The following is a 42,860-nucleotide window of genomic DNA, read 5'->3' as shown; positions in this document are numbered from 1 at the left end:
GTGTAGGGAACCTTCCCTACACTTGGATGCTATTTATCTAGTAGATTAATTATTTAGCCGTTTCCATGCTGGCTTGAATTTCTTTAATGAGAAGTTCGGCACCTTCAGGGCTAAGTATTAATTTACCGTCAGCAAGTTTCATATTGTCATCGGAAACTTCACCTGTAACCTGACATGTCATGTTTGGTTTATATTTTTGTAGGATGATGCGCTCTTGTTCTACATAAATCTCCAGAGCGTCTTTCTCATTAATTCCTAATGTTCGGCGTAGTTCAATTGGAATGACTACCCTTCCTAATTCGTCAACTTTACGTACAATACCTGTAGATTTCATTTAAATTACCCCACTAACTTTCTTGCGAATGTTGCATCTATATATTTCGTCACCATTCGACATTATTTGCACTTCTATAAAGATACCACTACCTACCATATTCGTCAATTCTCGTATCTTCGTATATTATCTGCCTCTATATGATTTTTATATAAAATATTAGTAATTCCTTCATGACTCCCGTCATAACAACGTTTCTCAACTTGTTTAACTGGTACATTTTGTTCATTTCATGATTGAAATGAAAACGCCATCATATAATTCCAACAGCCATTCTCCATCCTTCCATGTCGAATGATGGAGAATGAATTTCTCTGCCTAATAGATTCCTGTTGATTTTCTTTTGCTTTTGAAGGAGAATTTAAAATGGTCGCTTATTATATTCCGAAAATTCATTCTGCTTTTAACATAGTGGATATTTCTGAGAAATCTTTCGGAAAGCCGAAACGATTGCCATACTTCCAGAGTCTTACTGACTTATAAAACAGATTGAGGTGAGTCAATTGCGTCCGATTATATTAGGTATTTGTTCCGCTTTCTTTTTTGCTTTTACGTTTGTTTTAAATCAAGCCATGGAGTTGTCTGGCGGAAGTTGGATATGGAGTGCTTCGCTGCGTTATATCTTTATGGTGCCTTTTCTATTGTGTATCGTATTAAGCCGAAAAAATCTGCGTCCCCTTTTACGGGTGATGAGAGAAAAGCCAGGCCATTGGCTGCTTTGGAGTTTTGTCGGATTTGGGTTATTTTATGCCCCTTTATGCTTTGCATCCGCTTACTCACCCGGCTGGCTAATCGCCGGCACTTGGCAAATCACGATCATTTCGGGTGCATTGCTTGCGCCGCTGTTTTTTGAAAATATCCAAACGAAAGATGGGCTCGAAAGGCAAAGAGGAAAGGTTTCTGTGAAGGGCCTCCTCATGTCCATGATCATTTTGCTTGGAATCATCCTGATGCAAGTGGAGCACACCAAGCACATAACAATGGCCAATCTTTGGCTGGGAGTGATTCCAATCGTCATAGCCTCATTTGCATACCCATTGGGAAATCGAAAAATGATGGAAGTATCCGAAGGACGTTTGGATGCTTACCAGCGGGTTTTGGGAATGACTTTGGCGAGTCTGCCATTCTGGTTCCTGCTTTCATTGTACGGCTTCTTTACAGTAGGGGCGCCGACGAAGATACAGAGTTTCCAATCCCTTTTGGTCGCCCTATTTTCCGGAGTCATTGCCACGGTGCTTTTTTTCATGGCGACCGATTTGGTAAGCGGAAATATGCAGAAATTAGCTTCAGTTGAAGCTACACAATCGATGGAGGTCCTTTTTGCCTTAGCCGGCGAATTGCTATTCCTATCTTTACCGATCCCTTCTCCGTTATCGTGGTTCGGCATCTTTATCGTCATCATAGGAATGATCTTGCATAGCTATATATCAAATAAAAAAGAAGGTTCATCCCGGAAACGGACCGTGAGTGCCTAAATAGCAAGTCAAAAAAGCCCCGGATAAGATTTCGAGGCTTTTTCGACCTGAATACAGAAACTGACTATGTTCTTTTTTCCATTGACAGGTCATGATGAATTGATGATATTGCAAGGTAGCAAACTTTACGGGATATATGCGGATATTAGGCTAAAATGGGCATGGCCTTTGCAAAACTTTTACCTTGAGCAAGTTCAAAAAGTATGTATAATGAAAGGTAATTGCATATGTCAAAGGTTTTCTAGGGTTCCGCAGTGCGTCTTATTGCTGGTCTGGTCCGAGAGAAAACTCACAGCATGCTGTGTCACGGAAGGATAAAAGCCTGGGAGAAACTGTTTAACGGTTATCTCTTGGGCTTTTTTGTTTTTTTGGTAAGAATAAAATCGGAGGTGCGATCTTTCATGGGCACAAACTGGATTAAAGTATTCATTGCAGCTTTTTTTGAAGTATTTTGGGTGATTGGCTTAAAACATGCAGATGACTTTTGGACTTGGTCTGGAACGATCATTTCGATCATCATCAGTTTTTACTTGATGATAATGGCTGGCAGGAAGCTTCCTGTCGGAACGGTATATGCCGTGTTTGTCGGTATGGGTACGGCCGGGACCGTTTTTTCCGAAATCATTTTCTTTGGGGAATCCTTCAAGCTGAGCAAAACTCTATTGATCCTCCTCTTATTATCAGGAGTGATCGGCTTGAAGCTAGTGACTGATGATACGGCTGAGAAAGGGGATGAATCTTAATGGCTTGGGTTTCTTTAATCTTAGCGGGGCTATTTGAAATGTTTGGGGTTGCGATGATAAATAAATTGCACAAAGACCGTAATTGGCAATCCTTTCTGATGTTATTCATCGGATTTGGGGCAAGTTTCCTATTTCTTGCTTTTTCCATGCAAACCTTGCCGATGGGGACAGCTTATGCTATTTGGACAGGGATCGGCGCATCAGGCGGTGCGATAATCGGGATGCTCTTATACGGGGAATCCAAAGATTGGCGAAGGGTCGTTTTTATAGCCATGGTCCTTGGCGCAGCAGTGGGATTAAAACTTGTTTCATAGGGATGTCACTTTAGGAGAAACCAGGAAGAAAAAAAAGAATAGACATCACATTACAAACACCATCCTGATATTACGTTATCAAGACCTATTTTATATAAAAGCATAGAGAAGAGGCTGGGACATAAGTATTTAAGTCCACGATAAACCCGAACTATAAGCGGAATTTCCGGCTAATAGATCGGGTCTTTATTGGTTCTTTTCCATAGATTTTTTGCTTTTTGCATCCTATTTTTAAACATCTAGTGTAATGGAGCGGAAGACCATCGACTACTAAGGGAAATAGAGGAACGGCTGAGACCCCGCAGGCTTGCCGAGGAGGCCCCGCTTCCTCCCCGCGGAAAGCGAGTGTCTGTAGCGCAATGGAACGAACTTGTTCTTCCAGCTTGAATGGATGAATAAAAACAACATATACGAAAACAGCATGATGTTTAATAGGTAGAATAACGTAGAATGATTCGTCTTTGAGGATGGTTTATTTAGTAATGTCCCAGCCATCTTTTCCCCTAACTTGAATGAAGCAGAATTTTTCACGCATAAAGCCATTTTATAAAGAATGCCCAGCATCCATCTCAGTGGAGTCTTTCCCCTTAACCTGTTTCAGCATCGCTACTATAAGAAAGCTAACAATCACTAATAATAGCCATGAGCTTACCTTTCCTAAATGAACGAGACTCCATGCATCGGTTTGGTTTGGATATTCCCATGCTCCAAAGAACGTTGCGATATTCTCGGCTATCCATATAAAAAATCCGATGAGCACAAATGAAAGTGCGATTGGCATACGATAACGAGTTCCACCAACTTCGTATGTAACCCATGCTCGCCAAAATACGAAAATTACAAGTCCAGATAGCCACCAACGAACATCAATCCAAAAATGATGGGTGAAAAAGTTCAGATAAATTGCAGAGGCAAGAGATACAACGACCAAAAAAGGCGGCCACTTGACCAGTTCAACCTTTAACCTCCTCCACGCCTGGCACAAATAACTCGCTACACTTGCGTACATGAATCCGCTATACAGAGGCACTCCAAAAACTTTGGAATATCCTTCCCCTGGATATGTCCAGGAGCCCATATGTACCTTGAAAAGTTCAAGAGCAAGTCCAATAAGGTGGAACATTGTGATAACCTTTAGTTCATCCTTTGTTTCAAGCCCAGAGCGCACCATCCACCACTGCATCAGAAGGCAGATGATGAGCAGCCAGTCATACCGCGGAAGGAAGGGAAGCGGTATGAATTTTGTCATAGCCAAAGAGGCAAAAATAACGGCAGGAAACAAGCATGACAGGGCCTGCTCCCAACCAAAACGAACGAGTTGTTTCAGTGCTCTCATGATTGGTCCTCCATATTCCATCGGGTAAATCTTCCACTTTTTTCAATCTTGCGTGTCTTCATCATTTCGGTATTCCAAAATATCTCCGGGCTGACATTCTAAAGCCTTACAAATCGCCTCTAAAGTTGTCAATCGAATCGCTTTTGCCTTACCGTTTTTCAATATGGACAGGTTAGCCATCGTTATTCCAACTCTCTCTGAAAGTTCTGTAACACTCATTTTCCTTTTAGCCAGCATCACATCAATATTGATTATAATTGCCAAGTTATTCACCTCAGACTATTAAGTCATTTTCTGTTTTTATATCGATGGCTTCTTGTAAAAGCCTTTGAAGAACAGCAGCAAAGACTGCAATCACCATTGAAGCAAAGATAACGACCATTCCGATTAATATGATACCTGGAGCGTCGTCCATTTCCGCCATGAGATAAAAGAACGGCATGCCTGCCACATACAAGACACTGATTGTGATCGCACAATTTTTGATAGTCTTTAAAGCTCTTACAGATAATTCCGAGAAAGCTTTGTTTTTGTCAATATAGCTTAACAGTTTAAAGGCTTGATATAGAGCAAAGTAAAAAGGTATCGCCGATGCATACAAATCGATTAAAACAAGATATTTCAAATAAGTCATATCCGGATATAATTCTGCTGCAAAATTCGCTATCTCAGGCACCAAAAAGATGCACAAAGCAAGAACTGGGATCCCCATAAGAATAACAGCTATCTTTAAAAAGAGTGTTGTTCCTCGTTTCATAAAAAAGCACCTCACTTATTTATTGTCCATTTAATTTATCACATGTTTTATCGTTTCACAATAAAACATTGTTGTTTTTTATTATATTATTATTGTTATCTAAATATCCTTTAATAAAAAAAATAAAAAGCATTCCTTCATTACGAAGAAATGCTCTATACCTTTACATTATTCAATTTATAACTTGTTCCCGCCTGCCTCGTTACTTAAGCAGGCACTCAGTAATCTTGCCCGTTTGTTTCATAACAATGGGGTACCTTCAGCTTTACTTCCATTAATATTCTTAAAAACGTTTGCGTAACCGTATCCCCCTTATATCATCAGGATCTCCCTGATGTCCTCTTCGGTAAGTAGCGATGACGACTTGTCTCCAGGGTCAATGATTTCTTCAATAAGGTGTCTCTTTTTCTCTTGAAGTTCATTCATTTTTTCTTCGATTGTGCCACGGGCTATAAGTTTGATGACCTGAACCGCATTCTTCTGCCCCATTCGATGGGCACGGTCCGCAGCTTGTTCTTCAACTGCCGGATTCCACCAAAGGTCATATAGAATGACTGTATCGGCACCCGTCAGATTGAGACCCGTACCGCCCGCTTTCAAAGAGATGAGGAATATATCCCGTTCTCCTGCATTAAACCGATTGCAGATTTCCACACGTTCCTTTGATGGGGTTTGTCCATCCAGGTAGAAAAAGGGTTGTCCCTTCATAGCCAAATCCCTGCCGATAATTTGAAGCATTTTTGTAAATTGCGAGAAAATCAGCACCCGTCTTCCAGTATGCCTCGATTCCTCGACAATTTGCATCAGTTGCTCATATTTTGCTGAACTGCCTTTATATCCGTCCACAAACAAGGCGGGGTGACAGCATATTTGCCTAAGCCGGGTCAAGCCAGCGAGAATCCTGATCCGGTTTTTCCGGAGGGTGTCCTTGTCCAGGTGTTTCAGCGTATCATGCCGCAGCTTCGCCAGATAGGCGCCGTATAGTTTCTTCTGATCAGGAAGCAGTTCCATCGATTCCAGCGACTCGATTTTTTCCGGTAGTTCCGCTAGCACGTCCTCTTTCATTCTCCGTAGCAAAAATGGACGGATCCTGCGGGAAATCTGCTTCCTTGAGAGGTTGCTATATTCCTTTAACCCCATGAATAGTTCAGGGAAAACGACGTGGAAAAGGGACCAGAGCTCTTCTAGGGAATTCTCGATGGGCGTACCAGTCAACGCGAAGCGATGCGCCGCCTTTATCTTCTTGGCCGCTCGTGCCGTTTGTGTCACTGGGTTCTTAAAGGCCTGTGCCTCATCGAAAAACACCGTATGGAAGTCCTTTTTTTCAAACGAAATGATGTCTTTCCGAAGCAATGGATAAGAGGTGATCACTACATCCACATCCTTCACTTCCTTAAGCAGCTTCGCCCTTTCCGTCTTGTCGCCATCCACGACGACAGCTTGTATATCAGGAGCGAATTTAGTGAATTCACTCAGCCAATTGTAGGTCAATGATGATGGGCAGACAATAAGCGCCGGAACCCTTTTCTTACGGATGTCAGGAAGCTCGGATAAAATGAACGTGATGCTTTGCAGTGTTTTCCCCAGACCCATATCATCAGCAAGAATCCCGCCAAAACCGTATTGGGCAAGTACTTTCATCCATTTGTAGCCGTCTTTTTGATATTCGCGCAAGGTCGGGCTTAGACTATTTGGCACCACATACTCCAGTGCGCCCGGATTCCGGATATTATCCAAAAACTGACGGAATGATTCCTCCATTGTGAATGTCTGGCTGTCATTCACGGAATCAAGGAGCTGCAGCCCTTTTACGATTGGCATGTTCAGCGTGCTTTCCAGGTCTTCATCCTGTATGGGCAGTGCATTCAGAAAACGATTGATTTCCTCGTATTCCCTTGTTTCAAGGGAAAGCAGCGATCCATTCCTTAAACGATAGTACTTCCTTTTTTCTTCAAGCGCCGCTAAGACCTCACGTATTTGTTTATCTGGAATATCATCCATTTCAAATTTGAATTCAAGCCAATTAGTACGTTCCTTTTTAATCTTCACCCTAATCCGCGGTGCAGCCTTCCCATGGGAAATCCGATTTCTTACAGCGGTCGTGGCATAGATTTGCACAAGCTTCTGGAGTTTCGGAACGATGTGGTATAAAAACTCATACTCCAACTCTTCGTTATGCAAGAAATAGCCGCCGTCCGTCTTGGCAAACTGGCTATCCTCCATCACCTTTAGTATCTCCGCCTCTTTCTCAACATCCCTTATAATCATGGAGACTGGCTTGGATTCGTGTTTTTCCAAAGGATTGATCTCGATATTTTCATAAATGAATTCCAGCCCTGCAAGCAACCTGTTTTTCACTCGATCCAGATATAGCTTAGCAACCAGCGGTGCCTTCAAAAACAATTCGGTGATGGATCTTGCTATATGGACTTCACCGAGTCTTTTCAAACCTGGCACCACTTTGTCCAGGAATAACTCCAGCTGGTCATGATGGATCATAATTTGATTCATCCCCGAATCTTCCATCATTTGCTTTAACTCTGAAAGGCGCTGGAAATCCTCATCATTTTCGAGCTGAACCAATTTCCCTTCAAAAAGAACCAATTTGTATGCATTCATGACAATCATCTCGTGCAGCCTTGTAATATTCAGTTGATACCCTTTGCCCACGCTTTCGGTAAAGTCAAACTGTAAAGGAAGCGGTCCATTTGATAAACGAAAGCCATTGAATGCAAGGCCACCATAGGCAAGCTTCACCAATGGCGCTTTTTCAAGGACGGTGACAAGCCTTCGAAAAGAAGATGGAGGCAAAAGTAATAAGTGATTGTCCAAGGTATATTCAGATTTATCCGTCAGGGCGTCAACATAGACTTTTTCATCCGATATCACTGTAATGAGCTCCTGAAGCACGGAATCATTTTCATTCTGAAAACAATGCATTACCGGGTCATATATAGTTGAAGGGGACACTTGGACAGGCTTTCCTTCTTTTACTCTCGTCAGGAAATCCCGGACATTCGCAACATTAAAATCAGCGATTTTCATTTCCAGTCCTAACATATATTGTTCCGTTCCCATCCATATTGTTTTACATGTAAATTCCACTTCAAGCATCTTTCTTTTTTCAAAGTGGCGCTGATGAACGCTTTTGCGTACAGGCTGATTATTGAAAAGGGTCAGCAAGCCCTCCGACAACTTCTTATTGCCTGGAGCATCGGAACTGTATCCATGCAGGCCTTCCGGAATCATTCCATCTCGCTGATGGTCGTAAACCGACAGCAGGACGGCTGCAATATGCTGGCAATCCCTATGGAAGGAAGCAAGCGTAGGGCAACTGCATTTCGTCTGAAATCCGCCGACAGCATCCACTTCAATCGTGACATGGAAGTTTTCCTTTCCTTTAACCGTTGCTTCACAACCAGCAGGACGGTAACTTTCAAATGTCACTTTATTGGCACGATGAAATGCTTCCCCTCTTTTAAAGGAGACGGCACCGCACATGTCTTTTATGATTTTTTGATTTAATTTGATATCCAAATTGCCGTCCTCCTCCCGAGGTTTGTTGAGTGATTTTAAAATCCGCTGAAAAATAAGCTCATTTTATCATCATACTATGAAATGGGTTCACGGGGTTGTAAAAACGCAAAAAGACAAACTCCCATATTCGGAGTTCATCTCAATTTCAGCAAGGGGAATTTGTTAACATCACTGTTGTCCTTTGGTGTTGCCTTTCTTTTTCTTTCGATAAAAGAAGCTGAACACTAGAAATACAAGGAGAATGAAAAAAAGGATCAGTTCAGCGGGGTCCTTCACCAAAAAAGGATTAAAGGCATGCTTTATTGAATTATCCAAATCAAATCCCATTAATATATCCATACCTAAAGATATGAACACTAAAGGGGCTAGGATCAAAACTGTAATACCAAAGATTTTCATTTCTCATCAATTCCACCTTTTAGGAACTTATTTTGGTGCTTGTCTTCCTTTTTTTCGATTCTTAAAAAAGGCAATGATCAAGAGAAGCAACGGGATGATCACCTGAAATGGCAGATGGATGTAATTCGGTACGGCACCCAGCCCTTCATAGATATGTTCCGTATAGCTGCTTGCTATTATAATCGAGATCAATAAAATGACCATGCCAACAGGGTAAGCAAGTCTGGAGGGCTGTTTAACATTGAAAATATTCGCCGTACCCGTTACCGCTACATAAGTAAATACACTTATCTTGATGAATCCGCCAATCATCAACAAAAACAAGAAGTACACATCAAGACGTTCAAGAAAGCCAGCGACCTCTATTGACTGAATGAGGGTAAGGAGAGGGTATTGCGAACGTGTTGTAAGGTCCACACCAAGTACAGCAACATTCACAGCCATTATAATCGAGAGAAAAACACCGCCTGTTGCCAAGCTCCCTATTCCAATTTTTTTCAGTCGCTGAGGTTCATTCAAATAAGGGAAAATCATTAAAAACACTATGATCTCACCAAATGGAAAGAATAAGGTTTTAGTGAATGCCATTTTCATCATCTCTGTCCCGCTGACTTCAAAAATGGGTTTTAAGTTGTTTAAATGGATCATACCCGAAGCAATAATCAGAAGCATGAAGGTCATTAAAAGTAAATTCTCCAGGACAAAGAATAATTCCCCCGTCCTCGTCAATACTTCTATCCCTTTACGGACCGTATACACCACGACTAAAATGAATACAGCGTTCGCAAAAAACAACGGAACATGCGGATAGGCAAAAGTAAGCAGTGTATCTCCGAAATCCCTCAGCACCCTTGCAGCAAGATAGGTGAAATAAAGGATGTATAGAAAAGCTAAGATCCTGCCTAGAAAATTACCCAATATTTGGTTTACAAACTCTGTTAACAGCTGATCAGGGTAGTAATGAAAAAGGCCATAATAAATGAAAAATAAAAAAAATCCGCCTATCATCGCAATAAGGATGACTAGCCAAGCAGCCTGCTTGGCTTCACCTGCAAGCGGAACCAAAAGTGCACTGCCCATTTCAAACAGGAAAATAAGGACGAACAGCTGGTAACTGCTGATTTTTGCCTTTTCCATGAGGATGCCACTTCCTTTCCACCATTATTGATCTCTCTTTTTAAAATTTGAAAGAAATGGCTTATTACGTAATCCGGTACGGCGAATGAAAGTCTCAACCTGCACGTCTACTTCCAGCTTAGGAAAAGTAACATCGTCCCAGGTTTTTTCGATTTTCTTCCATTCTTTGGGGTGGGATTCATGCATGATTTCACCAAAGCCAAAAATATCGGTTTTATTTTTCTGTGCCCGAACGATCGCACCTTCCATCTCTTTCTTCAAGTCTTTCGCAAACTTCTTTTCAAGATCTTTCAGAACATGCATATCGGTTAGATTCAAAGGAACATTCGCCTCCCGGATATCTCCTTCTGCACGGACCTTTATCGATATTTTCGGTTTGCCATTTACCAATTTTGCTCTGACGTTGGTCTTTTGGCGAATAACCTGATAGGTGATTGCGCCTTTTTTCCCCTCCCAGTCCATGTCTAAATTGGTATTTTCAATCCTATCCAATACCCACATTGATCCTAATGCCTTATCACCATCCAGCCAGTCAATCAATTTCCCATCTTTAAAAACACCTATCCCTGCCGCAGTAGGGTTTGCCTCAATATCCGAGGACATGGTATTGTCCATTTTAGCCTCTTTACCTGTGTTTCCTTTCACGGTAAAACCACTTATTATCGGTTCTTTTCCTGTACTAAGCAAATTCTTGATCACTTCTTGGAGATTGATGCTAATATTTTTCCCCTGGATTTTTTCAGTGGTTTCAATCGTTTTAATGATTTTCTCAGCAGATACCTTATCGATTGCGGTTAACGTTTCAACTATGTCCTTAGCTTTTACACCCCGGGCAATCACGATCCTCGTAGTTGCCCTGAATTCCGGTGAGCGCTCGAATGCATCAAAAAAATCGTTGATGCCATCTTCTTTTGCAAGTTCCTCACCTATGACAATCAAGTTGGCATGGGCAAAATACATATCTCGCGAGATTTTAGTTGAAGCGATACTATCCAGTTCAAGTACATTATCCCCGGTGGCCCTATAAATGGATATGGGTGGATTTGTTCCGCCGCCCCCCTGAAGGGCACCCGCTACATTGCTCGGGTTAATGATTTGGAAAGTTCCCACTAACTTCCCTTCTTTATTTCTGTCTAGCCCAACCGCCGAGACGATGGCCATTTCGTTTAACTCTTTTTTGTCCCAACAGCCGGAGGTGAATATGGTGCAGATCAACATCAAGAACAGAACTAATCTTTTACGATTCATTGCCTTCACCTTTTTTCTCGTCAAAAGTTTTCATTCCACGCGATTCGGGAGGCAGGGGTCTTTGATTATCGCCTTCCCTTTTCAGATTATTTTCGTTGGTTACTAATCTTGGTCTTTCCTTAAAGGCCCACATAGGTCTTCTGAAGAATGTGTCTCCCAACCCTTCCGGATTCAGAGGGGCGAGCGGTGTCATATAAGGAACTCCAAGTGAACGCAGGCTGCATAAATGGACAACAAGGACGAAAAAGGCTAAAATCATCCCATAAAAACCTAAAGTGCCGGCACAAATGATGAATCCGAACCGCACAATACGGGCAGAAATCGCTATGGAATAAGAAGGGGTTGCAAAACTGGCAATCGCCGTGATCGAGACGATGATGACCATTGCAGGCGATACGATACCAGCCTGGACAGCCGCCTGCCCGATGACCAATGCTCCGACAATGGACATGGTCGAACCAACAGCCTTAGGCATCCGAAGACTTGCTTCCCGTAATACTTCAAAGGTCATTTCCATGAGAAGCGCCTCAACGACGGCAGGCAAAGGAACCGTTTCCCTTTGAGCCGCTACAATGACCAGCAACTTCGTCGGGATCATTTCCTGATGAAAAGTCGTGGCTGCCACATAGACAGCTGGCCCGACTATAGAAATAATGAAAACGATGATCCGTAAAAAGCGTGTGGCTGAAGCAATGTCGAAGCGATTATAATAGTCTTCGACAGATTGGAAAAACTGCACGAATAATGCCGGGGCTATCAAGACGAAAGGCGTTCCATTAACGAATATCGCCACTCTTCCTTCCAGAAGGTTCCCTGCGACCATATCCGGTCTTTCTGTATGGTTAAGGGTCGGGAATGGGGTCATGACCTGGTCTTCTATCAATTGTTCAATATACCCTGATTCAAGAATGCTATCGATGTTAATCCGATTTAAGCGCTTCTTGACCTCCTCGACGATCTCTTCCTTGACTATTCCATTTATATACATGATGGAAACGTCCGTTTTTGTCACCGTGCCTATTTTCATCGACTCTATCCATAAATCCGGGGTATTGATGATCCGGCGTAACATGGCAATGTTCGTTCCATTCGATTCCGTAAACCCTTCTCTTGATCCCCGAACAGCCAAATGCGTGCTCGGTTCCTGAATCGAGCGCCGTTCTCCCCCTTTTGTACTGGCAACCAGGGCGATGTTGATACCATCAACAAAAATGATGCTGTCCCCAGACAATAATGACAAAAATAATTTTTCCCAGTCCTTGACTGTTTCTACACCACCGAGGGAAACCACGTCTTCCGAGATGATATCCAATGCTTCTTGCGGAAGAATTTTTTCTGATAGATGAGGATTTTTCATGATGGATTCAATTAAAAAGTCCGTAACGCTTGGATTATCAATCAGACCCTGCACATACAGAATAATCGTTTTCAACTCCGGATTTTGACCGATTTTCAACGTTCGGATAATGATGTCCGGACTGTTTCCCGTCTTTTTCTTTACGATTTCCAAATTTGCTGCAATGGAATTTCCTATATAATCAGGCGTTTTGCTTTTGGATTGCCTGTCATCTTCCTTTTTCTTTTCACGTTGCTTCACTTGTCTCTTTTGTTTGAAAAAAGAAGCCATAGCACCGAACCTCATTCCTTTTTCGTTTCACTCATTTTGTCCAAAGCACTCCCCCTTTATTCTGAGTTCTGCCTTCTTCCCCCATTAGAAAAAGGCCGTCGCAATGACAGCCTTTGGTGTTCGTATTCGGTCATGTATTGAAAGTGCCAATTCGAACGGCCCATCAATAAACTGAGTTTATACTTTGCCTTTATTCCTTCTAAAAATCAAAACAACGAAAATAATCAATAGCAAGGCCAATATCGCATAAACGATGTTTGAATAAATGTCCATATACCCTACAATATCTTCCCACGAAGATCCAACAGCTGCCCCGATATTCACTAAGATGACGTTCCAAATTAACGTTCCGGATGTTGTGTAAAGCAGAAAGAGCCAAAAGCTCATATGGGACATACCTGCCGGAATCGAGATCAAGCTCCTGATCAGCGGAACCAGTCTACAGAAAAATACGGTCCATGCCCCGTACTTGTCAAACCATGAATTCGCCTTATGGACGTCCGATACCGTTAACCTAAGAAGATGGCCCCATCTTTCCACGAACTTTTCAATGACCTTAACATCAAGAAGTAAACCAATTCCATAAAGGACGACTGCCCCTGCCACTGACCCTATCGTCGATGCGATCACGACGCCCATAATCGTCATATTCGCTGTTGTCGTCATGAAACCGCCAAATGTAAGAATGACCTCAGACGGGATCGGCGGGAAAATATTTTCCAATGCTATTAATAGAAAGATTCCCATATACCCAAAATCATTCATGAATTCCGTAATCCAGTTTTCCATTTAATACGCTCCTAACTTTCTTGAATCAACAGCTGACTGGTTACCTGCCGGCTGCTTATCTTGCAATAACCTTGCTCCCTTTATTAACGACCTTTGTTCCTCCGCCGGTCTTGGTACCTTTGGAAAAACCAGATGGAAATCGCAATCCAACAGCCACCCGCCAAATATCCGGCAAGGATATCACTAGGATAATGGACACCTAAGTATATTCGGCTCATACCTATCGAGAGGATCATCATCATGCTGAACAAAATCAATGAAATCCTTGCCCACCTAGTCTTAATGTGACGCCATAGCAGAAATGTAAGAATACCATATAAAGAGAATGCATTCATGGCATGTCCACTAGGGAAACTGTACCCACCTATTTCGATGAGCCGATGTAAATCGGGCCGGGCGCGTTGAAAGAATAACTTAACCATCAAATTGAGAAGAGGCGAACCCACCATGACTGCAGTGAATAGGACTAGTTCCAAACGATGTTTCAAAACCCTATATAAGAAAAACAAAATGACCAAGGAAAGGATGATCAGGGAACCGGTAGATCCTATGTAGGTAAAGAACTTCATGATGACCGTCAGAAGTGGAGACTCCCATCCCTGCACCAAGGGAATGACAACTTCATCAAATTTCAGGTATTCATTTGCACTTATGGTAAATGCCATAAAACTGAATCCGATTAAAGAAAGTACACTTATTATAAAGGCAATGGTTAATTGCTGCTTCAATTTCATAATAACATCCTTTCACTTTTAAAACCGTTTCATATGGAAATTTCTATTTTATCCTATCTTCTTCATTGCACGGTGAGTGTAAATGCTTCATCGCTCCCCACCTAATTCCGGGAACATACCTGGGTACAAGATTTTCTACTTTATCATATTACTCTATTCGTCATTGTCACCTCAACTTCGGGTTACTATAGATTTCCCATTTAACGCATACCATTCAACATGTATGCCATGCTTCCCTACTAAAAAGAAAAAACCTTATGCAGGTTAGTGCACAAGGTTTTTCTTTTTTTAAACTGTACGGAATCCCTTAAGCGGTAGTGATGTCAATGTTTGCCCGGTCGCTGAATCGGTAAGATTCTCTTCTAACTGGAACGATGGCACCGCTTCAATATGCTTGAATTTCTTTAGGAATGTAATAAGCGCAATCTTTGCTTCCAGCCTGGCTAGCGGCGCTCCCAGGCAAAAATGCGGGCCGTTCCCGAAGGTTAGATGTTTCTTATTGTTAGGGCGGTGGATATTAAGGGTGAAGGCGTCTTCAAACATCTCTTCGTCCAAATTAGCTGCACTCATCCAAACAACCACGTTATCCCCTTCTTTCAATTCCACTCCCAATAGATCGTTATCTTCCTTTACGGTACGATCTAATTTAATAAGATTGAATCGGATACGAAGCATTTCTTCGACCGCCTGCGGAACCAAATCCAGGTTTTCATGTAACTCTTGATAAACTTCTTTGTCATCATATAGCAGGGAATAAAAGCTATTGGCCAGTAAATGACTTGTTGTCTCGACCCCCGCTCCTAAAATCAGCATGGTCGTCCGCACGACCTCATCATCGGTAAACATTTCCCCATCCACTTCTGACTTCAATAGATCTGAGATGATGTCATCTGCCGGGTTCAATCGTTTTTGCACAACAATCGGATACAAATATTGATAGTATTCTTTTGCTGCCACTTGCTTCAATTCATTTACTTCTTCTTGTTTTTCTTTATCAAAAGGAAGGAATAGGATATCCACCCATTTCTTAAACAATAAACGATCTTTCGAGGGAACGCCCATCAAATCTGACATGACAATGATCGGAAGCGGACTCGCCAATGATTGCACAATATCGATTTCCGTTTCCTCATCCATTTGTCCAATCAATTCATCTGCAATTTCCTGAATGCGAGGTTCCCAGTTTTGAAGACTTCTAGGTGTGAATGCTGCGGCCAGCAGTGAACGGCGTTTTCTATGCTCAGGTGGATCAGCCTCAGTGATTTGGATCTTTTCAGGCACAGAACCTTCATCACTATCCGTTCCAACCGATATGGTAGTCCTTTTCCGGACACTCGAAAAATGTTTATAATCACTGAGAACCCGTTTCACATCTTCATATTTAAAAACATTCCACGTATCCGTTCCTTCATGATAACTTACCGGGTCATTTTCTAACATCCGTTTACACCAAGCGTACGGACTAAATTCCTCCGTCCGTGTTTTAAACCTAGTAATTTCTTTTACTGCAATAATTTCTTTCATGATACCGACTCTCCCACTTCTAAAAAGTTACCTAACAAAAGGATCGAATGTTCAACATTCCCATCTCAGTCGATTTGTTATAGGGTCGAGCATTCCTGATAGATTTTTCACCAAATCCTTAATATCACATCTATTCCATTATAGGGTAACAAACTGCAACAAACCATGCATCTTCCATACCAGCAGCCTAACATGAAATTTGCCCCACAATCCCAACATCCCTATGTAAAACTGCTTATTTTTGACAATTCCCTTTATTTTTCTATTTTTTTATGTCTCTCAATTGATGCTTAAAATTCAATCCCCTTTTTCAAACTCGGAGACAATGCTTTTCACTATGTTATTTCAGTATAAATAATCTTTATAATTGTCGGCGTTTGTAAAATCACGTTGATTGGATCGGGAGCCTCCTTGGTGCTCTTTGCGCCAGTGGGGTCTCCCTTGGACACGCTTTTCCGGCAGGAGTCCCGTACCTTTCTTTCCCATCAACCGGAACGTTTTTTAAATGAAAAAATGCAGGCAACATAGGGTACCTGCCCTGCCAAATCCTTATTAAGTTTTCAACGAGGGAATGATAAACAGGATTTAATACAAGAATGGGTCATACTCTATGATTTTTCTGTTTTTTATATGGAATGAGACCCTTACTAGATTGAAGAAATTTGCGACACTCCTGCCGCATAACTGACTAGCCGAGACTCACTCTGAAATCAATCTGGAACGTTTTTCAAAAAAAAAACTGTAGGCAAACTCGCTTTTCTTCGAGTTTATCTACAGTCTGAATGGATGCACGATGCAGCCGTCAATTTTTGCCCCTTTTAATCTGTTCCTGTAAATCATCCATTTTCTTTTCCATGATATCCAGTCTGATTTTACGATGCTTCATGGAACGGAATAGAGATACGGTCCCCACGATGATCAGGATTAGAAAGACCAGGCAGAACAATTGGTATATCAGATCCGCAATATTAAAAGCACTCACTATGTAATCCCCCTAAATGGCATTCTCAGTATTCTATTATACACCAGGCAAAATGATCAATTTAACTTTTTTAAGGAGAATCGGGAATTAAGGGTATAAAAAAAACCGATAGGCATTCGCTATCGGTTGATCTTTTATACCTCCATTTATTGATCGTCAAAATCTTCTTGAGGCACGATTAATTCATTATAGAATGTTGCCATTGTTGTTCCACAATAAGGAATCAACCATAGTAATCCAATTCCCAGCGTGAACATACAAAGGATACCCCAACCGATGAAGCTTAGGTGCATAAGGAAATACTTCCATTTCAAGCCCTTCATTCTTTTTCTGCTCTCTGTAATGGCATCAAGAGCCGTGTATTCAGGATGATCCTTCAATAAAAAAAACAGCTGAGAATAGGCGATGCTTTTGATGATACCCGGAATGATTAATAATAATGACCATAAAAAAATGAAAATTGCTTGTAAGATGGATGCTCCAATAAGCTTGAAAGAGGTTTTTCCATCTTTATAGATAGCGAATACTTCTGGAATATCAGGGTATCCTTCCCTAACCAAATTCAGGTAGAACCAAGTGGTTGAAATGGTTAGCGGGATTAAGGCAATGGAAAAGACCAGGTTGAAGATATCAGACCATAATGGTGTCTCTTCCTGCATGAGCCATTGTGAAAACCCACCGCTTCCGATCACATCCACAATTAAAGGGAAAATGAGGTTGATCAAGAACAAGAGTAGCATAAGCGAAACCGTTACTCCCCATTTACCTCCCAACGACTGTAAGGCTTTCCTTTTTAATTCTGAGATTCTCATACGCTGACTTAACTCCCCTTTTTTAAATGGCGGAATTCTGAATGTTCCTTTTTTATTGTAAATATGCATCCATTCAGAAAAACCACTATTAATTTGATGTCTAAATCTCACACCGTATTCAAGCCGCTGGCTTAAATCCCCAGAAAACACACACGGATAGAGTCAAGCGGTTTACCCGTTTTCGAGCAACCATGTTCAACACCTTTCTTGCCCTGGGGATACTGGCTTGTTTGTTCCATAACAGTTTATGAAAGGGAATATGGCAATATGCCCTTCCAAATTAAAATACCTTCGCGAAACCATACAGTTAAGGTGTTCGGTTAGCAAAGGCGCCTTTATTTACCTTTAAATGTATTTTCATTAATCCAGTTCCTTTTTTCTTCTCGGCAAGATGATTCGTCTCTTGGATTCTATCCTAAAAATCTTTGGAACAGCTTGGTTGAACTGCTTATAGGCCTTACACTCTGATTGAAGTACGGGATTCCCAAGAACATTAGCCTATCAGCCAATTTTTAATTAGGCTATTCCCGTAGTTCCTACGCTGGGAAGCTGTTCTTTAGTCGGATAGATTCGAGATTTATAGGCTTTGTTCACGATCATCGGACTTTCAAACTTTTCCTGGCTTTGTCGTCACCCTCTAAATGATCATAACAAAAAAAAGAGCCTCCCAAAGCCGAATCGCATCCGCCTTGGGAACACCCTCTTTCCTAGAATCAATCAGAGCCAGTTATAACAAAATCGTCTTGGAGCAAAGCTAAAGGAAGCTTTCTATTTATAGGATCCCCTGCCGAAACATTAATTTCAGTAATGTGACCACTGGCACCTATTGAAACATCAATCAATTTCCCATCTTCCGTCTTCACTAAAAAGAGCCTCTCCCATTCATAAACATAGGAATTCTTTTGAACGTAAACTTGTTCGACGGTCCCACCCTGAGCACACTCGATGGTATGGATCGGTTTTAACACGGAATCACTCCTCCACTCCCCATTATGAGACTATAGCTTATACCCAGCCGCGGAATATCGAGGCTTCTGCCATTTTTCTTACACCCACCATATACGCTGCCAGCCTCATATCCACTTTTCTTGTCTCGGACATTTCATATACTTGATTAAATGAATGGACCAATAACTCTTTTAATTTGGTTTGGACTTCTGCATCTTCCCAATAATACCCTTGATTATTTTGAACCCATTCAAAGTAAGAAACTGTCACACCGCCTGAACTTGCCAATACATCTGGTACGAGAAGCACATTGCGTTCCGTCAAGATCTTGGTTGCCTCCAATGTGGTAGGTCCATTAGCTGCCTCCACGACAATTTGGGCTTTGATAAGATGTGCATTTTCTTTGGTGATTTGATTGGAAATCGCAGCAGGCACTAAAATATCACAATCTTGTTCCAGAAGTTCCTGATTGGTGATTTTATTATCGAATAGTGTCGTTACCGTTCCAAAGCTATCCCTTTTATCCAGTAAGTAATCGATATCCAGACCATCCGGGTTATATATGGCACCATATGCGTCCGATATTCCAATCACATTCGCACCTGCATCATGCATGAATTTGGCTAAAAAGCTTCCAGCATTCCCAAATCCTTGGACGATGATGCGTGCACCATTCAATTCTATGCCCTTACGCTTTGCCGCTTCCTCGATACAGATGGTGACACCTTGTGCAGTCGCCTTTTCCCTACCGTGCGAACCGCCCAGTACCAGTGGCTTACCTGTAATGAAACCAGGAGAATCGTGTTCTCTTATTCTACTGTACTCATCCATCATCCATGCCATGATTTGTGAATTCGTATAAACATCCGGGGCTGGAATATCTTTAGTGGGCCCCACTATTTGGCTGATTGCCCGAACGTATCCACGGCTAAGCCTTTCCAATTCACCAATGGACATTTGGCGTGGATCACAGATGATGCCGCCTTTTCCACCGCCATATGGCAGATTCACGATTCCGCATTTCAAACTCATCCACATTGAAAGCGCTTTGACTTCTTCCTCATCGACTTCGGGATGAAAACGGATTCCACCTTTCGTCGGACCGACAGCATCGTTGTGCTGGGCACGGTATCCAGTGAAAATCTTCGTCGTATTGTCATCCATCTTAATTGGAATCCGGACGGTCAGCATCCGCAGAGGTTCCTTCAAAAGCTCGAACACTTCTTCAGAATAGCCCAGCTTATCCAGCGCCTCCTTGATTACGACCTGTGTTGAATCAAGTAAACTAGCAGTTTCTTTTTCTTCTTTGATCGTTGTACTCAATGGAATTCACCTCATAGGTATATTAGGATAAAACTCTTTTGATGCGTTCGATTGCCCAATCCAAGTCTTCTTTTGTAATCACTAATGGCGGAGCAAAACGGATGACTGTATCATGTGTCTCTTTACATAACAGTTTTTCTTCTTTAAGCTGCTCACAATAAGGTCTTGCTGCTTCTGTTAATTCGACTCCGATGAATAAGCCTCTGCCGCGGATATCTTTAATCATTGGATTCTTGATTTCTTTTAAACTATCCATAAAGTATTGTCCAAGCTCCAATGAACGTTCCGCAAGCTTCTCTTCTTCAAGGACTTCCAATGAAGCGATGGAGACCGCACATGCCAATGGATTGCCGCCGAATGTAGAACCATGTGAACCAGGGTTGAATACGCCAAGGATTTCACGGTTTGCAGCTACGCAAGAGATTGGGAAAACCCCGCCGCCCAGCGCCTTACCTAAAATGTACATATCCGGAACTACTCCATCCCAGTCAGAGGCGAACATTTTTCCTGAACGTCCAAGTCCTGACTGAATTTCATCAGATACGAATAGGACATTATTTTCTTTACATAAGTCGTAAGCTTCTTTTAGGAATCCTTGTGGCGGTATGATGATTCCTGCTTCACCTTGAATCGGTTCGATTAAAAACCCTGCAGTTTGCGGTGTAATCGCTTCTTTCAATGCATGGAGATCGCCATAAGGGATTAGCTTGATCCCTGGCAGCATCGGTCCAAATCCCCTTCTATATTCCTCATCGGATGACAAGGACACTGCCGCCATCGTACGGCCATGGAAGTTTCCGATACACGCAATGATTTCAGCTTGGTTTTCCGCGATTCCCTTAACATCATAACCCCAGCGTCTAACAGCTTTGATTGCTGTTTCAACGGCTTCAGCACCCGTATTCATAGGCAGCGCCATGTCTTTTTGCGTAATGCGTGAAACCATTTCATACCATGGGCCTAATTTATCACTATGGAATGCACGGGACGTTAATGTTACGCGATCAGCTTGTTTTTTTAATTCGTCGATGATTTTCGGATGCCTGTGGCCTTGGTTCACTGCTGAATAGGCACTAAGCATATCCATATATTTGTTGCCTTCAGGGTCTTCCACCCAAACTCCTTCTGCCTTCGAAATCACAATTGGAAGTGGATTATAATTGTTTGCACCGTATTGTTCTGTTTGCTCGATTAATTTTTCCGTTAATGTTGTCATGTTGATTCCCCCTAAAATTTATAGCGTTTCAGATGTTGTTTTCCCTTGAAGATGAAGAACTAAATAATCAGGACCGCCCGCTTTTGAATCTGTACCTGACATATTGAATCCGCCAAATGGTTGGTATCCTACAATGGCACCAGTACAGCCGCGATTGAAGTACAAGTTACCTACGTGGAAATCCTCACGCGCTTGTTCGATATGTTCAATATTGTTCGAGATGACCGCACCCGTTAATCCATAATCCGTATTATTGGCAATCTCGATTGCATGATTGAAATCTTTTGCCTTACAGAACGCAACAACTGGTCCGAATATCTCTTCTTTCATGACTCGTGCGTTCTCATCCACATCGGCAATGATCGTTGGCTGGATGAAGAAACCTTTTGAATTGTCTCCTTCTCCCCCTGCAACAAGTTTTCCTTCTTTTTTACCGATTTCAACGTAGCTCATGACTTTATCGTAAGCTGCTTGATCGATAACGGGACCCATAAAGTTGTTTGCATCCGTTGGTTCGCCGACTGTTTTTTCTTTCGTTAATTCAATGACACGATTCAAGACTTGGTCATATACATCCTCCACGACGACGGTACGTGAACAAGCAGAACATTTTTGACCGGAGAATCCGAATGCAGAAGCGACGATTGATTGTGCCGCCAATTCCAGATCAGCCTCTTTATCAACAACGATCGTATCTTTACCGCCCATTTCAGCGATGACACGCTTTAACCAGATTTGGCCTTCATGAACTTTTGACGCACGCTCATAAATACGGATTCCAACATCACGAGATCCGGTAAAGCTGATGAAACGTGTACGAGGATGATCTACCAAATAATCGCCAACTTCAGCACCGCTTCCTGGGATGAAATTCACAACTCCTGCAGGCAATCCAGCTTCTTCCAACACTTCAATGAATTTAGCTGCAATGACCGGTGTTGTACTGGCTGGTTTCAATAAGACCGTATTGCCTGAAACAAGAGCCGCCGTCGTCATGCCTGCCATGATCGCAAACGGGAAGTTCCAAGGTGAGATGATGACACCGACACCAAGCGGAATATAATTGAAAGCATTGTGTTCAATCGGACGGCTCTCCACTGGCATGCCGTCTTTAAGCTTAAGCATTTGACGTGCATAGTATTCCATGAAGTCGATCGCTTCCGCTGTATCTGCATCCGCTTCATTCCAAGGTTTTCCTGCTTCTTTAACTAATAGAGCCGAAAAATAGTGTTTTCTTCTCCGAACGATGGCTGCAGCCCTGAATAAAATATTAGCACGCACTTCCGCTTTCGCTTTTCTCCAAGTCTGGAATGTCTTATCTGCCGCTTGCATCGCTTGCTCAGCAAGATCCTTATTCGCTTTTGATACGGTTCCAATAACTTCTTCTTTATTTGCTGGGTTTACAGAGGTAATGACTTCATCAGTAAACACTTTTTCACCATTAATGATCAGCGGATATTTCTTCCCTAAATCATTAGCTACATCATTCAATGCCGCTTGAAAAGCTTTATTGTTTTCTTCGATTTTAAAATTAGTAAATGGTTCGTGTTTATATGGTTGGACCATTATGGCTCATCTCCCTAAAGTTTATGTTTTTTTACGTCTCCCTAATATAACAAGCAAGTTCCGTGCCAACTTTTTCATTTTTTTAAAAAAATAAAGTTATTTCTTGAAATATGCAATGAAATTCAGCACTAATGGGGCAAAATCGACATAGTATGCCATTATTTTTTGCTCTACTCCATTTTTTTGTCGCTTAAACCTGACACTTTTTATTAATGCAAGATTCACGCCAAATAGAAAAACATAAAAAACAGCATTTTTTCACCTTTTCCGCAAAATATCTTTGCACTTCGATGCAAAAAAATCTTGCTGTGCAAATTTTATTTGCACCTTTGCTTCAATTCCTCTACAATAGCTCTAAGAAAAGAAGAAAAACGGGAGGCATTCATGTATTTAGATCAAATCATTAAAATAGAAGGATTCCAATCCATCCTCTACTCGCTTGTGGATGTAATCGACATTGGGATACATATAATTGATATAAAAGGGCGAACCATTGTATATAACAAGAAAATGGCAGGAATTGAAGGAATGGATTCAGAAGAAGTATTAGGGAAGAAGATTCACGAAATCTTTAAATTCAAGGAAGAAACGGAGAGTACATTAATAAGGGCACTTCATTCGGGTAAGGCAACCGAAAACTCGAAGCAGACCTACTTCAATAATCTAGGACAGGAAATTACCACAATCAATAATACGTTTCCGATTTTGGATCCGAAGCAAAATATCATCGGAGCCATTGAGGTGGCAAAGGATATAACGAATCTTGAAAGAATCATTAAGGATAATATCTTAAATAAAGGCGATACCAAATATACGTTTGACAGCATCATCGGAACAAGTGAAAATTTCTTGGAAGTCATAGAAAAGAGCAAGCGCTCGACCAGAACGGCATCCTCCATCCTAATCGTAGGGGAAACGGGCACAGGAAAAGAGCTCTTCGCCCAAAGCATCCATAATGGCAGCAGCCGTTCGACACATCCTTTCATCAGCCAAAACTGTGCTGCCCTGCCAGATAGTCTAATTGAAGGAATACTCTTCGGCACCAAGAAAGGCGCCTTCACCGGATCGATTGAAAGGCCTGGATTATTCGAACAGGCACAGGGCGGTACCATCCTGCTAGATGAAATCAACTCATTAAATCCGAACATGCAAGCGAAATTATTACGGGCCCTTCAAGAAAGGACGATTCGCCGTGTCGGGGATACTAAAGATAAAAAAATTGACGTTCGCGTCATTGCAACGATAAATGAAGATCCGATAGATGCCATTTCAAATGATCATTTACGAAAGGATTTATACTACCGATTAAGTGTCGTTTCGTTATTCATCCCGCCTCTTCGTGAACGGAAAGAGGATATTCCTTTGCTGGCGCAATCCTTCATCGAGAAATTCAACGCTCTGTTCGAATTGAATATAGAAGGGATCAGCGAAGAGGTCTTCTCGCTTTTTTATGATTACGACTGGCCGGGGAATGTAAGGGAACTTGAACATATCATTGAGGGGGCCATGAATTTAATGGAACCAGGCGATACAAAGATTGCCATCACCCACCTTCCGACCCTTTTTAGGAAAAAGGCCCATTTGGAAGACGATCATCCAGAAAGAAAAGAGACACATGCAAATGGGGATTTACAGGAGTCAACCTTATCTCTTGATGATTATATCGCCAATACTGAAAAGCAATACTTGGAGAAGATATTGAAGGAACATGGCATGAATATCTCCCAAGCAGCCAAGGCCTTGAATATTAGCCGCCAAAGTCTTCAATACCGCTTGAAGAAGTATCAGGTCAAATAATCATTCCTGTATAAAGAAGGCCCCCATCGATAGTGAGGGCCTTCAAATATCAACAAAATGGGAGGCTGGAGTGGTCACATCCCGAACCGTGTTTTTAATAATGGTTTATTTCTGCTTTATGGAATCCTCACTGGATTGAAGAAACCTGTGACACTCCTGCCGCATAACTGACTAGCCGAGACCCACTCTGAAATCAACTGAAACGTTTTTCAAATAAAAAACTGCAGGCAAACTCGCTTTTCTACGAAGTTTGTCTACAGTCTGCTATTCCCTTCACTTCGAATCAGAATGCTTCAGCCGCTTTTGCAACGTTTTCCAACCCATCCGAAATGATTTTTTGTGTCCGGTCCGGATACTGATTATGTCCTTCAATGACCACGACCTCCGGATTGTTGATTCCCCACAAGCCAATGATAGTTTTCACTAAATTCACGGCCATTTCAGCAGAATCCATCCCTTCTAATGCATAATCAGAGCCGCGGGCGTTCAATAGCATGACTTGTTTATCACCAGCATAACCAACAGGGCCTTCTGCCGTATAATTGAACATTTTACCTGCTTGTGCCAAATAAGAAAGATATGTGATTAGCGGTGCAGGAACCGTTGAGTTCCATAGAGGGAAAGCGAATACCACTTTATCCATCGCCAGGAATTGATTTAAATATTGGTCAACCAGTTTAGCCGCATTTTCCTCTTCGGCTGTCAGTTCAAGACCTTGGTGACGTTTATACAACCCGGTAATTGCCGTATTTCCATAGTAAGGAAGTTCTTCTTTAAATAAATCCAGCTCGGTCACTTCATCTGCACGGTGTGTCTCTTTATATATTTTCAAGAAGGTATCATACATTTTCGAGCTGACGGCCTGTTCTGCAGGACGATCGTTCACTTTGACGAATAATACTTTTGTCATTTTTCCATTCTCCTCTGCCGCGGTTTCTTTATTTCCAAATATTCTACTTAAGAATCCCATTATTCCCACCATTACTTTCTACATTAATTCTTACAATTTCAGACGACTAAATGAATCTCATTGCCTGATGGATCTTTTACAGCGAAAGCCCCTTCTTTTTCCGTGACGACAGCCCCGATTCCATTCAGTTGTTCCATTACTTTGTTTCTCGCTTCTTCATCTGCAAAAACGAGAGTATACCAGTTTAGCCCCACACTATTTTCCTTTGGGGCAGGGGCGCCAACGCCATTCCAAGTGTTCAACCCGATGTGATGATGATATCCACCGGTTGAAGTAAAGAGCGCTCCTCCATATCGATTCACGACAGTAAACCCAAGACCTTGCATGTAAAACTCCTCCGTTTTACGTAAATCGGCTACATGCAGATGTATATGCCCCATTAAGGTTCCTGCAGGCAGTTGGCTCCACTCCTCATTGCTTTCTTTCAGAAGGGCATTCCCATCCAATGGATCCGTGCCCATTGCTACTTCCCCATCGGCCCATCTCCAATCAGTGGATGGCCGGTCAGAGTATACTTCAATGCCATTGCCATCCGGATCGGTAATGTACAGCGCTTCACTCACTTCATGATCCCCAGCTCCAAATGGATATTTCGTTTGAAGTAAATGGCGCAAAAAAATCGATAAATCGGCACGGCTTGGCAGTAAAAGGGCAAAATGATATAAGCCCGTCGTCCGCCCTTCTTTCGGAATCACATCAGCAGGCTGCTCAAGTGTCAGCAACGGGGTTTTTCCGTCTGTCGTTAAAACAGCTTGCCGGTCGTTTTTCTTCAATACTTGAAGACCGATGATTTCTTGATAAAACAGAATGGCATTATTTAAATCCAAAACATTTATACTGACTTCACCAACAAAAGTAATTGGTTTTTGATGAAAATTTTTATCCATATTATCACTTCCCTTTTTTATTGAAAATCACATGATCCAAAGAAAGAACCGTGCGGTTTGCACAGGCTAGATAGACAGACATGGCCAGCAGTGCCAAGTCCAGTTCGTAGCCCGCTGCTTGCCCGTTTCCTAGAAAACCTGCAGGTAATTTAGCCGTAAAAATCGCCCCCGCCATGATGACCGCAAATAGGAAGGCAACGATTCTTGTTCCCAAACCCATTATAACCGCAAGTCCTCCGATCAATTCGATTCCAGCAACGATATACGCCAAGAACCCTGGAATGCCCAGGCCATCGAAAAATCCCGCCGTATTTCCTATCCCCCCTTGAAACTTTGAAACGCCGTGAATGAAAAAAGTAAGACCTAAAATTACCCTTAAAAAAACTTGACCTGCATCATTTATACTCATGTATCAATTCTCCTTTAATCGATTACTTTATGTAAGTGATTATATTTTAATAAGCTTATAATGTCAAGTAAGTTAATCGGCATTTCCTTTTCCATAAAATAAAAACGAATTGCCGAAGCAACTCGTTCCATGGTGTCACTATTTGAATGTGTAATAATGGTTGAATTGATGATGAAAGAATCCGCAATCTTTCTCCCGACTTCCTGACATGTCACTTTACTGAACCTTGTCGCATCAACGGGCTCATATAATAATTGATGAATGCCGTCCACGGACCGTATTGCGACGGTTGCGCCCGGGTTCGTCTGAAATATCCGTTCCAGTATTTCCTCTTTATTCAAGGTTATGCTGCGATATCGGATGTTAGGTTCCTCCTTTAATGGGCTTTTGATCAAGAAAAACTCCTAAAAAAAGATTTCAGGAGTTCTTTTGCTTTTATTATTTCAACTCGTTATAGTGGTCGATAACTTCTTTGGTTATTTCGCTATTTTCGTCCAATCCGCTAATTTCCTTAAGAGCGATAGCTACACCGTGTTCTTTGATCATCGTTTGCAATTTAAGGGCTTCTTCATCTTCGTTAAAATCAAAGAGTAATGCAGCCGCTATCGCTTTCGCCAGATTAGTATAGGAAAGTCCGGCTTTCTTCGCTTCTACGGCAGGGCGCACAAGACGGTCGTTTGGCCCGAGCTTACGCAGCGGTGAACGCCCGACTCTATTCACCGAGTCATTGAGGTAGGCGTTTTTAAATCGATTAATGATTTTTTCGATATACTGCTGATGCTCACCTGCATCCAAACCGTATTGCTTTATTAAATAAGCCCCCGTTTCCCCTAGGGTTTTCTTGACTTGCTCTACAATGCCGGCGTCCTCCAATGACTGGTCAATCGTCGATTTTTCATTTTTGAGATAACCGAGGTAAGCAATGACGGCATGTCCTGTATTAACGGTAAACAGTTTTCTCTCAATGAATGGAGCGAGTTCTTTTACAAGGGTCATCCCTTCAACAGCAGGAATGTTTTCCTTCGTTTCAACGACCCATTCATAATAAGGTTCCACCAAAACATCGAGTGACCCTTCGTTATTCTGTATAGGAACGATACGGTCGACGGCTGAGTTAAAGAAGTATACTTTATCGGCTAGGTTTTCCTTTGTATCTTGATCCAGGTTTTCTAGAATGTAGCCTTCTAAAAGGTCTGTTGCCGATATTTGGTTTTCACAGGCAATCACATATAGTTTTTCATCGGTTTCCTTCACTCTTGAGGCTAATCCTTTTGCAATTAAAGGAGCGATATGCGGCAAAATATTAGGACCGATAGCAGTGGTAAGATAGGTTGCTTCGGAAATGGCCTTTATGATTTCCACTTCCTGCTTTAAGCTATTTAATCCCGAAACATTTTCCACTGTGACGGATTCTTTTTGATCTGTGGCCAGTTTGACCTGATATTGCTTTTTATCATTTAATTGATCGATGATTTGATCCGCTATGTCTACAAATGTCACATGATATCCAGATTGTGAAAAGAGCGCTCCGATAAATCCTCTCCCAATGTTTCCTGCACCGAAATGTACTGCTTGTTTCATTACAATCATCCCTTTATCAAGTTAGTATATAAATAGTCCAAGAATATGACTTCCAGCCTTTTGTTAATCATTTCTTCGTCCGAAGAGGAAAAAATCATGATGGCTTCATTGCTTTCAATTAAGCTTGAACTTATTAAGCTTACGATTTCCTGCTGCTTCACACTCAATTCTTCAGGTGCCAGCATCAGCAGTAAATTTTTCATATGGACGTCATTTCCGTCCATACCTTTGATCAAACGATATTCCTCCAGGTGGGTCACCTGGAATATCAGTTCTTTCACATTCTTATGTCTCGTATGAAAAAGGCCCATTCCAGTGCCCGGAATGCCTAAACCGCCCTTTTTTTCCCGTTCCTTCAAGGATCTGACCACATCATCCGCACCCATCAGCAGTTCTTCCGTTTCAGCCAGCCTGACCATTTCTTCAATGATTTCTGGATGTCCTTTCAGATGCGGCAGCCGATAAAACCGGAAATTATCCATGATCGACTCGATGCTCTGCTGGGCATCTTTCAATTCCTGCAGTACTTCTTTCAATCCACCATCCACTTTTTTGGTCACGGTATCCTTATGGGCTGAATGACTGCCATAACGCTTATTCTTCGTGAAGTTCTCGATATTCTTCCTTAAATAATTCCTGATGTTCAATATATTCTCTTCACTCAGAAGAGGGGATACAAGGATATAATCACTATCGATATACGGAAGCCGAACGGTAGAAATGATCACATCATAGTTTTTCAGGCTGCCCTGCTGCTGGATGTCTTTGATCGTCTTGATTTCTACAGTCTCGATTTCGATGATTTCCTTTTTGATCCGGCTTGCAAGCATCTTCGACGTACCAATCCCTGTCGGGCAAACGATGAGTGCCCTTATTGATAGTTCTTCCTCCCGCAGCACTAATGCAGATCCGAAATGAAGGACGATGAAGGCTATTTCATCTTCAGGAAATTCTTTTATTTCTTTGAATCCCATTTCCAGACTGGTCTTTACTGCCAAAAAGAGAACCGGATACTTTCGCTTGATATCTTCGGTTAAGGGGTTGTACAATCCCATTTCCTGTTTGATCCGGAAAAGTGATGGTTCCATATGGGCAAGGAGCCCTTGATACAATGGAAAATCCTTGGTCAAATCGATTTGCAGTTGTGCCGAAACATCTTTTATCAGGTTTCTTATCAGCTGCCCAAGCAACACACTGTCATATGGAACGGCATCGGCTGCATGAAGCTTGGAGCCTTTAAGGATGGCTGCAAGGTAGCTTATATCATCGAGGGTAAAAGAGACTTCCAGCATGGTGCTAAGTTCCTTGCCTATTTTATTCATGAGATTATTCTCATCGGAAAGTTCACTTATTTTCTTGAAGTCCTTCTCCAAAAAAAATTGGCTTTCATTCCTTTGCAGGGTTACATAAATATGTACAATTAACCCTATATACCCGCTATCCGCCAAACGAGAATGGACACTGTTAAAAGTTGAGTTCAGCACCCCATCAATTGCCAGAAGATATTCGGGATCGAAATAGTCGAGGATTTTTGCTTCTGAGAATGTTCCTTCTTGCAGCAAAAATAAACTTTCAATCAGCTCTTCATTAAAGAAGTGCAAGAAATAGGCTGCCTGGGCTTTCCGTTTATTTTCTTCGGTGCCGGCAAGCTCTATTCCGACTCCCCTTTTTCTGGTAATCACGATATTAAAATTCTTTAACCATTCGGTCAGTTCGTCCAAATAGGTTGTAAGAGTCGTAATGCTTATACCGAGATCACCCGCAAGAACTTGAGTTTTATATGACTCTTCCTGCAATAGAGCTAAAAGAAGATGCAACTTTCTTTCTTGTGGCGTTTGATCGATTGGATGATTGCCCATCAGGTGCTGTACAAGCCGAAAGACTTGTTCATTCTTCCCGTCGATGGACAGGCCCTCATGTGTATTGCGTGTTAAATGCAACTCAAATGATTGCAGGATTTTTTCTATGGACTTCAGATCACGTTGAACCGTCCTCACACTAACATTCAATTGTGTCGCAATGGATAAGGCTGTATGTTTTCCTGAAGTTCTTATGATCAATTCAATGATTGATTTTTCCCTTGAAGTAATATACATGCTACCAACTCATTTCAGGTGGAGTAACACGAGAAAATACTGAATAGAAAAGCGTAAAACGCTTTTCTATTCTTGGTTAAGTGTATTTAATTATTTTCGACTTTAATAATATCCATCAATTCCCTGGCTGATGTGGCTTTAACCATCTTTTCGATATTCTCCATCTCAGAGCAGGTAACTGCAATGCCAGATAGAATTTCAAGATGTGTCCCGTCCTTGCCGGCAATGCCGAATATCAATCGTGCCTTTTGGCCGTCAAAGTCGACACCATCAGGAATTTGTAAAACGGTAAATCCAGATTTAAGGACATCTTTCTTAGCTTCCTCGGTTCCGTGCGGAATGGCTACATCATTCCCCATATAGGTTGAAGTCAATTCATCACGAGCAATCATTGCTTCAATATAGCTTTCCTTAACGTAACCTGCATTGACCAAAGCTCTCCCCGCAAAGCGGATCGCTTCTTCCTTATTGGCGAATTGTTGATTAAGGAAGACGTTTTCTTCACGAAGCAATTCATTCCCTTCCTGCTCATCCTCGTCGATGCCAGGCTTGATTGAATGTTCACGAACACCAGGAACCTTCTCTTCAGCATCTTCGACGATTTCATGCAGCTCATCGGTACCGTCATCCTGAAGCCTTGCAAGCAATGAATCGTATTCAGGGCTTGATAGGAAATTATCGACAGATACATGATAAGCATTCGGCACTTTATTCTGTGCCCTTGGCGTTAACTCTTCCTGTGTAATGACGATTTGTGCATCAGCAGGAATAGTTGAGATTGCCGTATTGGTAACAGTGATATTCAATCCGGCTTCCTTCACCTTCTTGCGAAGCAGCGAAGCCCCCATCGCACTTGATCCCATCCCGGCATCGCAGGCAAATATTATTTTGCTGACGTTTGTTGGCAACGTTCCCGGATCTGAAGCGAATACTTCGGCGACAGAGCTTTTCTTGCCTTTCATTTCTTGCATTTTTTTCGCGGCATCTTCAATATTCTCTTCAGATTGTTTTCCTGTTTTCAGGATGAATGCACCGACGATGAATGAAACAAGGGCGGCTACGATGACGCCCGCAAAGTTAGCAATATATGCACCCGCATTATGCGGAGTTACCGCTGTAATGGCAAGTATACTGCCTGGAGATGCTGGAGCGAATAATCCTCCGCCTAGTAGGACCAATGTGAAAACTCCACTCATGCCTCCAAGAATGACGGCTAAGAATAACATCGGCTTCATTAGGATATAAGGGAAATAAATTTCATGGATCCCGCCGAAGAAATGAATGATGGCAGCTCCTGGCGCCGATTTCTTCGCGGTTCCCTTTCCAAAAAAGCAATAAGCAAGCAGTACGCCGATACCTGGTCCTGGATTCGATTCCAGAAGGAACAGGATGGAAGCCCCTGTTTGTTTAACTTGCTCTACACCAATTGGTGATAGTACACCATGATTGATGGCATTGTTCAAGAACAATACCTTGGCAGGCTCGATCAGGATACTTGTCAACGGAAGTAATCCTGTACCGACAAGCCAATCGACTCCTGCTACAAGCCAGCCTGTAAATACGTCCACAGCAGGCCCGATGGCCAAGAAGGATAGAATGGACAATAAGCCTCCAATAATCCCAGCTGAGAAATTATTAACAAGCATTTCAAAACCGGCTTTTATTTTCCCTTCAATCAATTGATCGAATTTCTTGATGACATAACCGCCGAACGGTCCCATTATCATGGCTCCAAGGAACATCGGGATGTCAGATCCGACGATGACGCCCATTGTCGCAATGGCACCGACTACGCCGCCGCGGTGGTCATGGATTAACTTACCACCCGTATACCCAATTAAAAGCGGCAGTAAAAACGTAACCATCGGTGTAACCATTTTGGCAAGGCTTTCATTTGGCAGGAAACCAGATGGGATGAATAGTGCAGTGATTAGCCCCCATGCTATGAAAGCTGATATATTCGGCATGACCATTGAACTTAGAAAGTTACCGAACTTTTGAACGGCAACCTTTATATTAAAGTGAGCCATTTTGCTCTCTTCCCTTCTTATTAATATAGTTTCCTTTAATCTTAAGGTACGTACATTCCTCATTCAATAAAAGAAAAAGCTAACTTTGTCGCGAAAGAGAAGACAAACATAATGTATCTCACTTTTCCAGATTTATTCAGCGCTTGATACAGACAGAAAAGAGTCCCGTTCGCTTCGTGACGAACGGGACTCTTTAGAGCTTTATAGCGGGATGATTCCCAGTAGGACACAAACCACTATCATGACAAGCGTCGATCCGCATGCCCATTTCAGGAAAGTGCGCTGCAAGGCACCGAAATCTTCCCCTACCATTCCAACCAATAGATAGGTGGATGGAACAAGCGGGCTCAATAGATGGACAGGAAGGCCCAATAGTGAAGCTCTGCCGATCAGGGCAGGGTCAATTCCATAAGCAGCTCCCGCTTTAGCAAGTAATGGGAGCACACCATAATAAAATGCGTCATTAGACATGAAGAACGTAAAAGGTGCTGAGATGATGGCTGTTATGACAGCAAAATGTGCGCCCATTTGATCTGGAATATGCTGAATCAAAGAGTTTGCCATGGCATCGACCATCTCCGTACCGGCAAGGATTCCAGTGAAGACACCTGCAGCAAAAATCATCGAAATTACAGATAATGCATTGTCCGCATAGTTTGCCACACGTTCTTTCTGATCACTTACTTTCGGATAGTTAACCGTAATGGCAATCGCGAAACCTACCATGAACAGAACCGCTGAAGGCATAAGTTCCATGATCAGCGCAACCAGCAGTGTAAGAGTCAATGCGTAATTGAATATGATCAATTTAGGCCGTTTAATATAAGCATCTTCCGTTGCAGCCGCCTGCTGTGCCACAACATGATAATCGACCTCTATGATCCCAATTCTCTTTCTTTCTTTTTTACCCAGGCAATATGCCATGAAAAGGACGAATAGGACTCCGCCAATCATCGCTGGAATGACAGGGGTGAATACATCGGACATTTCAAGTTTTAAAGCGGTCATCACCCGTGCTGTAGGGCCTCCCCAAGGAAGAAGGTTCATGACTCCAGATGACGAAACGGCAATACCGGCCAATACAAGCGGTCTCATTCCAATCCGTTTATATAGCGGAAGCATGGCAGAAATCGTTATCATATATGTAGTCGTACCATCTCCATCCAAGGAAATCAGCAAAGCCAGGACTGCCGTGCCGATGGCAATTTTCACCGGATCTCCTTTTACAAGCTTAAGAATCGTATTGATGATCGGGTCAAAAACCCCAGCATCGATCAAAATGCCAAAGAAAAGGATTGCAAATAAAATCATGATTCCCGTTGGCGCAACGTCTTTGATCCCTTCCAGCGCCATCTCACCCATTTTACCGCCAAACCCACCAATAAGTGCAAAGGCACTTGGTACTGCAATCAAAGCTATCATGGCTGAAAGTCGCCCTGTCATAATTAAAATCATAAACACTAATATCATCAAGTATCCTAATAAAGCGAGCATATCTATCACTCCTAATCTTCTAATAAGATAAATTGTATATGAAATCGCTTTATCTGTAAGCGTTTTCAATTTATTGTGTTTTAAAACTATTTTGCCAATTGTGTTCATTGTGTTCACGGAAGCACTTTTTCAGAGTGAAGCGGACTCCATTTTCGGGGTTGAATGGCGGGTTTCTAAAGGAAATTACACCACAACCTTTTCCTCCCCCATCTCCCAGTTAAAAATATTCTGCAGAAAAATCGATGGCCAATTAGTGATTGCCAACCATTATATTGACAATATATTGAGTCAATGATCCTCGCTTTCTTTTGAAATCTTTCAAACCATGCATGCATAAAAAACACCTCCATAATGAAGGTGTTTCAAATAATTCCGCCTCTATTGAATTTTATAATATCTTCGCTCAGGTCTTCCCACTACCCCGTATACGACTTCCGCTTTACATTTCTTAACGGATATCAAGTATTCCAAATAGCGTCTCGCGGTTGTCCTGGAAGCACCGATCTGCCCGCTCACTTGCTCAGCCGACAAACCGATATCGCTTCCTTCGAGTACCTCGATCACTTTCGCCAAAGTAATTTCGTCTACCCCTTTCGGTAAGGACAACCCATCATTCGTTTCCGAAGTGGACGTTCCCTTTTTCAAAATGAGATCAACAAAATCCTGATCTATCTCTTGTTTGGATTTCATCAGATTGACTTTCTTCAGATACTCTTCGATAACTTGGTTGAAGCGCTTCATTTCCACTGGTTTAATTAAATAATTCTCAACACCATAATGAAGCGCCTTTTCAAGTTGTTCTTTATCCGTTGCCGCGGTAATCATGATGATATCCACATTCGGGAATTTTTTCCGTATGTCCGGCAGGAGGTCTGTACCAAGCTGATCTGGCATATAAACATCAAGCAAAAGCAGATCCGGGCTTTTTTGCTCCAAGATCCGAAGCGTTTTCTTGGCATTGACAGCTTTACCGACCACTTCTATTTCATCAAAGTTTTTCAAGAATTTCTCATGGATATCCGCTACACGAAAATCATCTTCTGCGATGACTGTTTTTATCTTCATCATCCTTCCCCCCTCTCTGTTCTTTAGGAAGATACACGGTGAATATGGTGTTTCCATCCTCGCTTTGCACTTCGATGATGCCGCCCAGCTCTTTTACGACATGATCTGCATTCGAAAGTCCATAACCACTTGGACTTCCGCTGTTTTTCGAAGTGAAACCCCGATCGAAAATATGGGCGATAGCATCCTCATGTATTCCTTTTCCGTTATCACTCACTTCAAATACCATATCATTTCCGATATCAGTGGCGAAAAATTTCACGAGTGGCTTTTCCATGCTAGAAACCGCTTCAAGTGCATTATCGATAATGTTGCCTAGAATCAATGTTAGTTGTGACAATTTTATATGATCCGGCAGTTTCTCTAGGTAACTTTGTGCGTCTATTTCAAAGATGATCTTCTTTTCCGATGCTTTGCCAATCTTACCAAGTAACAGGGCTTGCACCTTTGTATCCTTTATCTGTTCGAACACGACACGGTTCAGGGAATGCAATTCGGAAGTTTCGCTTTGGATCATTTCTATCGCTTCATCGTATTCCCCTAATTGTATCAATCCTGAAAGGACGTATAGTTTATTGGTAAATTCATGAGTTTGTGCCCTTAAATCCTCTGAATGCATCTTCACTTCAGATAATGTGTTGACCATTTCCTCAATTTCCGTTCGATCACGGAACGAAGCGACAACACCGCTTACCCCTTCACTATCGAAGATTGGCGTACAATTAACAATGATGGATTTGTCTTTCCATGTAATCTCCTTATCCATTTGCGGTTCACCGGACTTCAGCACTTCGAATAAATACTTCGAAGGAAATAGGCCATCCACGTTCAAATGGCGAACGGACTCTTTAATATCCAGCAATTTTTTCGCCGGCTGATTCATCGACGTAATCAACCCATTTTGGTCAATGGCCAGAATCCCTTCTTTCACCGATTGCAGCACTGCATTTTTTTCTTTATATAAATTGGCTATTTCAAATGGTTCCAGCCCCAGTGTATCTTTACGTATGCTCCTTGCCAGCATGTAACTGCCAATGATCGATATCATGATGGCCACTAAAGATACAATCATCTCTTTGGACAAATCCTTGAAAATTTGGGCTCGGACATCATCCACTAAAAAACCGACGGAGACGATTCCGATTATTTTTCCATCTTCATTGAATATCGGTGACTTCCCCCGAAGGGAAAGACCGAGTGAACCTGCTGCTTCGGAAACATAATATTCGCCTTCACGAATGGCCCTGCTATTATCTCCGCCTTCCATCCGCTTCCCAATTTCAGAAGCAAGCGGATGGGAATAGCGAACTCCCTCCGCATTCCCTACAACGATGAACTCAGCCCCTGTTTCCCTGCGGATCTTTTCGACAATCGGCTGGATTGTGACAGCGGGATCATCCGTTTCAAAAGCTCCTGTAACAGTAGGCATGAAACTAATCGTCTTTGAAAGCTCCAACGCCAATTGACCTTTATCCTTCGCTATTTGCCTTGCTTCCATAAAGGAAAAAGTAGTCGTCAATAAAAGGATCAAAAACAGGCTCAACGATAAGACTAACCCGAGAATCTTGGTTTCCAACGATACTTTCCTCATATTCAACAGCATCCTCTATTTTCATTTTCAGTCTCTAAATTTTATAGGAGCATAATGATTTTACCATTTCTATTAAATATTGAACATTGTTGGCCATATATTTTGCAACATTCAAAAATGAAAGGATTTAAGTAACAAAAAAGGGAGAGCCTAATGAATTTCTTTATTCCTTTTCAAATGATTTATATGCTCATCAACCTTTCGCATTATTTTTCCAGCCCTTTTTCTTTCTGATATCGTGTCACCCGAGGTACTTCTTGAGGTTATAGGAGTATTTCTCCGTGTCCTATTTTAGAAAGAAGGTCACGCCGATCAAGGAGCAGCTGTTTTACACCTTGGATCTCCTTATCGTATTGGAAGAAAGCAAAACAATCTGCAACAAAAAATGCTCAAAGGAAACATCTCCTTTGAGCATTTTTTCAAAAACAGCTAAAAGAATTGATTTGTCTAGTATCGATACCAAAAATCGACCAGAACCTGCCATTCCATCTGAATCCGGCAACAGAACGCGGACCGACGAAAATGGGGAAATACCAGAAACGCGCACCATTGTTTAGCCATATGAAAGTATTCCTGAACAGACAAAACGAAATGGCACCTGGATCTACGGCAAATGTTGAAGCCGATTGCTGGTGGGGGATAAACGCTGGCGGGGGAGCTTTTGGTGCCTGCGAACTCGGCGGCGGTCCTGGTTGACCTGGAAATTGAGGTAAACCAGGGATACCCGGAAAGCCGGGTAGACCGGGAAACTGCCGTTCAAGAGAAGCTTGATCTTCATAATGGTATATTGGGTACATATACATGGTCATTCACCCCTTTAAGATTGAATGTAATAAGTTATGATATATGTACTCAAGGTGTTTGGGCTGGAAATGCAATTCACCTCTGAAACTTACAGTTTCATCTCCGAAATCAGGGATATATCGACGATAATTGGAATATACACAAATTCAATATAGCAATCTCCATAAATAGAAGGTCGCATAGGATTCCCAATCGGCCCACGCTTCCGATAGTTTCCGGATTTCCGCTTTCGTTGATTTTGCTTCCGTTTGCAGGACCAGTTTCATGGAATTATGCAGGCCGACGTCATCGATGGGAAAGGCTGCTGGAAAACGCAAACAGCGCATCAAGACATAGTTTGCTGTCCACGGACCGATTCCACGTATGTTGGTCAGCATTTTTTCGGCCTCTTTTTCATCCTTTGCATTCAAAAGCTTTTCTTTTGTAAGTTCCCCTTCTGCAATCAGTTGAGAAACACCTATTAAATATTCACACTTCTTCACCGTCATCCTCAAATCGGCGAAATCTTCGACCGTCAATTTCGCGATCGCATCAGGCTTTGGAAACAGCCAATATCGCTTTCCTGCGAATTCAACAAAATCACCAAATCCCTCCACAAGCCTCCGTTTCAAGGTATAGGCATAAGTCAAGTTAATCTGCTGTCCAAGTATTCCCCAGGCAATCGCTTCAAATAAATCAGGGATGCCCATATTTCTCAAACCGAAGAATTGGCTTACAGGCTTTTGCAATAAAGGGTCCTTTTGGGCCATCTCATAAAAAGGAAGCAGGTTTGTCTCAAGATCGAACCAGTGACGAACGTATTGGGAAACTGCATCCTTTACCTGATTATCCATCGGTGCTGTTCGTCCTGGAAATCGAACGGTCAGCTCCATTTCATTCATCGCACTGATTTCTATTAAAAATGTCTCATTTTCGACATCAAGTGCTCGATAAATCTTTTGATCAACAATATCGAACAGACATTCATTGGAGGATCTTGATAAGTATTTAAGATTTTCCGAAAAACGAAACTCTTTTGGTGCACGGATTCTCAATTCAATCCTGCCTTCATCATTGGTTAATGTCTCTTTCATCCTGCTCCCTCCTTTAGCTTTATTCTAATGACAAACCGATACGTTATCTTGCTCTTTCATTAAATCCCCTTATTTTAACAAATATAATGGAGTAATTACGTTATCTTGCTTTTATATTATCAAAATGTTTGTATATCAACCCTTTCTTGTATACTAAAAGCAGAGGTGAATGTAGTGAATCCGAAAAAAGCCGATTTCCCGAATGAATATTGGAAAGCAATTATAGAGTGCGATGCAGCATATGATGATCATTTTTTATACGGAGTGATTACGACGGGCATCTTTTGCAGGCCCTCCTGTAAATCCAGGATGCCGAATAAGGAAAACGTGAAGATTTTCCAAAATGCCATGATGGCATTGGAAGAAAATTTCCGGCCTTGTAAACGGTGTAAACCGGAAGGGCTGAATTTGCCGACAGAAGAATGGGTTGAGCAAATAGCCGATTGGATCGACACCCATTACAGTGAACCCCTCACATTGAACAAATTGGCGGATATTTCCCACGGCAGCCCTTATCATTTACAACGCTCATTCAAGCGTGTGAAGGGGATATCGCCCACTGAGTACATTCAACGGCTTCGCCTTGAAAAAGCAACGAGGCTGCTGGAAAACTCCGAACAGCCGATAACTGAAATAGGCTTGGCTGTCGGGTTCTCGAGCACACCCTATTTCATGATGCTATTCAAAAGGAAAATGGGGAATACCCCTTCAGGATATCGGAAAGCTTATCTTAAAACTCAAGCTTTGGAGCGTGAAGAATATGAAGAATGATAAAGAACAAACCATTGATTGGGCCATATTGCATTATGATAGGTGGCAGTTATATGTGGCCAAAACGGGAAAAGGGCTTTGCTATGTAGGCTCTCCCGGTCAAACGTATGAAGAACTGAAGTCTTGGCTACAAAAGCGCTTTCCAATGTCGAGCCTTGTTGAAAATGAAAAAGCCTTATCACCCTATCTAAATGAACTCCTAGAATATTTCAATGGGACCAGGCAGACTTTCTCTCTTCCGACAGATGTAAACGGTACGCCCTTTCAACAAGAAATTTGGGCAGCGCTGAATCAAATACCTTATGGCAAAACCTGTTCCTATTCCGATATTGCCCAAATCATCCAAAGACCTGCAGCTGTTAGGGCGGTCGGTACGGCCATTGGTGCCAATCCTGTTCTGATCACGGTGCCATGTCACCGGGTTATCGGAAAAAACGGAGCCATTACCGGATACCGCGGAGGTACGGAGATGAAACAATATCTACTTCAATTGGAAGCAGATATGTAGGCGTGAGTGCAATCTGACCGCAAAAAAGCATCCGACTATAAGGATGCTTTTTTTGAGCCTTAGTTTTTTAGTACCAAATCGTCACCGCTTTGTTATATGCATCACTATTAGGGATCGCATGTATCCCCTGGGCCTGAGCTTTGCGCGGGTCATAATCATATACCATTGATGTATAGCACGAAGTCTGCCCTTTGTTCACGATACCGTTGCCCCCGGAACTGGCGCATGTATAGGCTTTGCCATCAGTACTTCGGACGATCCTGGCATCCGCTTCATGGTTGTAAACGGCTGGACGAGTTACGGTCACTTTTGCCCAGGCGGTTTTACAGACAGTGCTGAATTTCAATTCTACATACGAATTGGAATCGATCCATTTTTTATCCTTTGTAACCGCCGAACTTGCACAACTATTATAATATGGACTTTTTCCATCATAAGCATGTGTTTCTGCCAGTGCTTGATTTTTTCCAAATCCAAAGTCGACAAGAAACATCGACAGTGTCATCACCATGGATAACCCTATCATTTTAAGCTTTTTATTCATTTCATTCATCCTTTCTTTGCATAAAAATAGATGAAGGTTTTTCTTTTTTCATTAATACCAGCCGGTTTCACCTGCTGTATATGGCCAAAAAGCGACCGCTTTTGCTTTTCGCGGATCTAAATCATATACCATTGGTGTATAGCATGACGTTTGACCTTTATTTATTTCGCCATTTCCTCCAGGAGATGCACAGCTAAATTGTTTATTATCGGTATTTCTGACAACCAATGCCGTTGCCTCCCCATCCGTTTTAGCCGGTCTGCTTAGGGTCATCTTCGCCCAAGCCGTTTTACAAGTTGTGCTGAATTTCAACTCCAAATTGGCTGAAGCACCGTTGGCATAAATTTTCACGGACTTCTTCGTGACTGCGCTATTCGCACAACTATTATAGTAAGGACTTTTTCCATCATAAGTGTGTGTTTCTGCCGATACTTTGCTGGCAAAGAATTCAAGGGAGCCAAAAAGGACTAAAGAAGCTACAAAAAATGAAATACTTAAAACCATTTTTTTCATTATTTCACTCATCCCCTTAACAAAATTTGTACACTATTCATCTTACAATTTTGTCATATTCTTACAAGTGATAAATTCCCTAGTTCATGAAAACTACATAAACTGCATCCTGCAATCGCTATAACAGTCTGATATATCTCGCTTTATCAACTGAATCACTACAGAGACAAAGTCATTATCCCTATGAGCAATTCAGGACAAATGCGTATCAAGCTAGGATAAAACGAGCCAATAGGCTGCGGTTCCCCTGGAAAGACACAGGTCGATATACTTAATGTTTAAAAAGCCCCGCCAAAACTTGAATCGTTTTGGCGGGGCTTTATTTTCATTTAGTGAGGTTTTCTCTGATCAATCTATTGATGCTTTCTTAATGGGAACGATCATGCGGCACGAACTCATCTCGTCCAAAAAATCGATCGAACATCATCCTACATCCTTCTTGATTCATTTCAAATTCCTTACTATTCACCTTGTCCTTCGCTCCGGTCCAAAGCTCTTCGGAGTCATTCAGCACACCCTTCAACATTCCGGAAACTGAAATATTCGAAGCAATGTGCACTTTCATATAAAAAGACGTCTTCCCGGGGCAACGCCAGTTTGAATGCCATTGGAATCGAAAACTTTCAGCCACTCAGTTTCCATGGGGCTTCACTCCCAGCCCCCTTCAGCTTCAACCTTTTTCTTTTCTCCAATTTTTCGGGTTTAAATAGCCTTTATATTTAGCGGCCACTTCTTTCCCGACCAAAAGCGCACCTGCCCAAAACATCACTTCCGCAAAGACAATCGCACCTGTTATGACCCCAGCCTTAGCCGCAGTCGAAAATGGCGTAAAAGGAGCTGCGACAGGAATGATCCAAGTGAGAAGGGAAATGATAAGGAACCCCATCCCTACTTTGTAAAACCTCGATTTCTTTATTTCCTTACTTTCTTTATCCAATTAAATAACCTCCGTCATGATGATTTTCATTTAATTCCTTCGCCAAACATTCCATTTTCAAATATACCATTGAATATATTCTTTTTTTTATACGTTTTAATGTTCATTTCGTTTCATAAATAGGAGAAATAAAGAAATTCCATTTGAGGAAAACCATAGAGTATCTGTTAAGGGGTCATGGTATCTATTAATGAATTGACTTTACTATTCTTAATGGATTTAATAATCTTATACAAACTATTCTTATAACACTAGCATGCAGGAAAGGAAAATCCAATGTACATTGAATTCATTGCCACAACGATAGAAGATGCCATTTTAATTGAAGAATCGGGCGCAGACCGTATTGAGCTGGTCAGTTCTTTAGCCGAGGGGGGATTAACTCCAAGCCACGCCCTGATAGAGGCTGCCGTCAATTCCGTGTAGATACCCGTCAACGTGATGGTAAGGCCTCATAGCCAGTCGTTTTGTTATACGCAAAATGATTTGGAAATCATGAAAAAAGATATCCAAATCATTCGATCACTGGGAGCGAATGGGGTCGTATTGGGTGCATTAAATGAAAAAAACGAAATCAATCGACCATACCTCGAAGAACTATTGACCGTATGTGAAGGTTTGGAGATTACATTCCACCGAGCCATCGATGACACAAACGACCCAGTCATTTCAGCTGAAATCCTAGCAAATTATCCAGAAATCACTACGATATTGACCTCAGGTGGGCATGGGGATTTCTCTAGCCGCATGAAAACGATTCAACAAATGAAAAGAGTCTGCGGCGACATAGCCATACTGGTTGGAAGCGGATTGAATAAGGATAATATCCTTTCTATCCATTCCGAACTGCATACCGGTCACTATCATTTCGGTACGGCTGTTCGAAAAAATAACAGTATCATTGAAGGAGTTACATTAGAAAAAGCTAAAGAAATCGTAAACTTGCTAAAGAAATAATGTTGGAGAGGGACCATTTCATTGGTCCCTTC

At 42.0% G+C, this 42,860-nt stretch carries 41 protein-coding genes, 1 pseudogene and 1 riboswitch; of the genes and pseudogenes, 7 read left to right on the top strand and 35 right to left on the bottom strand.

Going from position 1 to position 42,860, the window contains the following annotated elements; genetic code table 11:
- Positions 1–49 precede the first annotated feature (49 nt).
- Positions 50–334, bottom strand: a complete 285-nt coding sequence (locus tag IOC57_RS19585) for a transition state genes transcriptional regulator AbrB (RefSeq protein ID WP_053536026.1) — start codon at positions 332–334, stop codon at positions 50–52.
- A 503-nt stretch (positions 335–837) separates the two neighbouring features.
- On the opposite strand from IOC57_RS19585, the gene IOC57_RS19580 reads away from it, so the two are divergent.
- From IOC57_RS19580 to IOC57_RS19570, 3 genes are all read left to right on the top strand, one after another.
- Positions 838–1,809, top strand: a complete 972-nt coding sequence (locus IOC57_RS19580; RefSeq protein WP_207440263.1) for a DMT family transporter — start codon at positions 838–840, stop codon at positions 1,807–1,809.
- 230 nt (positions 1,810–2,039) lie between these two features.
- A riboswitch (guanidine-I (ykkC/yxkD leader) is annotated at positions 2,040–2,140 on the top strand.
- 70 nt (positions 2,141–2,210) lie between these two features.
- Positions 2,211–2,552 carry a DMT family transporter gene (locus IOC57_RS19575; RefSeq protein WP_207440262.1) on the top strand — a complete coding sequence of 114 codons (342 nt, stop codon included), beginning with the start codon at positions 2,211–2,213 and terminating at the stop codon, positions 2,550–2,552.
- Positions 2,552–2,866, top strand: coding sequence for a DMT family transporter (locus tag IOC57_RS19570; RefSeq protein ID WP_207440261.1), 315 nt, complete (start codon positions 2,552–2,554; stop codon positions 2,864–2,866). The genes IOC57_RS19575 and IOC57_RS19570 overlap by 1 nt, the downstream gene beginning before the upstream one ends.
- A 544-nt stretch (positions 2,867–3,410) precedes the next feature.
- On the opposite strand, the gene IOC57_RS19565 is transcribed toward IOC57_RS19570, so the two are convergent.
- The 18 genes from IOC57_RS19565 to pruA form a co-directional block, all read right to left on the bottom strand.
- The gene (locus tag IOC57_RS19565) at positions 3,411–4,202 is read right to left on the bottom strand and encodes a DUF817 domain-containing protein (protein ID WP_207440260.1); all 792 of its coding nucleotides are present in this window, start codon (positions 4,200–4,202) and stop codon (positions 3,411–3,413) included.
- 42 nt (positions 4,203–4,244) lie between these two features.
- A complete protein-coding gene (locus IOC57_RS19560) occupies positions 4,245–4,466 on the bottom strand; it encodes a helix-turn-helix domain-containing protein (RefSeq protein WP_063232556.1) in 222 nt (73 codons plus the stop codon).
- Between the two features lie 10 nt (positions 4,467–4,476).
- Complete coding sequence (locus tag IOC57_RS19555; protein ID WP_207440259.1) at positions 4,477–4,959, bottom strand: DUF2975 domain-containing protein; 483 nt, start codon at positions 4,957–4,959, stop codon at positions 4,477–4,479.
- A 312-nt stretch (positions 4,960–5,271) separates the two neighbouring features.
- Positions 5,272–8,496 (bottom strand): DEAD/DEAH box helicase, encoded by a 3,225-nt coding sequence (locus IOC57_RS19550; RefSeq protein ID WP_207440258.1) that lies wholly within the window; start codon positions 8,494–8,496, stop codon positions 5,272–5,274.
- 168 nt (positions 8,497–8,664) lie between these two features.
- Positions 8,665–8,895 carry a YczF family membrane protein gene (locus tag IOC57_RS26765; protein ID WP_483862053.1) on the bottom strand — a complete coding sequence of 77 codons (231 nt, stop codon included), beginning with the start codon at positions 8,893–8,895 and terminating at the stop codon, positions 8,665–8,667.
- Positions 8,896–8,922: 27 nt separating this feature from the next.
- The gene (locus IOC57_RS19545) at positions 8,923–10,032 is read right to left on the bottom strand and encodes a GerAB/ArcD/ProY family transporter (RefSeq protein WP_207440257.1); all 1,110 of its coding nucleotides are present in this window, start codon (positions 10,030–10,032) and stop codon (positions 8,923–8,925) included.
- Positions 10,033–10,056: 24 nt separating this feature from the next.
- Positions 10,057–11,280, bottom strand: coding sequence for a Ger(x)C family spore germination protein (locus tag IOC57_RS19540; RefSeq protein ID WP_207440256.1), 1,224 nt, complete (start codon positions 11,278–11,280; stop codon positions 10,057–10,059).
- Positions 11,270–12,907, bottom strand: a complete 1,638-nt coding sequence (locus IOC57_RS19535; protein ID WP_207440255.1) for a spore germination protein — start codon at positions 12,905–12,907, stop codon at positions 11,270–11,272. The genes IOC57_RS19540 and IOC57_RS19535 overlap by 11 nt, the downstream gene beginning before the upstream one ends.
- A gap of 177 nt (positions 12,908–13,084) precedes the next feature.
- Complete coding sequence (locus IOC57_RS19530) at positions 13,085–13,696, bottom strand: DedA family protein (RefSeq protein ID WP_207440254.1); 612 nt, start codon at positions 13,694–13,696, stop codon at positions 13,085–13,087.
- Positions 13,697–13,779: 83 nt separating this feature from the next.
- Complete coding sequence (locus IOC57_RS19525) at positions 13,780–14,430, bottom strand: phosphatase PAP2 family protein (RefSeq protein WP_207440253.1); 651 nt, start codon at positions 14,428–14,430, stop codon at positions 13,780–13,782.
- A gap of 288 nt (positions 14,431–14,718) precedes the next feature.
- Positions 14,719–15,957: a cytochrome P450 gene (locus IOC57_RS19520; RefSeq protein WP_207440269.1), complete on the bottom strand. Its 1,239-nt coding sequence runs from the start codon at positions 15,955–15,957 to the stop codon at positions 14,719–14,721.
- Between the two features lie 799 nt (positions 15,958–16,756).
- Positions 16,757–16,936: a DUF4083 domain-containing protein gene (locus tag IOC57_RS19515; RefSeq protein ID WP_207440252.1), complete on the bottom strand. Its 180-nt coding sequence runs from the start codon at positions 16,934–16,936 to the stop codon at positions 16,757–16,759.
- A gap of 146 nt (positions 16,937–17,082) precedes the next feature.
- Positions 17,083–17,748: a DUF975 family protein gene (locus IOC57_RS19510; RefSeq protein WP_207440251.1), complete on the bottom strand. Its 666-nt coding sequence runs from the start codon at positions 17,746–17,748 to the stop codon at positions 17,083–17,085.
- A gap of 516 nt (positions 17,749–18,264) precedes the next feature.
- Positions 18,265–18,348, bottom strand: coding sequence for a helix-turn-helix domain-containing protein (locus IOC57_RS26590; RefSeq protein ID WP_207440268.1), 84 nt, complete (start codon positions 18,346–18,348; stop codon positions 18,265–18,267).
- A gap of 113 nt (positions 18,349–18,461) precedes the next feature.
- Positions 18,462–18,716, bottom strand: a complete 255-nt coding sequence (locus IOC57_RS19500; RefSeq protein WP_207440250.1) for a biotin/lipoyl attachment domain-containing protein — start codon at positions 18,714–18,716, stop codon at positions 18,462–18,464.
- A gap of 37 nt (positions 18,717–18,753) precedes the next feature.
- The gene (locus IOC57_RS19495; protein WP_286185047.1) at positions 18,754–20,019 is read right to left on the bottom strand and encodes a Glu/Leu/Phe/Val family dehydrogenase; all 1,266 of its coding nucleotides are present in this window, start codon (positions 20,017–20,019) and stop codon (positions 18,754–18,756) included.
- A gap of 22 nt (positions 20,020–20,041) precedes the next feature.
- Positions 20,042–21,235, bottom strand: coding sequence for an ornithine--oxo-acid transaminase (locus IOC57_RS19490; protein WP_207440249.1), 1,194 nt, complete (start codon positions 21,233–21,235; stop codon positions 20,042–20,044).
- An 18-nt stretch (positions 21,236–21,253) separates the two neighbouring features.
- A complete protein-coding gene (gene pruA / locus IOC57_RS19485; protein ID WP_207440248.1) occupies positions 21,254–22,801 on the bottom strand; it encodes an L-glutamate gamma-semialdehyde dehydrogenase in 1,548 nt (515 codons plus the stop codon).
- A 384-nt stretch (positions 22,802–23,185) separates the two neighbouring features.
- Between pruA and IOC57_RS19480 the strand changes: the two genes are divergently transcribed.
- Positions 23,186–24,598 (top strand): sigma-54 interaction domain-containing protein, encoded by a 1,413-nt coding sequence (locus IOC57_RS19480; RefSeq protein WP_286185045.1) that lies wholly within the window; start codon positions 23,186–23,188, stop codon positions 24,596–24,598.
- Positions 24,599–24,881: 283 nt separating this feature from the next.
- Here IOC57_RS19480 and IOC57_RS19475 read toward each other — a convergent pair whose 3' ends face one another.
- The 12 genes from IOC57_RS19475 to IOC57_RS19420 form a co-directional block, all read right to left on the bottom strand.
- Entirely contained in the window at positions 24,882–25,568 is a 687-nt protein-coding gene (locus IOC57_RS19475; protein ID WP_207440247.1) for an FMN-dependent NADH-azoreductase, read from the bottom strand.
- Positions 25,569–25,606: 38 nt separating this feature from the next.
- The gene (locus tag IOC57_RS19470; protein ID WP_207440246.1) at positions 25,607–26,455 is read right to left on the bottom strand and encodes a VOC family protein; all 849 of its coding nucleotides are present in this window, start codon (positions 26,453–26,455) and stop codon (positions 25,607–25,609) included.
- Positions 26,456–26,459: 4 nt separating this feature from the next.
- Positions 26,460–26,864 carry a DoxX family protein gene (locus tag IOC57_RS19465; protein ID WP_207440245.1) on the bottom strand — a complete coding sequence of 135 codons (405 nt, stop codon included), beginning with the start codon at positions 26,862–26,864 and terminating at the stop codon, positions 26,460–26,462.
- A gap of 14 nt (positions 26,865–26,878) precedes the next feature.
- On the bottom strand, positions 26,879–27,259 hold the full coding sequence (locus IOC57_RS19460) for a hypothetical protein (RefSeq protein ID WP_207440244.1): 381 nt from the start codon (positions 27,257–27,259) through the stop codon (positions 26,879–26,881).
- 43 nt (positions 27,260–27,302) lie between these two features.
- Entirely contained in the window at positions 27,303–28,445 is a 1,143-nt protein-coding gene (locus IOC57_RS19455; RefSeq protein ID WP_207440243.1) for a mannitol-1-phosphate 5-dehydrogenase, read from the bottom strand.
- Positions 28,446–28,450: 5 nt separating this feature from the next.
- Complete coding sequence (locus IOC57_RS19450; RefSeq protein WP_207440242.1) at positions 28,451–30,541, bottom strand: BglG family transcription antiterminator; 2,091 nt, start codon at positions 30,539–30,541, stop codon at positions 28,451–28,453.
- A gap of 86 nt (positions 30,542–30,627) precedes the next feature.
- The gene (locus IOC57_RS19445; RefSeq protein WP_207440241.1) at positions 30,628–32,571 is read right to left on the bottom strand and encodes a PTS mannitol transporter subunit IICBA; all 1,944 of its coding nucleotides are present in this window, start codon (positions 32,569–32,571) and stop codon (positions 30,628–30,630) included.
- A 201-nt stretch (positions 32,572–32,772) separates the two neighbouring features.
- Positions 32,773–34,173, bottom strand: coding sequence for a CitMHS family transporter (locus IOC57_RS19440; protein WP_207440265.1), 1,401 nt, complete (start codon positions 34,171–34,173; stop codon positions 32,773–32,775).
- A 270-nt stretch (positions 34,174–34,443) separates the two neighbouring features.
- Complete coding sequence (locus IOC57_RS19435; protein ID WP_207440240.1) at positions 34,444–35,133, bottom strand: response regulator; 690 nt, start codon at positions 35,131–35,133, stop codon at positions 34,444–34,446.
- Complete coding sequence (locus tag IOC57_RS19430; RefSeq protein WP_207440239.1) at positions 35,099–36,721, bottom strand: ATP-binding protein; 1,623 nt, start codon at positions 36,719–36,721, stop codon at positions 35,099–35,101. The genes IOC57_RS19435 and IOC57_RS19430 overlap by 35 nt, the downstream gene beginning before the upstream one ends.
- Positions 36,722–37,140: 419 nt before the next feature.
- On the bottom strand, positions 37,141–37,524 hold the full coding sequence (locus tag IOC57_RS19425; protein WP_396020866.1) for a collagen-like protein: 384 nt from the start codon (positions 37,522–37,524) through the stop codon (positions 37,141–37,143).
- 147 nt (positions 37,525–37,671) lie between these two features.
- Positions 37,672–38,598, bottom strand: coding sequence for a DNA-3-methyladenine glycosylase family protein (locus IOC57_RS19420; RefSeq protein WP_207440237.1), 927 nt, complete (start codon positions 38,596–38,598; stop codon positions 37,672–37,674).
- Positions 38,599–38,772: 174 nt separating this feature from the next.
- Here IOC57_RS19420 and IOC57_RS19415 point away from each other — a divergent pair, with 174 nt between their 5' ends.
- Together IOC57_RS19415 and IOC57_RS19410 are read left to right on the top strand one after the other, a co-directional pair.
- Positions 38,773–39,369, top strand: coding sequence for a bifunctional transcriptional activator/DNA repair enzyme AdaA (locus tag IOC57_RS19415; RefSeq protein WP_207440236.1), 597 nt, complete (start codon positions 38,773–38,775; stop codon positions 39,367–39,369).
- Positions 39,359–39,877 carry a methylated-DNA--[protein]-cysteine S-methyltransferase gene (locus IOC57_RS19410; RefSeq protein ID WP_207440235.1) on the top strand — a complete coding sequence of 173 codons (519 nt, stop codon included), beginning with the start codon at positions 39,359–39,361 and terminating at the stop codon, positions 39,875–39,877. The genes IOC57_RS19415 and IOC57_RS19410 overlap by 11 nt, the downstream gene beginning before the upstream one ends.
- A 67-nt stretch (positions 39,878–39,944) precedes the next feature.
- On the opposite strand, the gene IOC57_RS19405 is transcribed toward IOC57_RS19410, so the two are convergent.
- The 4 genes from IOC57_RS19405 to IOC57_RS19390 form a co-directional block, all read right to left on the bottom strand.
- Positions 39,945–40,388, bottom strand: coding sequence for a DUF2690 domain-containing protein (locus IOC57_RS19405; protein WP_286185052.1), 444 nt, complete (start codon positions 40,386–40,388; stop codon positions 39,945–39,947).
- Between the two features lie 84 nt (positions 40,389–40,472).
- Complete coding sequence (locus tag IOC57_RS19400; protein WP_207440233.1) at positions 40,473–40,946, bottom strand: YjfA family protein; 474 nt, start codon at positions 40,944–40,946, stop codon at positions 40,473–40,475.
- A gap of 355 nt (positions 40,947–41,301) precedes the next feature.
- Positions 41,302–41,499 carry a hypothetical protein gene (locus IOC57_RS19395; RefSeq protein ID WP_207440232.1) on the bottom strand — a complete coding sequence of 66 codons (198 nt, stop codon included), beginning with the start codon at positions 41,497–41,499 and terminating at the stop codon, positions 41,302–41,304.
- 105 nt (positions 41,500–41,604) lie between these two features.
- A complete protein-coding gene (locus IOC57_RS19390) occupies positions 41,605–41,871 on the bottom strand; it encodes a transporter suffix domain-containing protein (RefSeq protein WP_309487736.1) in 267 nt (88 codons plus the stop codon).
- Positions 41,872–42,147: 276 nt separating this feature from the next.
- Here IOC57_RS19390 and IOC57_RS19380 point away from each other — a divergent pair.
- Positions 42,148–42,828, top strand: a pseudogene (locus tag IOC57_RS19380) (copper homeostasis protein CutC).
- Positions 42,829–42,860: the final 32 nt, after the last annotated feature.

Source organism: Bacillus sp. SD075 (assembly GCF_017355165.1).
GTDB lineage: Bacteria > Bacillota > Bacilli > Bacillales > DSM-1321 > Peribacillus.
The sequence above is the reverse complement of the archived record's forward strand: the minus strand, read 5'-3'. Positions and strand labels throughout refer to the sequence as shown.

Bases quoted from the DNA above. Each gene is read 5' to 3' on its own strand.
- IOC57_RS19435 (WP_207440240.1), bottom strand. From the start codon at position 35,133: ATGATGAAGATAAAAACAGTCATCGCAGAAGATGATTTTCGTGTAGCG.
- IOC57_RS19395 (WP_207440232.1), bottom strand. From the start codon at position 41,499: ATGAAAGTGCACATTGCTTCGAATATTTCAGTTTCCGGAATGTTGAAG.
- IOC57_RS19565 (WP_207440260.1), bottom strand. From the start codon at position 4,202: ATGAGAGCACTGAAACAACTCGTTCGTTTTGGTTGGGAGCAGGCCCTG.
- IOC57_RS19510 (WP_207440251.1), bottom strand. From the start codon at position 17,748: ATGAGAATCTCAGAATTAAAAAGGAAAGCCTTACAGTCGTTGGGAGGT.
- IOC57_RS19555 (WP_207440259.1), bottom strand. From the start codon at position 4,959: ATGAAACGAGGAACAACACTCTTTTTAAAGATAGCTGTTATTCTTATG.
- IOC57_RS19445 (WP_207440241.1), bottom strand. From the start codon at position 32,571: ATGGCTCACTTTAATATAAAGGTTGCCGTTCAAAAGTTCGGTAACTTT.
- IOC57_RS19490 (WP_207440249.1), bottom strand. From the start codon at position 21,235: ATGACAACATTAACGGAAAAATTAATCGAGCAAACAGAACAATACGGT.
- IOC57_RS19425 (WP_396020866.1), bottom strand. From the start codon at position 37,524: ATGTATATGTACCCAATATACCATTATGAAGATCAAGCTTCTCTTGAA.
- IOC57_RS19480 (WP_286185045.1), top strand. From the start codon at position 23,186: ATGTATTTAGATCAAATCATTAAAATAGAAGGATTCCAATCCATCCTC.
- IOC57_RS19405 (WP_286185052.1), bottom strand. From the start codon at position 40,388: ATGGTGATGACACTGTCGATGTTTCTTGTCGACTTTGGATTTGGAAAA.
- IOC57_RS19540 (WP_207440256.1), bottom strand. From the start codon at position 11,280: ATGAATCGTAAAAGATTAGTTCTGTTCTTGATGTTGATCTGCACCATA.
- IOC57_RS19585 (WP_053536026.1), bottom strand. From the start codon at position 334: ATGAAATCTACAGGTATTGTACGTAAAGTTGACGAATTAGGAAGGGTA.
- IOC57_RS19475 (WP_207440247.1), bottom strand. From the start codon at position 25,568: ATGGGATTCTTAAGTAGAATATTTGGAAATAAAGAAACCGCGGCAGAG.
- IOC57_RS19440 (WP_207440265.1), bottom strand. From the start codon at position 34,173: ATGAACACAATTGGCAAAATAGTTTTAAAACACAATAAATTGAAAACG.
- IOC57_RS19430 (WP_207440239.1), bottom strand. From the start codon at position 36,721: ATGAGGAAAGTATCGTTGGAAACCAAGATTCTCGGGTTAGTCTTATCG.
- IOC57_RS19545 (WP_207440257.1), bottom strand. From the start codon at position 10,032: ATGGAAAAGGCAAAAATCAGCAGTTACCAGCTGTTCGTCCTTATTTTC.
- IOC57_RS19410 (WP_207440235.1), top strand. From the start codon at position 39,359: ATGAAGAATGATAAAGAACAAACCATTGATTGGGCCATATTGCATTAT.
- IOC57_RS19470 (WP_207440246.1), bottom strand. From the start codon at position 26,455: ATGGATAAAAATTTTCATCAAAAACCAATTACTTTTGTTGGTGAAGTC.
- IOC57_RS19535 (WP_207440255.1), bottom strand. From the start codon at position 12,907: ATGGCTTCTTTTTTCAAACAAAAGAGACAAGTGAAGCAACGTGAAAAG.
- pruA (WP_207440248.1), bottom strand. From the start codon at position 22,801: ATGGTCCAACCATATAAACACGAACCATTTACTAATTTTAAAATCGAA.
- IOC57_RS26765 (WP_483862053.1), bottom strand. From the start codon at position 8,895: ATGAAAATCTTTGGTATTACAGTTTTGATCCTAGCCCCTTTAGTGTTC.
- IOC57_RS19465 (WP_207440245.1), bottom strand. From the start codon at position 26,864: ATGAGTATAAATGATGCAGGTCAAGTTTTTTTAAGGGTAATTTTAGGT.
- IOC57_RS19455 (WP_207440243.1), bottom strand. From the start codon at position 28,445: ATGAAACAAGCAGTACATTTCGGTGCAGGAAACATTGGGAGAGGATTT.
- IOC57_RS19570 (WP_207440261.1), top strand. From the start codon at position 2,552: ATGGCTTGGGTTTCTTTAATCTTAGCGGGGCTATTTGAAATGTTTGGG.
- IOC57_RS26590 (WP_207440268.1), bottom strand. From the start codon at position 18,348: ATGATCGTGAACAAAGCCTATAAATCTCGAATCTATCCGACTAAAGAA.
- IOC57_RS19525 (WP_207440253.1), bottom strand. From the start codon at position 14,430: ATGAAATTGAAGCAGCAATTAACCATTGCCTTTATAATAAGTGTACTT.
- IOC57_RS19530 (WP_207440254.1), bottom strand. From the start codon at position 13,696: ATGGAAAACTGGATTACGGAATTCATGAATGATTTTGGGTATATGGGA.
- IOC57_RS19450 (WP_207440242.1), bottom strand. From the start codon at position 30,541: ATGTATATTACTTCAAGGGAAAAATCAATCATTGAATTGATCATAAGA.
- IOC57_RS19575 (WP_207440262.1), top strand. From the start codon at position 2,211: ATGGGCACAAACTGGATTAAAGTATTCATTGCAGCTTTTTTTGAAGTA.
- IOC57_RS19420 (WP_207440237.1), bottom strand. From the start codon at position 38,598: ATGAAAGAGACATTAACCAATGATGAAGGCAGGATTGAATTGAGAATC.
- IOC57_RS19400 (WP_207440233.1), bottom strand. From the start codon at position 40,946: ATGAGTGAAATAATGAAAAAAATGGTTTTAAGTATTTCATTTTTTGTA.